Source organism: Bdellovibrio sp. ArHS, assembly GCF_000786105.1.
In the GTDB taxonomy this organism is placed as follows: Bacteria; Bdellovibrionota; Bdellovibrionia; order Bdellovibrionales; family Bdellovibrionaceae; genus Bdellovibrio.
Genome location: NZ_JTEV01000021.1, coordinates 1 through 57,671, shown reverse-complemented (window position 1 = coordinate 57,671; position 57,671 = coordinate 1). Strand labels below are relative to the sequence as shown.

Genomic DNA, 57,671 nt, shown 5'->3' with positions numbered 1-57,671 from the left:
AAGCAGTGGGTCATTCGGGAACTTTAGACCCGATGGCATCGGGGCTGATGGTGTGTCTTGTTAACGAAGGGACGAAGCTCAGCCAGTATATTCTGGAAGGGGATAAGGGGTATCGTGTTCGCGCACAATTAGGCGTACGCACGGACACCTTGGATACAACCGGAGAGATTTTAGAACAAGTTACGGTCGACTTTCCTAAAGAGCGCATTTTGGCCGAGGCCTTTAAACTTCAAGGCGAAATGGAGCTGGAAGTTCCCATCTACTCTGCCATCAAAGTGCAGGGCAAAAAACTTTATGAATATGCCCGCCAAGGTCAGGAAGAAGAAGTCGTCATCCCTAAAAAGATGATGAATTTTTGGGATATCGAGGCCGTGGAGATCGGGCCGGACTGGGCTGAATTTGATATTAAATGCAGCAAGGGCAGCTATATCCGCACCTGGGTTGACCTTTTGGGGAAGGCTTTGGGATGTGGGGCGGCGATGAGCTCCCTGCGTCGGACCTGGTCCGCACCCTATCATTTGCCCCAGGCGCAAACCTTAGAGCAGATCGAACAGGCCTACACGGGAGTTCCCCCTTGGGGATCGGCTTTTGTGGGAATGGAACATGCCTTGCCTCAGATCAAACGTATTCGCGTAAAGGGGCAGGACAAGGTGCTTTTGGGGAATGGTCAGATCAGCCATGATCTGCGTTCGCAGCTCATCACAGCTTTTCGGCCGGCCGAGGACCAATACGTGCAAATTTTGGCTCAAGATACGGGGAATTTAATGGCCCTGGTGGGGCTCGAAGAAGGACGCGGATTTGTCCTAAAAAGGGTCTTTAAATATTAGACCGCTGTCCTCTTTGCCTTGACCGGGGTGGGGATGCGGGGTAGAACCTTAAAACTTATAAACAACACTCTACAGCTCGACAGCCATGACGACTGCGGGGTTTGTTTGAAACTTAAGCAATTTAAAAACAGAACAGGAGACTTTAATGGCAGTCACTAAAGATACAAAAAACCAAATCGTTAAAAAATTCCAAACAAAAGATCTAGATACTGGATCTCCAGAAGTGCAAGTGGCGCTTTTGACTGCAAAAATCAACGATTTGACAGTGCACTTCGGCACTCACAAAAAAGATCACCATGGCCGTCGCGGTCTTGTGACTTTGGTTAACAAAAGAAGAAAACTTTTGGACTACCTACATCGCAAAGATGTGAAACGCTACCAAGACCTTATTAAGGCTCTTGATATCCGTAAGTAATCTGACATTCCTGAAGGGGCGAAGAGCCCCTTCACTCTTTTCCTAGACAGGAAATTCTCGTACACTCAGAGCATAAGGCTCTGTCATCAATTCAAGGAGATTTAATGAAAACGACTGTAACTACATCGGTGGGCGGAAAACAAATCACCATCGAAACAGGCCGTTTGGCAAAACAAGCAGATGGATCTGTTCTAGTCTCTTGCGGTAACAACATGGTTCTTGTTACGGCAGTATCTAGCAAAAAAGCCTCTGAACTAGATTTCTTTCCACTGACTGTGGAATATATCGAAAAATTCTACGCGACTGGTAAAATTCCAGGTGGCTACTTCAAGCGTGAAGGTAAACCGACGACAGACGCCGTTTTGATCGCGCGTTTGATTGACCGTCCGATCCGTCCTGTATTCCCTGAGGGTTACAGATACGAAACTCAAGTTGTGGCGACAGTTCTTTCTGCAGACGGTGCGTTCCCTCTTGAGATCCTTTCAAGCTTGGGCGCTTCTACAGCTCTTCATCTTTCTGACATTCCATTCAACGGTCCAACAGCGGCGATTCAAGTAGGTCGTGTTGATGGTCAATTCGTTGCAAATCCAACGCCGCAACAAATGGAAAAATCTGACATCGACTTGATCGTGGCGGGAACTCGCAACGGTCTATTGATGGTGGAAGGTGAAACGAAGTTTATTTCTGAAGCTGACGTATTGGCGGCTTTGAAGTTTGGTCACCAATCCATGATGCCTCTTTTGAATGCGCAAGATGAATTGCGTGAAAAAACAGGTTCGACAGCGAAACGCAACTTCACACCAGCGACAATCGACGCCGACTTCAAAGGTCAGGTTGAGGCTTTCTTGAAGCCGAAAATCGCGGCGGCGCTTTCGATGAAAATCAAACAAGAGCGTTATGCAGCAGCAGCGGCAGCTCAGGCTGAAGCGGAAGTACAATTCTTGGCTTCCATCACTGACAAAGATCTTGCAAAACAACGTAAGAAAGAAATCAGTGCGATTGTTGAAGACCTTAAATATCATGAAGCACGTTCAATGATCTTGGATCGTAAAGTGCGTATTGACGGACGTGACACGAAAACAGTTCGTCCTATCGCCAACGAAGTAGGTCTTCTTCCTCGCGCACACGGTTCCGGTCTATTCACTCGTGGTGAAACTCAATGTTTGGGCACAGTGACTTTGGGAACGGGTGATGACGAGCAAATGGTCGATGCGCTTTTGGGAACGCAAAAACGCAAGTTCATGCTTCATTACAACTTCCCTCCATACTCAGTAGGTGAGGTGGGTCGTTTTAGTGGTCAAGGCCGTCGTGAAATCGGTCACGGTAACTTGGCGGAACGCGCTTTGAAAGCCGTTCTTCCCGAGCACGAAAAATTCCCTTACACAATCCGTATCGTTTCCGAAGTTCTAGAGTCTAACGGTTCTTCTTCCATGGGTTCTGTTTGTGCGGGTACTTTGGCGATGCTTGATGCCGGTGTTCCTATCAAAGGAAACGTGGCTGGTGTGGCCATGGGCCTTATCAAAGAAGGCGACCGCGTTGCGGTTCTGACTGACATCCTAGGTGATGAAGATCACTTGGGTGACATGGACTTCAAAGTGGCTGGAACACCAACGGGTATTACAGCTCTCCAAATGGATATCAAAATTGACTCTGTTTCTTTCGAAGTTATGGAGCAAGCTTTGGCTCAAGCTAAAGAAGGTCGCGCTCACATCTTGAACGAGATGGAAAAGGTGATCAAAGTAGCTCGTGGTCAAATCTCTGAATTTGCTCCTCGTATTGAAACAATCAAGATTAAACCAGATAAGATCCGTGAAGTGATCGGTTCTGGCGGTAAAGTGATCCGTGGTATTACCGAAGCAACTGGCGTTAAGATTGAAATCGAAGACGACGGTACAATCCACATCGCATCTGCTGATCCTGAAGCAACGAAAAAGGCGATCGCTATGATCAACGACATCATTGCTGAAGCAGAAGTAGGTAAGACTTATAAAGGTCGTGTTGTGAAGATTGCTGAATTCGGTGCTTTCGTTGAAATCTTGCCGAATACTCAAGGTCTATTGCACATCTCTGAGATCGCCAACGAACGCGTTCGCGCTGTGACTGACGTTCTTAAAGAGGGCGAAGTGATTGATGTGAAAGTTCTTGAAGTGGATCGCGCTGGAAGAATCAAACTTTCTAGAAAAGCTTTACTACAGTAAGAATGAACACAAAGTTCAAAAAATCTGAACTTTCTAACGGGATCCGAGTGGTGAGTGAACTTCATCCAGGGTCCCGTGCCGTTTCTATCAGTATTTGGGTTTTGACGGGCACTCGGGATGAGTCGCCAGAGAATGCGGGGATCTCGCATTTGCTTGAACACCTGGTGTTTAAGGGAACGAAAACCCGCTCTGCCTATCAAATTGCAAAGTCTTTAGAAGCTCTGGGCGGCGATCTCAATGCCTACACCACTCGGGAATACACCTGCTATCACGCTTTGGTTTTAAAAGACCATTGGGAGACAGCTCTGGATGTGTTGTCGGATCTGGTTTCAAACATGCATCTGAACAAAAAAGAGTTCGACCTGGAAAAGGGTGTCATCCTGCAAGAGATCGCGATGTCTGAGGACAGCCACGAAGAGGTTATTTATGACGTCTTCTATGAGCAGGTTTATGGCAAAAATCCATTGGCTCGTCCTATTTTAGGGACACCAAAATCCATCGCGACGATGAAGCAAAATCAAGTGATGGATTACTATAAAAAGAACTACACCGGAAGAAACATCATCGTCAGTGCTGCGGGGTGCTTGGATCATGCCGAACTGATGGCTGGAATTGAAAAGCGTTTAGGAAAGAAAAAAGAATCTGTCCTGAAGAGCGCTCGTAAATTCCCGCGTTGGTTGAAAAGACGTCACGTCGTTGAAAAACAGGCGGAACAAGTTCATATGCTGATGGGATTCCCGACGGCGAGCTTTAAAGACAAAAGACGCTTTGAGGCTGTCATCACGAATACTTTGCTAGGAGGAGGAATGACCTCCAAGCTGTATCAAAGTGTTCGGGAAAAAAAGGGTTTGGTTTATACCATTCATTCCAGCCTGAACACTCATATAGATTCGGGCATGCTGACGATTTATGCGGGGACTGAGGCGAAGAATGTTAAAAAGGTCGGCGACCTGATTTCCAGGGAATTGCAAAAGATCCGCAAGCAAGGTGTTTCGAAAGCCGATGTGGAGATGTTTAAAACTCAGGTGATCGGCAGTATTTTGCTGAGCTCTGATGATATTGAAAATCGTATGACCTCTTTAGCGGTGAATGAAATTGTCTTCGGCAGCTTCCGTTCTGTGGAGTCGGTGATCGAAGAAATCAAAGCCGTCACTGTCGACTCGGTGAATGAATATATTCGCGAAGAGCTTGATTTAAACGCCGCATCCGGGGTTTTATTAGGACCGGGCGTAACTGAGTTGAAATCTTGGTTCGAAGAATTGACATTATAAAAGGGGATCGGCATGCAAAAGCTCACGGTTAAAGTAAAAAAACTTGAAAATTTTCACGGTGAACTTCCGCAGTACCAATCCTTGGGTGCCAGTGGCTTTGATATTCGTGCGCAATTGGCAGGACCGGTGACGTTAAATCCTGGCGAAAGAGCTTTGATTCCAACGGGTTTGTCTTTTGAAATTCCACTGGGCTATGAGATTCAGGCCCGCCCCCGCAGCGGTTGGGCGGCAAAAAGTGGTTTGACCGTATTAAATACTCCGGGCACTATTGATGCTGACTATCGCGGTGAAGTGAAAATCATCGTGATCAATCTGGGCAACGAATCTGTTGTGATTAATGATCAAGAACGTTGTGCTCAGTTGGTGATTGCGCCCGTGCTTCAGGCGCAGTTTCAGGTTGTTGACGAACTAGGATCTACAGAGCGTGGTGCTGGTGGATTCGGTTCAACGGGGCGTGCATAGTTTTTTATTCTGAAGTGGGGACGTAGCTCAGCTGGGAGAGCGCAACGCTGGCAGTGTTGAGGTCGTCGGTTCGATCCCGATCGTCTCCACCATTTTCTTTTTCTTTCCTTAAATTATTGGTTGGTGGTTTTTTTGCTGAGACTTTGCGATCGGGATGCGAGCCCGACGACGTCGCAAGACAATCCGCCTTCGCGAATTGTCTTGCTCCATGCTCCGCACTAAAACGCGCCCACTCGGCGCATTTTAGTGCGGGCACAAGGTTCGATCCCTGTTTGGGTGCCTTTTGTGAGGCTATAGAGGCGTTATTGAGGGGTGTCTTTTAAAGGTTTCGCATTGTTCTTTGGTGATGTGATTGTTCACGGTGACGGGAGAGTTTCCCAGAAGGTTTTTTTCGTCGCCGATCACATGTCCTGAGTTGCCTAGGATGTGGGCTAGTTCATGGGCCAAGGGACTGTAACCTGATGTCCGGATTTTTTTATAGGTGTCGCTGTTCACTTCGTTCGTGATCCATCCGGTGTCGACGGTGGCAGCTTGTCCGAATCGTCCTCGGCGGTAGGCGTAGCCTGTGTCTCCATGTCTGCCGTCTGCCCGAACAAATGCTAAAATCGGTCGCGCAGCACTTTGCGGAATCATTTGGGCGATCTGAGCATACCGATTATGATCGATATCCAGCCAGTCGTTGGGGGCATCGACGACAATCAGCTTCGCATCTGCCAATTTTATTCCGCATTGACTGTATATTTCTGCCACTCTTAGAAGGGAACTGCGGAGGACTTCAGGACTCCATCCGGTATTTCTGAACATCACAGCTGATAGCCTGAACTCATGAGTGAATCGACTTCTCTGAGCGTTGTCCCGAGCAAGATTTATAGAATGAATTTCTGGATTTTTGAATCCGGCATCGGTCCAATCCATGATTTCTGCTTTTGCTCTGGAGTCCATGAAATCATCACAGCGATTGTTGCCGGGGGGCTGATTCAGATTATTGACTGTTTCTAAGATGAAAGTAGTGTTTTTAGACGACTGGGCTGCAGAAATTTTCGATATAAAAATAAGAAATAAACACACTAGATAGCGTCGCATGTCGCCTCATTTGCAGGAAAAGAATTCTTCTTTATCGGAAGGTGAACTCATTTTTTCAGCCGATGAGTTATTTAAGAAGAATAATTCGCCGAATTTGAAACGACATGCGGGCCTTTTCGGCCCGAGTGCGCTGCTATTTCCAGGTGATGGAGGTTAGGGGTAACTCAGCCTCTTGCACTTGCAGTAGAGGGGTTTGATTGCTTCGATAGACGTCGATGGAAAAGACGAGCTGCGCGCCGTCGGCCTCAGGGCGCTCGGCATTGATATAGGACTCGATAGCCTTAGCTATTTGTCCTGCATCCGTTTTGTCGTAGCTGTTTGGCGCAAGCAATAAAACAGGAAGCACGACCCACTCTGTGTTCGGGGAAGCCGGTTCTAACGGATATTCATACGAAACCCGCAAAGAGTAAGTCAGGTTGTAATTTGATAAAATGATTTTTGATAAAAACAGGTCCACCCAGTTCGTCAGGGATTTGTTTTTAGGCGTGCCGACGAGACTCGCAAATTTGAGTTCATCTTGGTGGATAATAAAAGGTTCCAGCGCGGAGGCAAAAGACATCCAGGCCGTCGCGTCACCATTATTGACATAGCGATATTGTGTTTTCGCCACGCCGTTTTTAAGGGCATGCCAGCCAGGTAGAGAGATATTTAGATCATAGTTCTCAAATTGAAGATCAGGTTTTTGTAAATTTGCGGGGTAGTTTTTATCGACAGTCGCCTTGAATTCAAGAGCTCCGTCTTTTCCTTGCTGGCCTGTGATCTTTACCACAGTGGAAGAGCCATCGAACTTCATTTCCAAGACCGTATCATCGTCCCAGTCTGTGCTGATGGCCAGCTTGTTGGTCACGGTGATATTGTAAAGATCATCAGCGTTTTTGATCTCGGTGTCGTAGCTATAGCTCTGACGTATTAACGTCGGTGGCATCAGTTCCTTGGCATGCACAGTCAAAGAAGAGGCGAGGATCATAAGAATCGCGGAAATTTTTAGGGCTAAATATGTCATACTTTTTCGTACCCTAAACTTTAGCGAAACTCAAATTAAGTCTTTATTACTTCTTCAAGGTCAGTCGGACTGGGCAGTGGTCAGAGCCCATCACCTCAGGCAAATGGCTGACGGCTTTAAGGCGATCCGAGGCCTCTTTGTTGACCAGGAAGTAATCCAGGCGCCATCCCACGTTTCTTTCGCGGACTCCGGGACGATAGCTCCACCAGGTGTAGTGGTTTCCGCCTTGTTCAAATTTGCGGAAGCTGTCGACCCATTCTAAGTTTTCTAAAAAGTGGGTCATCCACGCGCGCTCTTCCGGAAGGAAGCCCGCATTTTTGACATTGGTTTTCGGATTCTTGAGGTCGATTTCCTTGTGGGCGATATTAAAGTCACCGCAGATGATGACTTCGCGGCCTTTTTTGCGCAGAGCCTGCAGTCGTTTTTCCGCAGCCGCGCAAAATTCCAATTTAAACGGTAAACGTGCGTGATCGCGTTGACTGTTGGGCCAATAGCTATTGATGATGGTCTTAGGTCCGAAGTCGGCTTCCAACCAGCGGCCCTCACGATCAAACTTTTCAATGCCTAAACCGCGGCGCACGGCTTCGGGTTCTTTTTTTGAATAAAGAGCTAATCCCGAATAGCCCGGCTTTTCGGCGAAATTCCAGACCGAATGATAGCGAGCGGGGTGGTAAAGGGTTTCATCTTCTTTCAGCGCGTCTTCAGAAATTTTTATTTCTTGAAGGCAGACAATGTCGGCCTTTTCGTTTTCGAACCAGTCGCGAAAGTTTTTACGTTGTACAGAGCGCAGGCCGTTCACATTCCAGGTGATCAATTTCATATTTTTACAATAGATAAGGACCCATCAGAAAGCAAGTCGGGTGGCGCCGATGCGAGTAAGAGAGGACGGGAAGTCCCGCCCTCATTTTATTCCTCAAGGATTTTAATGGTTCCGGCCTTGGCGTCAATGCGAACACGCATTCCTGATTTGATTCTTTTGGTCAGTCCTGGAATGCTGACGATCGCGGGAATTCCCATTTCACGAGCGACGATGGCCGAGTGGGATAACAGACTTCCTCGTTCGACCAAAAGACCCGAGATTGCCGGATACAAGGGGACCCAGCCTGGATCGGTGCGCGCGGTGACCAGGATTTCTCCGTTGAGTTCTAAGTTGTCACTTGGATTTAAGATGACTTTGACGACGCCCTCAAGCACCCCAGGGCAGCAAGGAAGACCTTTCAAATCATAATCGCCGGATTCTGCGACTTGAGGGATTTCTTCTTTGATAAAAGTATTGTCCCAATAAACTGCACCACGAGTCATCACGCGAGGATCTGTTTCTTCGCTAAATTTTTCGTAGTCTTTTTTACGTAGCTCTACGAAGGATTTTAAATTGAAAGAAGGCAAAGTGCCGTTATAGATGCCAAACACCTCTTCGATGGTCAGCCAGAAAATATCCCGCGGTTGTTCCAAAGCGCCCATGGTCGCCAGATCTTCGCCGATGGTTTGGAAGATTGTTCGGGCGATACCGTAAATCCGGGTCCGCGCAAAACGTGTGTTCTCGCGATTCTTCACGGCCTTACGGGCATGTTTAAGAACCCAGAAATAAAAAGTCTTCTTAAATCCCGTCAAATGCGACGCGACTTTGCTTTCAGCTTGCGCACGCAAGGACTTTTCGTGAGAGTCATCGTGAATCTCGGTCTGACCGGACTTCAAATAGTTTTTCAAGCAGACGAATAAATAGCTCGGGTCCGTTAAAAGATCGATTTCTTCCAATTTCATTTCGCTCATACAACGGAAGCCATATTTGTCGAGATAATCGAGCACGGACTTATAAAATTCTTGGTAAGGAGATTGATTCAAAGCCTCTAGCCCCTCGGCGGGGTCCACAGTTTCAATAAGTTTACGAAGCTCCGCGTTTTGTGCGGCTTTGTTGGCCAGACGTAAAAGAGCTTTGGTGGGTTCCGCACTTTCCAAGCCGCCTTCACCAGCAAGAAGGTCGTTTTGGATTGTGGAATCCAAATCCTTAAGCCATGTCGTGGTGAGTTTGCGTAAAAGACCGAAGTGCACCATGCAAAGAAAATCATTGATGATCGGAGCTTTCCAGCGACCTAACATGTTTCTTTCCAGCTCCATGTAGATGCGAATCAACTGGTCGCCGCGCATGCGCTTCAAAGGCAGACTGCGATACTTGTCATAGTCGCGATGGAAGGTCTTGAGGAAATCATCCACCGTGCTTTGAATGGTGAAATGATATTTAATAAAATTAAAACCGGTGATCGCCTTGCGAATGCGCCCACTTAACGTGTCCCAGGAAGGATGCGGTTTGATGCGATCTGCGATCTCCTCGCTTAAGGCTTCCGAGACTCCCATCATGGTTTCCATGAATTCACGATTTTGTTTAAATCCTGGCAGGACTCCGACCAGCTTGTACCAATTAAAGAGGTTGTAGTACACACGGCCATTCAATGAACCGAGCATATAACCCAAATACGAATCCATGTCTTTGATGATCTCGTTCGGAACTCCCAGAACCTCGCAGAATTGCACATAGACGGCCTTGTAATTGCGAAGAGCAAAGCTGAAGCTTAACGGAGACGTCAAACCGCCGTAGGATTCAATGATGTTAGAATTGTCCCAAAGATTTGGATAGCCGATAAGATCCGCCTGCAGAGTTGTGACCGGGCGGGTCTGTAAAATATAGATTTTTCCACCTTCAATAGCCCACTCGATATCTTGGGGGCGGTGATACTGCTCTTGAATCTTGTGACCCAAGCGGTACAGTTTGGAAAGTTCCTCGTGGGTTAACGAGGCCGTATTCACTAACGGGGCGGGCACAGGTAAAGTCGAGCAATGCCCGGAAGAAGATTTCTTCATCATCTCTTTTTTCTCGACGACTTCTTCTTTCAGCAGTTTGCCTGAGTGAGCCTCAAGCCAGAACGAGTCCGCATCCAGCGTTCCTGAAACCAAGCCTTCGCCGACGCCATAGACCGAGGAAACGACATAACGATCGATTTTCTTTTCGACGGGGTCACAGGTGAAAAGAACGCCGGACTTATCTGGGTCAATCATCCGCTGTAACACCACGGACACTGAAATTTTCTGAAGGTCGATGCCGTTTTCCAAACGGTAAACCAGACTTCTTTCGGAAAATGCAGAAATCCAGCACTGACGGATGTACTTAAGAATATCCTCTTTTCCAGATACATAAAGAAAGCTTGAAAGCTGGCCTGCAAACGAATGCGACAGACTGTCTTCATCGGCTGCTGACGAGCGCACAGAAAACACATTGTTGGCCCCTAAGTCCTTCAGGGCTTTGTCTAAAGAGTCTGCAAGATTTTGAGAAAGCCCGGTTTTTTCAAACAGGTCGCGAACTTCGGCCTCGGCCTGCAACGGAGTAATTTCTTTGCTGAACAGCCTTTGCATGATTAACGACAATGTTGTCTTCACCGACGGAGAATCCAGGAATTCCTGGAAGTACTTTTTGCCGAACACCACCCATTCAGGAATGGGCAGTCCCGCCTGCGACATCAAATACAGATTAAAGCCTTTTCCACCGGCTTCATTTTTTGCAAAGAACAGCGTTGATTTTGGCGTGACCAGCATAATTAGGATCTCCACATATAGATCACTAGGGCATAGTGAAACAGCAAATAAACCCCGGATATCGCACGGAAGAATTGCGCAGCAGGGGTGGTTTTTTTAATAATATAAACTGAACTTAAAACAATGTAAGCGGTCAAAGACGCGGGCCAGATCCAGTGCGGAAGAAGATAGTAAACAACCCCCACGCCCAAGATCGCCTGACTCAGGGAAAGAGCCCAAGCTCCTTTGTCGGAAAAAATATTTGAATAGGAAGGGACGTGCGGTCTTTCCTCGGCAGAGGCGAAAGTTTTTCTCGCAAACTCAAAAAGATTAAAAAACGCCCAGTTCATAAAGACAAATAGCAAAAGTTTCGGCGAGAGTTCTTGCGGATTCATATTCGTCATGGCCACGCCGCTAGAAAGACCCAGAAGTACGCTGACAAATGTGTGGGTCACTGCATAGGTTGTCAGATGCGGGCGCAGGACATCGCCGACAAAAAACTCTTCATACATCAAAAGGCTGTAACCCATGGCGGCGGCATGAATAAGAAGGCAGAAAAGTCCTAACGAACTGGCAAGGACCACTTCGAAGACAATCAGAACCAACAATGCCACCTTGACTTGGGACACTGTCAGAATTCCCCGAGCCAAGGGACGTGTGGGGTTGACCTTAACGTCGACCTCATAGTCCTTGATTTCATCAAAAAGGCGCATGCGGAAAAAGAAGGACAGCAGCAAAAGAAAAACCAGGACAAAGCGTCCCCAATTCCACGGCTGTCCCTGCGCCGAGGCAAAAAAGAGTCCGTTGGCCCCTGTGAATAAAAAGATCATGGGCACATAAGAAGCCGGACTGAAGCGTTCTTTAATAAGAATCCACCAGTTAAGCAATGATCACCTCGGGATCGTTGAGTTGATCACGCAGAACTTTGTACTCCACTTTGGAATGATGGCGTGGGTCCATAGGAATTTTTTTGACGAATTTGATTTGGTCCACGGGAATTTTATTTTTTTCAAAAACCCGGCGGATATCCTTTTTCGCCGACTCAAAGTCAAATGACTTGGCGTCAATGTCCTGCTTTAGTTCCACCACGGCATAGGTCGCCTGACCCAGTGTTGCGTCAGGAACGCCTAAGAAAGCACAGCGATAGGTAAAATCAAAACGTTTCAAAAGAACTTCCGAGCGTACCGGGAAATAATATTTTCCGGCCCTTTCGATGGCATTATTCACGCGGCCGACAATCCAAAGATTTCTATCGCCATCGATGTAAGCCAGATCGCCGGTGCGATGCCAGACGCGGTCTTTGTTATCCAGAATCTTCGTGGTTTTAAAGGCGTCGGGATTGTTGTAGTAGTCGCGGCAGACATGGTCGCCCGTGCAGATAAACTCGCCGATTTCACCCGTCGGAACTTCGATTTCTTGCCACGAGGAATTCTTCAGTTCGACAGGACCGTCTTTGATACGGATGAACTTGAAGTCGATGTCTTCGCTGATATGACCCACGTTGACGCCTTCTTCGATGATTTCAGGGTCCGTGATCTTGCTTTCTTTCAGCATGTCGCGACCCTCGATATGCGCCATGGGTTCGGCCTCGGTAGAGCCGTATAAAATCCAGAGCTCAGTTTGTGGCGCGATTTCGTAGAAGGCTTTGACGTCATCTTTAGAAATCGGAGCGCCTCCCGTGACGACACGGCGAAGACCTTTTAAAATCAAATTCTTTTCCTTGCAGTAGCGAGCTAAACCAACAAGCATACTCGGCGAAAGAGTCGTGCAGTTAATATTTTCATTTAATATCTGACACGCCAGAATTGCAGAATCTCGTTCGGAAGGGGCTGCCAAATCCAACGCCGGCAAGACCGTGGTCACACCCGAAGCCAAATTGTTCAAACTAAAGATCGGGAACGCGGGCATGTCCTTGTCTTTTTCTGTGTACGGAATCACGTGCGAAAGGGCATGGTGCTGGGCCGAAAGAAAACGATGTGTGCGGTTGGCCCCTTTGGGTTTTCCGGTCGAGCCCGTTGTGAAAGTAATCAACGCGGTGAACTCACTTTCCACCGCCGCAATCGGCGACGGATCTTTCTTCAGAAGCTCTTCAAAGCGGTGCGTGCATTTATCTCCCGGACCGTACATGATTCGAATCGGCATGGATTGAAATTCTGGAACCTGATTCACCAGCTCAAAAGCCATATTAAAGCTGATCATCGCTTTGGGGCCGACGCATTCTGCCGAAGCACCTAGGTGATGGCTACGTGCCCAGGAATCCAGGAAGACGGCGATGGCTCCGATTCTTTGCACGGCGAACATGGCCGTGTACATGTCTAGGCTCATCGGCAGGAAGATGATGACCCGATCTCCCTTTTGAATACCGATATCCAAAAGTCCTCTGGCAAAGGAATTAATTCGCGCAGCGAAATGTTTGTAGGTGATTTGATCATGAGGCAGGCGAGTGTGCGGATTCCCATCCCATTTCGCCAAAGCCTCGCGGGAAACCCAGGACAGGGCGACGCGCTCTGGAAATTCGCGCAGATGTTTTTCCATATAGCTGATCACGTTGTTGCGTTCATCCGCGCCGGGATAATAACCAATTTTTTCAGAAGGGTGGGACATACCTGATTTCTCCTGCAAAATTTCTAAGATGTTTTGAATGTGAGACCAAAGAAGACTGTGTCCTGCCTTGGCGGTTTTGATAATTTTGTGCGCCGGATACTGAGTGACGATCTGATTCTGAATGGACTCATCGGTGATTTTGTCTTCACTGCCATAGACGACGGTGACCGGTGTTTTGACGACATCCTGAGGGGTCCAAGGATTGTTTTGCATTTTCAATTTGTTGAAGGCCGTTTCCTGCCACAGACGCCAATCAAAGCGTGCGGTGATTTTTTGCAAATAGGGATGGTCAGCCAGTGACCACGGATGAAATAGATCCTGCAAGAAGGCGTCTTTCGATTTTGCAAAGTTGGATTTTATCAAGGCATCACCTAAAATCGGCAGCTTCAGTAAAGCTCCGGCGACGCCAGAAATTTCCCGCTCGGGTTTTAGATAGGGAGTCACCAGGATCACTTGCTCGACATATTTTTCGTAGGCCGGAAGTGTTTTCAAAATACGGTATCCACCCCAGGAATGTCCCAAAAGAATTTTTTTCGAGGAATCGCGAGTTAAAAGACTCAGCCATTCGTCGCTGTCGGCTTTGACCGCGTGAAGAGTGTAACCCAAGGGCTGAACGGCCTCTTGCAGAAGAGTCCAATCTTCCGGGTGACCGGGGTTGCCATGCAATGCAATGATGGTTTTCATATTTTTATTCCTTGCAAACGAAGCTTGTAAAAATCAATAAGACGGGGATTGGTGCGATAGACAGTTTGCTCTGTTTTTGTATTTTCAATTCCTTGAATCTTTTGCGTGCGGGCGATTTCAGCCAGCACCTCGTTGGCTGCGGTGGTTTCAAGGCGCGCGGCGTGTTTCAGAGACTCCAGATAGTTCTTTTTATCCGTCGGGACTTCGACGACTTTAAGTAACGCGCCATCATCCAGCTTCGACGTCATTTCGTGCAGCGAAAAGCCGAAGGAAGTTCCTTGCAGATGGGCCCAGAAGTCACACATCAAGCCGCGCTGGTGTGGTAAAAGACCATGATGAATGTTGATGCAGCCGATTTTGGGAATGGCTAAGAGCCGCTTTTTAAAAAAAGAGCGGGTGCGCGCATTTAAAATCACATCGGGTTCTAAAGAGGCCAGAAAGTTCAAAGACTCTTCAGAGTTCACGTCTTTAAGCACCCAGACTTTCTTGCCGACGGATTCATAACGCTGCTGTTTGCGGCTTAAAGAGTTATCCAGGCTGTTTTTAAGAAGATGCCAGCCCATCAGGGGACCGGCCCCCGAAAGCATTAATAAAAGGGCTTTCAGGTAAATATCGGCGCTGCGGTTATCAATGACCACCAACCCTTGTACAAACGGGTTGTCGGCCAGGCCGAAAGTTAAATCATCATAGTTATCCGGCACGAATGTAACGGCCGAGGTGATAACTAGGGTCTTCATGCAGCTACCTCGATGCATTCCAGGAGTTAAACAAATTGCTTTCCTGGACCTATATCGTCAGGTTTGGTCTCGACCAATAGAGAGTGGGAAGAATTACCGACAAAGGTCTAGCTTGCTTACATCTAAGATTGAGACGCCAAGGCTGTATTCAAATTTAGGATATTTGGGAAACTTATCCGAGTCTTTCCAAACGTGAAATATCGATGCGATTCCAAAGCCAGATGATAAAAACAATGGCAAAAAGAATCGTGACTAAGCGAAGGGCGCGGCGCTTATCCATCTGAAAGTTTTCAGTCAGACCGACCGCCATTAAAAGAGCGGTGAAGGCAAAGCCCACCAAAGTGATGGGAGGGATGACTTCGGAACCAACCTGAAAAACAAAGAAGGGAATGTTGGCAAAAAGAATCAAGGTGAAGATCTTGCGTAAAGAGCAGGTGCGCTTTTCATAGACTTGGAAATAGTAATAAATAAAAAGAGCCCCGATAAAAGTTGTCGTGACACCGACGAGGGGAGAAATAATGAATCCGCCCATCAAGCGAAAGAAGTTCGGAGGCACAAGCCCGGTCAAAACACCCGAAGCCATCGACAGAGCCACCAGGGTGACAAGCAATGTCGCCCAATTCCAATCCGGCAATGTCTTGATTTTTTCAATCGGGTGACGAAGATAGTTCACGATGTAGCGAAGCACTTCTTTGGCATTGTCGGAGTGAGCACCGGGTGTAACGTCTCTGTAGTCTGTCATAACGATATTGCATCACTAGCTGGGGTCTTTAGCAAGGGGATTTACAGCGAGTCCCTGAGGTCCATTTCCGCCAATGTCTGTGCACGGGTCAACAAACGCTGGCTGTTTTCAAGGGCCGTTTTGGTGTTGGCACCCAGCACGTTTAACGAAGGCAGTTTCTTATTTTTGGCGGATTGGCGATGCAAAGAATAGGAAAGCTCTAACAACGGTGTAGCCGGGCGATGTGGAAACTCAAGCACTTCTTTAGGAATGGGATACGCCTTTAAGGACAGAACGCGCGGGTCCTCAACCCCAAGATCGGCAAGCTCGGTAATGCTGATCACGCTGGGGGAGCGGCGTGAAGCTAAGAGGTCTGAAAACTCCGCCATGGTGGGGGCGTCAACCACCAAGTGGAAGCGACGTTGGCTTTTTTCTTGTTGTTCTAGAAAATGACGAAAACGTTCTTGGCGCTGTTCGGTGTTTTTCCAGGGAAGATGCAGAGTGAATACTTCGTAACCATGTTCGGCCAGGAACACGGTATAGATATTCCAATACTTGCTAAAGTAAAACAACGAGCGAGGGCCTGTCACAAAAAGCAAAGGCCAGCGGGTTAAAAGACAGTTGGGTTGCAGTTCGAAAGGAAGTTCCTGGCGGGCGCGGGCACGATTTGCAAAAATCGCGAGCCCCAAAATGAAAACTAAAAGACTTAATGAAAAAACTAAAACATCCACGTCCCCATTATAGGGACGTCGTCAGGCGAAAGGCAAAGTCAAAGGAGTTTTTATCAGCCGTACGATTCACAACGGCAGAGCGGGCGCTGATTTCGGCTCCCAGGGAAAGATTTCTGTGAACTTGCGCCGCAAAACCGGAAGAGATAACCAATGAAGGAGTGGTGTCATCAACATCGATATTGCGAGTCGCATCGGTGAAGCGTAGAAAGCGATTGGAAAGACCTGCACTCAAAGAATAGTTCCAGATGCTCTCAAGCTTATTCGTGTAACCAAGTTTGAGGTCGAACTCTTTCAGGGAAAGTTCTTCGGCGCCAGAAGAGGTGACACCATAGTTTCTAAACACCCCTTCGGAGTACCAGTTTGGCGAGAACAAATCCATTCCCATTGAAAGTTGAATGCCGCTGGCGTGGCGATTGAAGTTTTTATTTTGTGTGGCAATGTTCGTGAAGGTGTTCACGTATCCGATACCGGCATGCAGGCGCACTTCATCAAACGAACTGGTCTGTTTAGCGGCCATGACATTCTTTTTCGCGCTAAGTTCATCCAAAAGTTGGTCGTAGCTGACCTCTTCATAGTCGGACGAGCCGGGGGCGGCCTGGACTAAAGTGGCAGTTGAAAAGATGGAAAAAGCGATCAAAACGAATTGGAGTGCTTTAGATATTTGCATTCCTTGATTCTAGCAAGGCTTTGTCATTTTTCATAAAATCATCTTTCGTTCTGGACCTCTTTATTGGCAAACTAGATATATGTTTCCAAGCTTTCGCCAACATCACAATTGCTACTGCGCTTTCTGCAAAACGCCTCGGCGCATTTATCGCAAGAAAAGCATTTCCTTGATCAATATTTTGGGAAGTGCTTTGGCGTCGGTGGTGATCATGTTCGCGATCTGGCAGCAGTATGATCCGCGCGTGATGATTGCCTTTGTTGTCTGTTTGGCGTTTTCAGAGATCTTCGTGAAAATTCGTTGGCGTCTTTCAGTGGTGTGCCGCGCTTGTGGATTTGATCCGGTGATATACACCAAAGACCCTGCCTCGGCAGCGGAAAAGGTGCGCAACCAACTGGATATTCGCAAGCAGGATCCTAAGTATCTTTTGGCGAGACCTTTAAATCTGCCCGCAATTCCCGCAGAGAAAGCAAAAGCCCTACAAGAAAAGGGCAAAGGGCGCTTGGTCTCTCGGTCCATTTGATCTAAAGATTGCCTTGGTGGCGCGTTTGTGCCAGTTTAAAGAGGCATGAAAACACTGATTGTTATTCCCACGTACAATGAAAAAGAAAACATCCAAGCCATCGTTCCGGCGGTTCTTGCGCAAAATTTAGGCGTTGAGATCCTGGTCGTCGATGACAACTCACCTGATGGAACCGGTGCCATTGTTCGTGAAATGCAAAAAAATATTCCGCAACTTCACTTGCTGTCGCGTCCGGGAAAACAGGGGTTAGGGAAGGCCTATATTGCCGGTTTCCGCTGGGGCATGGATCATGGTTTCGAAGCCATCACGGAAATGGATGCTGACTTTTCACACCGACCCGAAGACTTAGGCCCGCTATTGAAGAAACTTGAAACCCACGATTTTGCTGTAGGTTCTCGCTATGTCGAGGGTGGACGCACGGTCAACTGGGGCCTTATCCGTAAAATCATTTCCCGAGGCGGTGGCATTTACGCGCGTTTGATCCTTGGATTTCCTTTGAACGATTGGACGGGCGGCTTCAATGCGTGGAAAAAGGAAGTCTTGCACGCGATTGACCTTTCCACCGTTGAATCCAATGGTTACAGTTTTCAAATTGAATTGAAGTACAAAGCTTTGAAAAAAGGCTTTAAAGGTGCTGAATCTCCGATCGTTTTTGAAGACCGCCGTGTCGGGCAAAGTAAAATGTCTATGAAAATAGTGATTGAGGCCTTCTATCGTGTTTGGCTTATGCGCTTTAAATAAAAGTCCTTGGGCTTTTATTTTTTTATTTTTTCTTCCCTTGATTTCCTGGGGCCAGGCGCAACAGGCGACAGTCCTTTTAGACGGAGCCTTGGTGTATCAAGATGCCGACTTCGATGCGCCCGTGATTGCGACTTTGAAAAGAGGCGCGGTCCATAGTATCTCCACAGGAAAGAAAGGTCCGTTTTTCAAAATTCGTCTTAAGCCCGGCTCGGTCGGTTGGATCTCTGACACGGACGTCAAGCCCGGCGTTTATAAATTGGCGGCACCGAAGGAAGAAAAAAAACGAGTTGAGGAAAAAGAAGAAAAAAGAAAGCCTTTCTTTGCCACTCGTTATCGTGGTCCCGCTTTGGATTTTATTAACTTCACCGAAGACACCTTAGGTCAGGAACGTTCGGAATTTTTGCCTTTTTACGGCGTGAAATTCAACGGATTCAATACGATTTTTACAGGCGAAATCTATACCGAAGGAAACATCTTGTTTCATCTCGGCGCTCCCAAATATTATTCCGAGGTGACGGGCAAAGGTGGCGACGGTTTTATTTTCCTTGCGGATTTTCTTTTTCAAACCGTGTTGCCCCAGGGGAAAAACGGAATTTTCTTTTACGGTTTTGGACCGATGTTTAGGTATTCGCATTTCACCTTGGAAGTTCCCAACGGAACCAAAACCCTCAGTTATTCCGCCGACGACATGACTCTGGGGGCGGTTTTTGATTTGGGACTTTCCTGGCGCTTCGGACGTTACTCGGTGCGAACCGATGCCAAATATTATTGGGAACGGACCAAGTACTATGGATTCGGTTTGAATTTGGGCTGGGAATTTTAGCCGCTTAAAAGTTCTTCGCTAACGCATTGCAAATTTACTGGCAGTCGATCCCGGGAATGTTAAATCGAGATCTCATCACGAGGGGTCTTCAGTGCGTTCCATCTTGTTTCTGGTGTTATTTCTTTTTGTCATCAATTCGGGTGCCGCAGAGCTTGAGCCCTATTTCGAACTCTTAAAACAATCAGGTGTGAACTATGAACCCGACGGCGCGATCTGTGAGCAGGTCGCGAAGCTTCGTTATCGCGCAGAATACCCCGAAGCGCAGTTCTTAATCACAACGGGTGTTGAATATAGCACTGGTGGGCAAACCCTCGGGGAACTCGATATTCTGGTGATTGACCGCGCAACTGAAAAAGTCGTCTTGGTCAGCGAAGTGAAATGCTGGAAAAATGTGGAGCAGGCTTTGGATAAAGCCAAGTCTCAACGCCAGCGGTTTTTATGGAATCTAGAGAAACATCCTCGGCAAATGCAATTTGCCCCCTCGGAAGATCTACAGCTGAAAGTATCACAGTTCGATGCCGCGACAGCGTACCGCTCCCTGTCTCAGATGGGTGGACTTGAAAAAGGTTTTGATGCGGAGCTAGAGCTTTCTTTATCCGAGCTAAAACAGCTTCGTATGCAGCTTCTTAAATGCCAGGCCTGGGGAGAATGTCAGCGCCCCCAATAAACGGTTTTTTTACTAATGCGCACTGCGGCAGGGTGGACTTGAGCGGCCTCCTCATGCACATTCTCTCCCTATGTCCATTCAAGTTTTACCTCCTGAAGTAGTCGACCAAATTGCCGCTGGCGAAGTGGTGGAACGTCCCGCTCATTTAGTCAAAGAGCTGGTTGAAAACAGCATCGACGCGGGTGCCACGCGTGTGCACGTGGAGTTCTTTGATGGCGGTCGTATTGTCAAAGTCATCGACAACGGAAAAGGCATGGCGCCGGAAGATCTGCCGAAAGCGTTAGAGCGTTTTGCGACAAGTAAAATTTCACAAACAGATGATTTGTGGCGGTTGAAAACTTTTGGGTTTCGCGGTGAAGCTTTGGCCAGTATCTCGGCTGTTAGCAAGTTGACCCTGACGTCGCGTCGTCCTGATGACGAGCAGGCGCATCAGTTGATTTCCGAGTATGGTCGTAAAAAAGACATCGACAAAGTCGGCGGTTCGCAAGGAACAACGATTTTGATTGAAAATCTTTTCGACAACACGCCGGCTCGTCTGAAATTTCTTAAATCCGACGCTGCGGAAAACACGGCGATTAAGACGACTTTAAAAGCCATGGCCCTTTCGCATCATGATGTCGAGTTTCGTATTCAGGAAAACGGCAAGTTGGTCAGTTTCTGGCCGGCCTGTAAAAATCGCAAAGATCGGGTTGAACAAATTTTGGAAATCAAACCGCTTTATGTCGGTGAAGCTTCTCGCGAAAATGTCAGAGCCTATGCGGTCTTCGCGGATCCGCACAATGTTGCTAAGACCGCGAAAAATATCTGGCTGTTTGCGCAGAATCGCTGGATTCAGGATCGCAGTTTGCAAGCGGCCGTGAATGAAGCGTATCGCAGTTTGCTGATGCATGGGGAGTATCCGATTGCCGTGGTTTGGGTTGAAACAGATCCCGACTGTGTCGACGTCAATATTCATCCGACAAAATCTCAGGTGAAATTTCAAGAGCCCTCATTGGCTTTCCGAGCCGTGGCCGCAGCTTTGCGAGGAACTTTAGAACAGGCGCCTTGGTTGCCCGCCCAACAGCGTCCTCAGCCAGTGCCGCCCCTTTCGGATGTGACAGCTTCCGACTATGCAAAGACCCAGGGTCTTCCCAATTTCGCAACGTCGGCGCCGGGGATGGGCGAAATGCCGAAGGAAAATCTTTCCTTTAAGGATTCTTCTTTGCAGGCGACAAGTTTTCAGAAAAAGGATTTTAGTTTCCCAGGATCTTCGGTGAGTGAGCCGAAAGTCACCTATCAAACTTTGCTGGATGCCGCCGCTGGCAGGGAAAACAGTGGTCCCGCAGCGCTGACCGAACCCGAAGCTCCGCGCGGTTATTGGTCTTCGTTAGAGGTTTTGGGGCAAGCCAACCTCACTTACATCGTCACTCAAGCGCGCGACAAAATTGTTTTCGTGGATCAGCATGCGGCCCATGAACGGGTGGTCTACGAAAAACTGATGAATGCCTGGAAGGGTGGAAAAGTCGATGTTCAAGACTTCTTGTTTCCGCTCGCAATTGATATGTCGCCCGAAAAAGTGGAAGCCTTGTTGACGTTGACAAAAGAGATTGAGCGCTTGGGTGTTTACATCGAATCCCTGGGGCCTGGCACTGTGGGTGTGAAGGCGGCCCCTTTGATGATTAAAGAATCTATTCTTAGCAATGTGTTGGATAAAATGGCCACTGAAATCGTGGATCAAGGTGGTAGTTATTCACTGGAACGAGTGGTTGGAGACATCTGCGCCACGATGGCATGTCACTCGGTGGTGCGCGCCGGTCAAGCTTTGGGCATGGAGCAGATGAAAAGCCTGCTGCGTGATATGGATCAATTCCCTCTATCGAGCTTCTGTCCTCATGGTCGGCCGGTCAGTGTGGAGTATCCTTTTTATAAGCTTGAAAAAGATTTTGGTCGCATCGTCTGATGAAAAAGAACAAGCCCGTTATTTTTGTCGTCGGTTCCACGGCCTCCGGGAAGTCCGAGTGGGCTCTTCGACTTGCGCAAGAGTTTCACGGCGTCATCGTGAATTGTGACTCTGTGCAGGTCTATAAGAAGGTGGATATTGGTGCTGCAAAACCTTCAAAGGCAGAACAGGCATTGGTGCCGCACTTTCTTTTAGATTACGTCAACCCCCCGCAGGAGATGACTGCGGGACAATACAGCCGCGATTTCTTTGCAACTTTAGAGTCTATTCCAGAACAGACTCCCATCTTTGTGGTGGGCGGCACGGGGTTTTATTTCATGGCTATTGAAAAGGGCATGTATCCCGTCTTGGCCGTGCCTGAGGATATTCAAAAAGAAGTGGCTGCGGAACTGCAAACTGAGCTGGGAGTTCAAAAACTTCATCAGGAGCTTTTGGAAAAAGATCCCCTTTATGGCGCAAAAATTCATCTTTCTGATCATTATCGCTTGGGGCGAGCTATCGAATTGATTCGCAGTCAGGGTAAGAGTGTCACTCAGATCCAAAAAGAGTTTGCTGAGTCCCGATCTGAATTTCCTTACCCTCTTTTAAAGATGGGTCCCTCCTGGGATCGTGAGGCCCTTAAAGAGCGTATCGATCTGCGCACCAAGAGAATGTTAGAGGCGGGGTTGATCGACGAAGTTCAAGGGCTTCTCGATGAAGGTCTAGAGGCGTGGGCTCCTTTAAGCAGCGTAGGGTATAAAGAAACGATCGTCTTTCTCAAAAAAGAAGTTAGTAAAGAGCAATTGTTTGAGTCCATCGCGACCAACACAAGGCAACTCGCGAAACGACAAAGAACGTGGTTTCAGCGCGACAAAGAGATCCAATGGTACGATGGAAAAGACGGTTTTTCCCAGGCAAGAAGCGTGGTCGAGGAATTCCTGATTCCTTTTGACCCCAAGAAAGGGAAAGCTGGAGAATGAGGGTATTATGAAAAGCATGACAGGTTACGGCACCGCCAGAGTTCAAACAAAAGACGTCACTGTGGAAGTGAGCATTCGTGCGGTGAATGGACGCTTCTTGGAGCCGAGGTTTCACCTCCCGCGTGAATTTGTCGCGCAAGAGTCCGAACTGAAGAAAATCCTAAGTCAGACCCTTTTGCGCGGCACGATTGATATCTTCGTGTCTCGTCGTGTTCGCAACACGGCGGCGAAGGCGCAAATGACGGTGAACGACGCTTTGGCAAAACGATACATGACGGCCTATAAACATCTTTCCAAAGAGTTAGGCGTTCCTTTTCAAGTTCATCTTGAGGCCTTGGCGCGACTTCCCGAGATTATTAAAGTGGAAGAGTCTTATGAAATGTTCGCTGGCGAGGATAAAATACTTAAAAAAGCTTTCACGGCAGCCTGCAAAGCTTGTAACGCGGAAAGAGCTCGCGAAGGAAAAGCACTTCGCCGTGATTTGGAAAAGTTGCTTCTATCTTTAGAGAAACAAGTCAAAGTTATCAGTGAGTTGCGTGAGGAAGCGAACAATCAGCTTCAAGAAAAATTCGAACAAAAAATTCGTGCTCGTCTTAAAGGAAATGACATCGATCCCACTCGCTTATCTCAAGAAATCGTCATCCAGTTGGAAAAGGCCGATATTAATGAGGAACTCACGCGTTTAAGTGAGCACATTAAAAATTATCGTCAACTCGTCGGATCTCAGCAGGCGGAAGGTAAGAAGTTGGATTTTTACACCCAAGAGCTGCTCCGCGAGGTGAATACGATTGGATCCAAGTCTCAGGTAGCCAAGATCACTCAAGCCGTGGTAGAAGCAAAAACCCTTATTGAAAGACTTAGAGAACAGGTGCAAAACGTCCAATGAAGACGCGTCTTATTATTGTCGCCGCGCCAAGCGGTGCTGGAAAAAGTAGTTTTGTCGAAAAGATCAGCCAGGAAGATCCTCGCTTGGTCGACATTATTACTTTCACGACAAGAGCCATGCGCAAGGGCGAAAGTGAAGGCCATCCTTATCACTTTATCGGTTCCGAGGATTTCCAGAAGAAAATTGAGCAAGGCTTTTTTGTCGAGTGGGCGAAAGTTCACACGAACTTTTATGGCACCTCTTACGAGAGCATCGAGAGCTCTTGGCAGCAGGGGAAGTGCGCCATTATGGATATCGACATTCAGGGCGTTGCGACCTTCAAGGCCAAGTTCCCGGATGCCAAGACCGTCTTTATCCTACCGCCCTCTATTGATGAGTTGCGTCGTAGAATCGCAAAAAGGGACGGTGGGATGCCCGCTGATATCGAAGTGAGAATGGCCAACGCGGAAAAAGAGCTGCGAGAGGCCTCTAAATTCGATTATCAGATCGTGAACGACGTCTTTGAACATTCCTACGCTCAATTCAAAAAAATCGTTGAAGAATTACTAGCTTAGCGGTAATTTGGCCGGATCAGTATTTTCGATTTATCGTCCCTGGAGGCAGAATGGCTCGCGTAACCGTTGAAGATTGCTTGGAAAAAGTCCCTAACCGATTTGCTCTCGTTCTTATGGTTGCGAAAAGAGCAAAGCAACTTCTTAAAGGTGCAGAAGCGACTGTATCTACTCGTAGCAATAAATATATTGTGAGCGCGCTTCGTGAAGTGGCCATCGGAAACGTAGGGTACACAGAGGCGATGGAGAACACAGAGGCTATCCGTCAAATCGAAAAGGATCTTAATAAATAAGAACCTTGTACGCAGGGAAGTTAAAAAAGGAGGCAGGGGCCTCCTTTTTTCGTTTAAGGCCTCTCAAAACCTAATAAATCCAAGACCTTATTTAAAAGGTAGTTGGAAGTCGTATCGCAACTCAGGTAAGCTTGTACAAGTATGTTTGAGACCCTGAAAGAGACCGGCGTCAGCCAAAAACCCGTTAAAACCTTAGATGATCTTTTAGGTCGTATTCGGAATTTCTATCCCAATGCCGATTTAAAAGTGATTGAAAAGGCATACTCTTTTTCAGAAAAGGCCCACGAAGGGCAGATCCGCCGCAGCGGTGAACCTTATATTTCCCATCCCTTGTCTGTAGCAGCCATCCTGGCCGATCTTCATCTTGATTTAGATACCATTGCCACCGGGCTTTTGCACGATACGGTGGAGGACACTCATGCCACCTTGGAAGACATCCGTCGTGAATTTGGCGATGTGATCGCGCACCTTGTGGATGGTGTTACCAAAATCGGCCAGATGAAGTTTAAAAACAGCCACGAAAAGCAAGGCGAGAATATTCGCAAGATGATTGTCGCCATGGGAAAAGATGTGCGCGTCGTTTTAGTGAAGCTTGCCGATCGTTTGCACAATATGCGAACGCTCAACTTCATGCCTTTTGAAAAGCAAGAGCGTATCGCTCTTGAAACCTTGGAAATTTACTGTCCTCTAGCGGGGCGGATGGGTATCAGTTCTTTGAAAACAGAGCTTGAAGACCTGTGCTTCCGCTACTATCGACCGGACATGTATTATCAGCTCGTTCAACAAATCAAAAAGAGCGAGGCCGAGCAGAATCGCTACATCGAGGACGTGAAAAGCCTGATCTCAAAAGAGCTGAATAAAGCGGGCTTCAAATTTGAAGTCTATGGACGTTCGAAGCACTTGTGGTCTATCTATCGCAAGATGCAATCTCGCAGCATCGATTACGATCAGGTTTATGATATTCTGGCTTTCCGTGTGATCGTTGACAGCGTGGCAGAATGTTATGCCGCTTTGGGATTAGTGCATTCCCTTTGGAAACCCATTCCCGGTCGTTTCAAAGACTTCATTGCGATGCCGAAGGCCAATAATTATCAGTCCCTGCACACCACAGTGGTCGGGCCGGGTGGTGAGCGCATTGAAATTCAAATTCGTACTCAGGAAATGCACTTGGTCGCCGAACGAGGGATCGCCGCGCACTGGAAATACAAAGAGCGCGGCAAAATGATTGATGATTCCGATGTGCAGCAGGCGGATTGGCTGCGTGATTTGGTCACTTGGCATCAGCAGGTGCGCAGTTCTGATGAATTTCTGGATACGGTGAAGACCGATCTTTTTGAAACAGAGATCTATGTTTTTACCCCCAACGGGGACGTTCGGGAATTTCCGGAAGGGGCGACGCCGATTGACTTTGCTTACGCGGTTCACACCGAACTGGGCAATCAATGTGTTGGCGCTCGTGTGAATGGCAAAATGGTTCCCTTAAAGTATCAGCTGCAAAACGGGGATACTGTGGAAATCGTGACGTCGAAAACCCAGATGCCGTCTAAGGATTGGCTGAAGTTTGCAGTTACGAACAAAGCCAAGTCCAAGATCCGCGCCTTTGTTAAAGAAGAGCAGCGTCGTCGCGCCATCATGCTGGGTAAAGAACTTTTGGAAAAAGAGTTCCGTAAGTTCGGCATGGCTGCGGCAAAATATCTGAAAGGCCCGGTCTTCGAACAATACCTGAAGGATCATGGTATCGCCGACCTCGACGAGCTTTATGTGACAGTCGGGTACGGTAAGTTGGAAACGCGCATTTTGGTGGACAGACTGTCCCCGGACAACATCGCCAAAGAATCTGCGAAAACTGAAAATACGACCTTCATGGAACGGGTCATGCGTGCTGCCACACAAAAAACGCGCAAGACGAACTCCCTGATCAGTGTGGATGGCATGGACGATGTCCTGGTTCACTACGCCAAATGTTGCCACCCGATCCCTGGCGATCCGATTGTGGGTTTTATCTCTCGCGGTCGCGGTATCACAATTCACCGCAGTGACTGTCGCAAAGCTTTCGAATTCGACCAGCTTCGTAAAGTCGATGTGACGTGGAATGTGAAACAAGCTGGTGAAGGTCAAGAGCGCGTTGTACGCTTGAAGATTATTTCTCAGGATACGCCCGGCTTATTGAAACTGATGTCTGAAGCTTTCGCGCAACAGGGTATTAATATTCAGTCTGCGCAAATTCGCACGACAAAAGACAAAAAGGCCGTGTGTCACTTTGAAGTCAGCGTGAAAGACGCCAGCCAGGTTAACCAAGCTATCTACGAGATCCAAAAGATCAAAGGTATTATTGGTGTCACCCGTGTCATCCAATAAAATTTCAGATCGTCTGCATTTTATTTTCGCCTCTCTGACATTGCTTCTGGGCGTTTCTGTCATGATCGGGTGGTGGACGAAGAATGACACCATCGTGAAGCTGCATCAAGATTTTGCCCCGATGGTCTTTAACACCGCCCTGTGTTTTGCGATTTTTTCTTTGGGGTTTCTTTTTTCTGAAAGAAAAGATCAAAAGATTTCCAAGATCTGCTCGGCGTTGGTTTTTTTAATATCTGGTCTGACACTGTTTCAATATCTGACAGGGATAAATGTAAGCATCGATAAATTTTTTGTCGAACCGTTTATGAAAGAGGGCCTAGCGGCGTCAGGACGGATGGCGATCAGCACGGCGATTTGCTTTTTGATCCTCTCATTGTCCCGCTTCTATCGCCGCCGTGATTTTTCTTCGCATATTATCACGGTCACGGTGGCCTCGTTGGTGATCGGGTTTTCTTTAATTGGAATCTTCGGCTACGTATTGGGTTTCAACTCCGAGTACGGCTGGGGCAGCTTTTCACGCATGGCGATTCACACTTCCGTGGGGGACGTTCTTCTTTCTTTCGCCATGCTTTGGCAACTGCGAGTGGAAAACAAAGAATCTTCCGGCGCGCGCCGCCGCACCTTGGTACCGTCTTATGTTTTGATCGTTGGGATTTTGACCTCCATTTTGATTTGGCATTTATTAATCTTGCGCGATCAGGATCGCAATCGTCGTGTCGTGCAGATTCAGGCGGAAAGTATAAAAGCCAATATCACGAACGTATTTGCCCCCCTTGAAAAAGCTTTGCGGCACATGGCTCGGCGGTTTGCGGATGGTGCGTATAACAACGAAAAGCTTTGGTACGCCGATGCGGAAAGTTATTTCACCGAATTCGAAGGTCTGCGCCGTCTTCTTTGGGCCGACAATCAGCACATCATTCAATGGGTGTACCCGCTCGATCGTGGGGGCGCGAAGTTATTAAAAGCCCCTATTTCAGAAGACGCCCAAGTCGTTGAAAGAATGAAAAGCGCCGAAAACGAATACCGGGCTTATCTTTCGAAATTCATAGAACTAAAAACCGGCGGCAAGGGTTTTGTGATGTTTGCCCCTATCTTTGCCAAGGGTCAGTTCAAAGGAACCATTCGCGGGGCTTTTTTGGCGAAACCGGTTTTTGAGAAGGTCATTGATATCAAAGGTTATCATCTTTCCATTTATGAAGACGGGAAGGAAGTTTACTCCAGTGGCAAAGCGGACACCGTCTTTGCGCGCGACTGGAGAAGCAAATCCCGTTACCGCTATCTGGGGGCGGATTGGGAAATTTTATTGATTCCTTTTCCAGAAGTGATTCGGGAAAACACCTCCTCTTTGCCCAATCTGGTACTTTTTTTCGGTGTCAGCATTTCCGTTCTGCTCGGAATTTCTTTAAGCTTTTTTACCCGGGCCCGGGACTCAGAAAAATCCGCCAAAGAAGCCTTTGAGTGGAAACAGGCCAGCATGAACAGTGTGCCGCTTTTAATGGTGTCTGTAGACAACAAAGGTCTGATCCGCGAAATGAATTCCACAGCCGAGCGGCTTTTGGAATATTCGACAGAAGAACTTAAAGGGAAAGTCACACCGGCCCTTTTTCATGATCAGAATGAAATTGACGTTCTTCAAGACAAAATGCTTTCGCAAACCGGTCGTCGCGTCGAGTTCGGCGTGGATTACTTCGAGATGATGTTTCGCTTCGGATATCATCGTGCAACGGAATGGACGATCATTTCAAAAACCGGCAAGAAGTATTCGATGGTGCTATCAATCAGTAAAATTTTTGAAGATAACGGAGACATTGGCGGTTATCTGGGAATTTTAGAAGACGTCACGGAGCTGCGGGAAAAAGAAAGATTGTTGAAAGAGCAGGAAGAAAAAATCCTGGCGTCTTCTCGTTTGGCATCCCTGGGTGAGATGGCTGCGGGAATTGCCCATGAAATTAACAATCCCTTAACTATTATTAATGGCCATGTCAGCGTTCTTCGCAGGGTCTTGGGACAAAAGGGCCTCGCGCAAGACGGGGATATCGCAAAGAAATTAGATGCGATTGAATCCGTCATCCAAAGAATTGCAAAAATCATTCGGGGCATGCGCAGCTATGTGCATGAAACCGACATGACGAATGAGGAAGTGATTGCCGTCGAAGTCCTGGTGGACGAGACCTTGGCATTTTGTCATGAAAAATTTAAAACAGAGGACGTGGAACTGACGTCGCAGATTCAACCGAAGCTGAAGGTGCGCGGCCGGCCTTATCAAATTTCACAGGTGTTATTGAATCTCTTGAATAATGCTTTGGATGCGGTCATGGTCAGTCCTGTAAAAAAAGTTTTTCTGGAAGCTGTCATTCGCAATGGTGGCGTTGAAATCAGCGTCTCTGATACCGGCCCTGGCGTGCCCTATCATCTGCGCACAAAAATCATGGAACCCTTCTTTACGACCAAAGAAGTCGGTAAGGGTGTGGGACTGGGACTTAGCATCTCGCAAGCCATTGTCCAGGCGCATGGGGGACGATTTTATTTAGACGATAATTCGACGCGCACCCGATTTGTGATTTGGCTTCCCCAAGAGCCGTCCTAGAGATTCCAGGCCCAGCCCGCTTTTAATAAAATCTGACTGGCTTTGACGGTGCTGGAGGCCGGAAACATATTGTATTCCAAGCTCACCGGAACATAGTTCTTACGGCTTAGCTGAACGTCTGTTCCAAATGCAAAAGTGAACACTGAATTTGTGGAAATTTGCGATTCGTTAAGGGCTGTACTTGATTTTGATACAGCTAAAAGATAACCCATGCCGCCGCCCAACCAGGGACGGTACTTGCCGATGTAAGGATACCACTTGGCCATGCCGTACATCGAAAGATAGTTGATCTTGGCATCACAGCTTGTCGACCCAGAGCAGGCCGCCGAAGAAGCGGATCCTGAAACATTGAATTGCTCTATAGCGGCAAAGCCTCGTCCCACCAACGAGGGGCTGAACACATAGTCATAAAAGCCGCCGACGCCGAATCCAGAACCGCTCATTTTAACCGAAGCTTTTTGCGTTATACCGAAACCGTCTTTATAGCTGACATCCGCGTCCATCGAGTTCATCAGATAGCCTCCGACGATTCCATAAGAATCTTTGAGGACCCGGGAAAGGTTTGTATTCGTGGGACGGGGAGCACTGTCGTCTTGAGTTTCATTAGCGGCCACCTCGGCACTCATTTTGGATGGTGCTTTGGCTTGAAGTGTATAACCACTGCCGGGACGTCCTCTTAGAACTTCGCCCAACGCCTTGCCGCCTTTAACTTGTTTCACGCGAATAATGGCAGAACGTTTGCCGGTGGCGGGATTGATCAGAAAGAATTCGTCGCCTTCAAGGACGCTATCGCCGTCCAGATTGATAAGAACCTTTTGTCCTTTGACTGCAGAAATCGTGGCAGACCAAGAAGTGGGGCCACTCACCAAGATAGCTAGCAGAATCCAGATTTTCGTTCTTAACATCAGTGCTTCCTATTCAAGTGTCATCACGTTGTCTTCAAGCTCGCGAATAAAGGATTCTTTATAAAGATTCCAAACGATGTCATTGGCGAATTCATAAATGCAGGAGTGGACAGCGCTGTCGGATTTTTGGATGGCTTTGACTTCCACCTTGACGCCGCGATGAGTGCGCCAGACTTCAAGATCATTTCCCATCACCACCATTTCGTAGTGCGAAGACGGAAATTCTTCATGAAACCAGGTTTCGAAACGATTTTCTTTTTTGCAGCTCTTCAGTTCGAAATTGGCTGTGGCAGAAACTTTGCCGGGGGCTTCGGATTCAAATTGTTTGCGGCCCTCTGAACGATAGATCGTACAGCCGCTTAAAAAGAGAACCATGAATACAGAAAACAAAGCACACTTCATAGGTCTCTAATTATAGGGGAGGCTAGACCAAATAAAAAGCCCCGATGCAAGATCGGGGCTTTTGACTGGTGACTAATGAATCGTCAGTAATTTTCCCTAGAATGGAATTTCGTCATTCGAATCAAAACTTGGTTCTGGTCCGAAATCTTGGAAATTATAATCATCACCGCCTGAAGATGAAGAAGAACGGCTAGATCCCGCTTCAGCACCGGCAGAGCCCAAGAATTGAACTGTGCTAGCAACGATTTCAGTCGTGTAGCGTTTTTGACCTTGTTGGTCTTCCCACTGACGCGTTTGCAGTTTTCCTTCAACGTAGACTTGGCGACCTTTAGAAAGATGCTTGCCGCAGATTTCTGCAAGTTTGCCCCATACTGTTACACGGTGCCACTCTGTACGCTCTTGTCTTTGACCGTCTTTCACCCAAGATTCGCTTGTCGCGATATTCAGGCGAGCTACAGTGCTCCCGCTACCGATTGCTTTCACTTCTGGATCAGCACCTAAACGACCTACAAGAATAACTTTATTTACTCCAGACATTTTCCCTCCAATGACCACTTGGTTTTTTGTCAGATTAAGAGTGAAGTCAATAAGGACTTCAGCTCCCTTATATTTGCTGTGGAGTGTGAGCAAATCTTAGGCAACCCCTTACCTCAGGACCAATATAGCAGGGGCGCTCGAGGGGATCGGATTTCGACTAACGCATCTTGTTAATGCTGGGTGGAAGGGCTGGATTGGTGGCGGAAACTCGCAGCTTAAACTGCGCTCCGTCCGTCGCCGGTGTTTTGTAAGCATCTAAAAGGCCAATGAAGGTCGAAGCGCGAGCCTGAAAACTCGGTTTGATCTTCAGATCAATATCAAAAGAATACGCGCCAAACTGCGGGCTGAAACTGCCACCGCGATTGACGATATTGATGCCGATATTTCCTTTAACCGTGCCATAAATTTCATCGCCCGGCTTGCCAATGGTTCCGGTTTCAATCACAAAACGTCCCGCCGCCAAACGACCCTTAAGCTCAACCGAAGCCAATTTTAAGTCAGGCAATGTCAGAGGACCCATGAAGGTGTTCACCGTGGACGGTGGCAGTTCGAACTGGTTCACGGTTAAATCCATTTCAACATCCGGCTGCTCTTGAAAAGTCAAATCCGCCAATGCCGTTGTTTCCAGATTAATCTGTCCCTTTAAAAGCACGGGAAGGTTCGCAAGCTCTCTGACGTCATGCAAAGCGACTTTTTGGGCTTTGATTTCGATCTTCTGTCTTTCGATGCCGTTGTCGGATTTAGCGCCCTTGCCGACGACCAGATCCACGTCACCTTTTAAAAGACCTTTTGCTGAAACATGCCCATAAGGTTTCTGCGCAATCAATCCGGAAATAGACGGAGTGATCACCAATTCTTGTGCCGAGAGGGCCGGGGTGCGCAGGGATTCAATATACACTTGATCCATTTGCACGCCAGGCTGAGGAAACACACTCATTTTCAGACGTTCAAATTGCAGATAAACCGAGTTGTTTGTCAGGCGGGAAACCTGCGATGAAATAAGATCGCTCAGATCGTCAAAAGGAAAAAGAAGGAACAGAAAAACAAAGGCAGATACAACCATCACGGCGATTTTACCTTTGCTTTCACGGATCAGTTTAAGCAGTTGACGAAGTTGTTCCATCGCTATTCGTCTCCAGGAGGGGGTGGTGTGTTGCGGTTGCGAGAGCCTGGACGAGTCGGAGCTTCAGGCGGCGGCTCTGGAGCCGCTGGCACCGCCAGCGCAATCAGCTTGTAGGTGACGTCGAAATAGCGAGGGTCTTCCGCATTGGCTGTCATGGCCATGTCTTTAAGTTTGACGCTGGCGTTGATACTTTGAAACTGATGTCCCAAATCCAAGGCCTGACGGATGTTGAGCTTAGCCAGACTGACTTGCAACATACCTTCCGTCAAATTCTGAGGAACGATTTTGGAATCATTCGTTAAAACCTCAGTCCCTTTTATTTGTTCGGGTAACAGGTTGGCGGCCGTCAATTGGTTTTGAACGCTGTTACGGACGATCTCCAGACTGGGGGCCTGAGGAATCTGCGGAACATCCGCAGATTCGCGACTGACCTTAAGAAGCTCACGAATCGTCATGCGCTTGCTTTCGAACTCTTCCACATAAGTTTGGGATTGATTAAAGGCCCCATACGGGACACTCAGAATCATAAACGCGATCAAAGCGGCGACACCAACGACTGTCACCTTTTGCATCACAGGCGTCATGTTTTCGTAACGGTCGCGCAATTGATTGTAAACTCCGCTATCCTGGATGCGTTCCCAGGTCACGCGGGCATCACTGACAAATCGGTCCTTCAAGTCGTCTAAATTCATCTTGTCACCTTTTGAATGCCACGATCGACGCTAAAGCTGAATGAAAAGGCGGTACGGCCTTGCAGAGGTTTAAGCGTGGATCTTTGCGTTCTGACTTGGCCATCCGCTGTGATATTCTTTAAAGACTGCTGTAACAAAGAAGCTTCCTGGGCGGTGTTGACGTAGCCCTGTATTTGCACGGAAGCATCTGTCACCGCAAGCTGTTGCACATCCAATGTCAGTGCCGTCTTAGCCGGGGTCGCATCATTCACTTTTTTGATCACATCCAGCGCTGAGTTCATATTCGCCACGCTGGCCAAAGTTTTTAAATCCGCGGCGCGCTTTTTGTTGTCACGAATGTACTTGCGAATTCCATTTTCAGAGGCATTGCGGCCGCGTAAGCCCGCGACGGTTTTTGCCTGATCCTTCAGAACCTCTTGGGTTCGGTCCGCCAGACTGACCGAAAAGCTTTCGCGCAGTGACGTGTAAACGAAAAGAACCAGAACGGCAGCGGTGGCGACCTTCGCGGTATGTCCCCATTTTTCCCAGAACATTTTCATCTGGTGATTTTCTTTTGCGAATTCTCCGCGCAGGAAATTCACCGGAGGGTTGCGAGGTTTTTTAAATCCCTCGATGGCCAAACCCAAAGCCACACCGGCTTTGGCGCCATTGTAAGCAGAACGCTCGAAAAGAACGTTGGGAATCAGATCCAAAGTGGAAGTGCGGTTGACCGGAACTTCCAAAATTTGTGTCAGGAAGGGACCGACATTCTGAATTTGCGAAACTCCTCCGGTCAGGCCGATGGAATCTATTTGCGCGTTAAATTCGCTTTTCAACTCTAGGATCGACAACTGAAGATCGCGAGCCAATTCGCGCACGCTCTTGGCAATAGTGTCAGAGAAGGTCACCTGATCGAAAGTGGCGCCCTGTTTGTTGGTCAGGATGAACGCTTTGGTTTGCAGTTCTTTGATCGCTTCCAAGAACGGGATTTCATATTTCTTCGCAATCGCTTCGGCGATATTTTTTCCGCCCCAGAGAACAGAACGAACAGCAATCAAAGAGTTGCCTTCAAAGGCACTCACTAAAGTGCGAGTGTGCCCGATGTTCAATATCAAATTCACATGTCGAACAGGTCTGTTCTCTTCGTCGTTCAAAGCAATGCTTGGTGGCAGCAGGGCTGGAGGCGCCTCATTCCAGCGCTCAAATACATTGGCCAGCGCTGTGCCTTCGGCCGAAATAATTGCAGGATCAATGCCGGCGTCTTGACTACGCTGAATGCAATTTTGCACGTGGATTTTTGGCGCAGCACAGGCAAGAACTTCAGCACCGCCGCCCACAGTGCGAACGATTTTCGCGTCAAAGACGGCATTGTCAGAGGAAAAAGGAATATCCTCTTCCAACTCAAACGCTAAGCTCTTAGAGATTTTGATGCGATCATTGAAAGGAAAGAATTTATTGCGAATCGCGACACGGTCTTGGCGAAGGGCAAGAATGAATTTTGTCTGATTCGGATCGTAGGTGGCGGTGAAGTTTCTTAAAAACTCGATGACTTCAAGTTCTTGGTCCGCGCCGGGAGCAATATTCAAGGCGTGTTCGATGAACTGCGTGACTTGAAAGCCTTTGGACGAGCTAGTCATCTCCACAATTTTGATACTGCTAGAACCTATGTCTATGCCTACTGACTTCACCGTGAATTCCTCCATGAATCCTTGACCTAAGTTTATGCGAGGTTCGGCGTGGTGTATAGCATTTTAAGTTAGCGGCACGCCTTCCGGGCTCTGTCGGTGCTGTGTAAAGATGGACTATTGTCTAGGCACTAGCGTTCTTGCCAGAAGACGATTCTTGGCGGGCCCTTGGGGACTTGATTGGCTTGGTTGTTATTGGCGTTGCCACCACTGCCGCTGCCTGGATTTTTTGGTTTATTGGGATCTTCTGGATTGTTGGGATCTTGTTTTTCTTTATCCACGAAGGATTTGATTTTGGTCGCGGCACGATTCAAATCCATGACAATGGCCGTGATCTCGCGAGTGGCTCCGGCAAATTCACCCGTGCTTCTGATTTTGAAGTTCATGACGGTGTCACAGGTCATAGGGATGTCCTCGGGATTTCCCATAATGCGCACGCCTTTTTGTTGGACGAAGCCCCAGAAGTCTTGGCTGCCGCCGCCTTGGTCGCACTTAAAGGGACCGCCTTCTTCTTCGCTGTCTCGCCGTTTGATGATTTCTGCGACGACTTCGTCAGTCATCGCGGGATCAAGAGATTTTAAAACGTCCTTCGTGGCCAGATTAGGATTGATGCCTTTCATGCCGTAGATGGTGACTCGTGGCTGAAGAAGCTCAAAAAAAGTGTCGGTCATTCCCGGCACCATGTGCAGTTCTGCAAGAGTGCGGAAGGCGCGATTGGGCGGGTAATAGTCCGTCTGGGACAATTGGTTTAGTTCCGCGTAGTTTGATCTTTTATCGCCGCCGTTTAAAGATTGCGATTTCGGACTCATCCAGTCGGCGATGTTGTTAATCAATTCCTCAAAGCGAATATTTCCATATTCACGCGCGAAATTTTCGTCTTCCTGTTTCTTTTGTTCAAAGATATTCAGAAGCTGCCTTTTGGTCATGTCCTGCAAGGTTTTTGACGGCGAGTTCAGGTCATTCAAGTCAATCTTCGAGCCTTCATCTTCGATCGTGACCAGGTAGCTGGAATCCATCGAGGATTCCTTGAAGATTTTTTTGAAATTATCTTTGTCGACCGCACTCAGTTCGTCCGGAATCGGCAAAGGCCAGGCGAAAGGGAATTTCCAAATTTGATCCAGCATGGGGCTATTGCCTAATTGGGCACCAAATTTACTTTGTGCTTGTTGGTAAATTTTAATCCGCAAAAGACTAAGCTGCATGCCCGACTTCGCGGCGTAATAAGCCTTCACTCGATTCAGACTTTGCGAATTTACCAAATATTCCACGTTGGAGTCGTAGGACACTTCCATTGCAAAATACATAATCAGCATAATGCAGGCGACGGCCACCATCATGGCCACGCCCCGTTGATTACTGAGTGGGACCGCTAGGTTGCGGCCAAGAACTTTGATTTCCTTGCGCATTTGCTGCCTCCTCAGGATTGTTAGGGAAGTGGATGGGGACGATGGCTTGCATCGAGTATTTTTTCGATTTGCCTTTTTCTTTTTTCTCAACCGTCAAAGAGACTTCCACGGCCTGCGGGAATTTTCCTTTGGTCGCACCATCACCTTGGGCGTCAGTGCGCCAATCGGTCACCCAGTCTTGTTTGCCTTTTCCCATATAGCGCAGCTTGAACTCCGAAACATTTTCCAGAAGAACCACTTCGTCACCGCCTTTGGTGACATCCAAATCCACATAGGGGGTGCTTCGTCGCCAAAGACACTTCGACGAGGCGGATTCATTGCGAAGATTTTTACAATCTTTCACCGCGTAACCCACTTCAATAAAGTCCGCCTGGGCCGTGTTGCGCGTCGTGCGGGCGTTGTTCATCGTCACCAAGTTCAGGCTTTCACCGGTGCCGACGAAGTGTGTTTCAGGATCGCGACGGGGAACCTCGCGGCGATTGTTGGGGTCTTGGTTGGGGTCCGGAATAATTCCAGGGGTTGCGGGGTTTCCGTTGTTGGTGGAGTTTTTCTTTTTTAAGATTTGCTCCATTTCCTTTTCAAGATCGCGGTAGTGATAGGCAAGATTGATATCTCGTTCCACCAAACGCATGGCATCGCGCATACGTGAAACATCATCGATCTGATCCTGAAGCTTTCCTTTGGCTTTGATCGCTTGAGTGATGGATTGAGCTGTTAAAACGGTGAGAGTGGCTAAGATCGCAATTGTGATCATCAGCTCGATCATGGTGAAACCTTTTCTGTTTCTCATGATCAGCCTCCCGCACCAGGGATGGAAGGAAGTGGTAATTGTTTGTCGTAATCCACAAAATACTGAGTCGCGGAAAACTCCAAAGGTTTTTTGGCGCCCTTGTAGATAACCGTGACCTTCACTTCTTTGATGGATTTCCCCAGGTGTTCTGCCAGGGTTTTCATAATGGTTAAAGTCAGTTCGTCGGCGCCACCGGCTTGCGCGGTTAAAGTCGCCGAAAAATCGGGAACTTCAAATTCCTTAGAGGTCATACGCCAGGAATACTGAGGATATTCAGAACCGAAGTCGTCTTCCTTTTCTTCAGGGATAGAGTCGAGGGGTTTTCCCTGATACTCCATTTCGACTTCAACCATTTTGCGTTCTAAGAGGGCGGCAACTTCGGTGGAAAGCTGGGTTTTACGCACACGCATGAAACTACCGCTCCAGGAATTTGCCAATAATAGCAAACCCGAAGACAGGATGACCAAAGCCATCACCGTTTCTATCAGCGTAAAACCTTTTCTATTCCTCACCGTTGGACATCCTTTAACGAAGAAGCTTTTTCTATAATATCAGCTTGACCCGTTAAAGGATTAAAAACAAGAGTCCAAGTTAAATTATTTCCGTTCGTAATTTGCACGGCGGCCGCTTCCACGAAGCCTTCGGGGAAAAAATGAATATAGGCCATGCCCGACGTAATAGGGGACTTCATATTGATGGTTTCGACAGAGCCAAAGCGCAGTCCGCTCGGAAGTTTTTTTTCGCCTTTTGTGAGGGACTTGTCGATCTGGAAAAGGGGTGGGGGTGCATCCTCTTCTTTTTCCGAGTCTTTCTTTAAAGCCTCTTCGTACATCTTCGGATCGACGGGCTGAGGCCCATTGGCTCTTTCGACCCAATAGGCTTCATCCTGGGCATCCATGTTGATCACCAAGCGGTAGGTGGAATTGGTCAGACGGGCTTTGTTGCGGATTTCCTTGCTCAGAACAATGAAGTTTCGCGCAACCGCTTTGATGTTGCCTTCTCTTTTGACGAAGCGAGGGGCTACCAACGCCACGACCGCGCCGAGAATTGCCAGCACGATCATGATTTCAATTAGCGTGAAGCCCTTTTGTGAACGCATGAACTTACTGAATGTCGTCGAGAGTGATATCTTTATCGTTTCCAGAGCCACCTTCACGGCGGTCCTTACCCAAAGACTTCAACGTGTATTCAGAGCCTTCGCGTTCATAAACAAGTTCATTGCCAAATGGATCTTTAAGATCTTTTTTATAGTAAGGTTCAGGACCCCAGTTGGAACAATCCGCATCCGCTTTCGTCAAACCTTCCAAAGATTGAGGGTAGTGGCCGCAATCGGTGTAGTACATAGAAAGAGCGTTTACAACTTGAGTCAGCTGAATTTTAGCTTCTTTCACTTTGGACTTATCCAACTGTCCAGTGATGTTGGGAAGAAGAAGAGCTGCGATACTACCGATGATCGCAAGGACGATCATGATTTCGATCAACGTCATACCCTTGCGGTTTTTGAGAAGAGACATTACTTACTCCTTATGTTTAACAGATGTTGAGAATAGCAGAGGTCCCATTCCAGGTAAAGCACAGTCACGGCCTTGACTCGAATGAGAACTTCCAGAGTTTCAAAAAACTTTGAACCCGACTTTAGAGAGGATATAGACTAAAGTTGATATTTCACTTTAACTATTAACCAGCGATGTTTGCCATTTCAAACATGGGCACCATCACGGCGACCACGATCATACCGATCGCAAAACCCATCAGGACAATGACCACGGGACCCATCAGACTGGTCAGACCTTCCAGCTTTGTTTTCACCTGAAAGTCGTAGGCGTCAGAAACCTGAGAAAGCATGTTTTCCAGTTCGCCGGTTTTTTCACCAATGTTGACCATGTGGATGACGATCGGCGGGAACTGACCGGATTTTTTTAAGGGGCCGGCAATGGATTCACCCTCTGAGATATTCGAACGGGCTTCGTCAATAGCTTGCGCCAAAACATGATTGTTCACAACGTTACGAACGATATCCAACGCGGCAAGCATAGGGACGCCGCCGGTCAGAAGCGTGGCTAAGGTTCTGGTGAAGCGGGATACCGCGACCATGCGGACCGTGGGGCCTACGATCGGAAGCTTCAAAGAGATCGCATCCCACTGATTGCGACCTGCAGGGGTGCTTTTCCAGTTTTTGAAAAGAAGATACATGATCAAGGCGCTACCAACCAAAAGATACCAATAGTTCACGACGAACTGACTGGCATCAATGAGAGTCACCGTATACCAGGGAAGCTGCAAATTCGGAGCGGACTCAAAAACGGTCACCATTTTAGGAATGAGGAAGACAAAGAGGAATCCCAAAAGACCCAAGGTTACAGCCATCATAATAATAGGGTAGGTCATGGCACTGCTGACCTTGGCGCGCAGGTCCGCTTGCGCTTCGGTGAACTCTGCCAGACGCATCAAGATCACATCCAGACTGCCTGACATTTCACCGGCTTCCACCATTGAAATGTAAATATTCGTAAAGATATTGGGATACTTGGAAAGGGCTTTGTGAAAAGGAGAACCCTCATTCACCATGTTCTTACAGTCAGCAATGGCCTCAGATAAAGCCGCATTTTCAACCTGTTCAGACACGGCAGTTAAAGCATCCACCAGGGGAATATTTGCCTTGATCAGCGTCGCTAATTGTCGCGTCATCAGGGCCAACTCTTTGACACCCACCTTCGCGGTAGAACGGACGCCGGCTTTCTTTTTAGGATCTAGCTTCTTTTTATCACGGATGTCGACGACATAAATATTGTCTTTTTTCAATTTAGCGCGGGCCGCGCGCAGATTTTCTGCGTCGACCACGCCTTTTACGTTTTTTCCGTCTCTTGATAAACCTTTGTACTCAAAAATAGGCATTTGCTTGTCCTAAAAAATGCGGCTTCAGTTGCGCGCCCCCTGGCTGTTGACTAAATATCCAACTGCGTATTTGAAGCCAACTCTTCAATTGTCGTGATTCCCGCAAGAACCTTTTGCACACCGTGATCGCGGAAGGTTTTCATGCCATTCGCAACAGACTGCTTCTTGATAGAGTTACCATCCTTTCGCTGCATGATCAAAGAACGGATGTCATCGGTAACAATCAAAAGCTCACTGATCGTCGTACGGCCAGAATAACCTTTTTGCCCACAATGATTGCAGCCCATCGCGCGGCAGATGTGCGAATTTTTTGCTTCCTCGCGGGTGACGCCGATGGTTTGTAATTCAAAGTCCGTCGGTTCATAAGGCGCTTTGCAATGAGGGCATAGGACCCGCACCAGACGTTGCGCGACGACACCTTGAATCGAAGTGGCGATCAGGAAAGGTTCCACACCGAAATCGATCAGACGGGGGAATGCCCCGGCCGAGTCATTCGTGTGCAGGGTTGAAAGAACCAAGTGACCTGTTAAAGAGGCTTGAATCGCAAGTTCGGCGGTTTCTAAGTCACGAATCTCACCGACCATGATGATGTCAGGGTCTTGACGAAGGAAAGATCTTAAGCCCGCCGCAAAGGTTAATCCGATTTTGGAGTTCACCTGGACTTGGCCGATGCCGTGGATACGTTGTTCCACCGGATCTTCCACGGTCAGAATATTTACGTCGGGTTTATTCAGTTTTGAAAGAGCTCCGTACAAAGTGGTCGACTTACCAGAACCCGTCGGGCCTGTGACCAGGAAGATCCCATAAGAGCGCGCCAGCAGATCATCCAAACGATCCAGATTCTCGGTTGAAAAGCCTAGTTGTTGCAGTTCTAAAACGATACTGGATCTATCTTGAATACGCATGACCAGTCGTTCACCGTGCGCCGTCGGGACGGTGGACAGACGGATATCAATGTCTTTACCACCGACTTTCAAAGGAATACGACCGTCTTGGGGCAGACGTTTTTCCGCGATATTTAAATTCGCCATAACTTTGATACGGGAGGTAATCGCATTTTGTAGTTTTTTGGGTGGTTTGAAAACGTCAAACAAAATACCGTCCGTACGAAAACGCACGACCATGTCTTTTTCGTAGGGCTCAATATGGATATCCGAGGCTTTTTCTTTCACCGCTCGGAACAACAGACTGTTCACCATCTTGATGACCGGCGCATCGTCTTCACCAGCCTCCAGCAGGTCGACAATGGGGTCATCGAGGTCATAATCTTCTTCTTCGATTTCATCGAGACCGGAAAGATTGGCCGTGCTTTTTTCGTAAACCTTATTGATCGCATCCTGGATGCGGCTGGTGGTTGTCACTAAGGGACGAACACGTTTTCCGAAAAGAACTTTTAAATCATCCAGGACTTTCAGATTGACCGGATTGCTGGTCAGGGCAATCAAGGTCTCGGGTTCTTCTTTGTAGGGAAGAACGTTGTGTTGTTTTGCATAGTTGATCGGAAGATCTCGGATCAAGTCGACGGCGATATCACTGACAGGAATGTCTCGGATGAAATCCAAGCCCAATTCTTTGCACAGATCGGCGACCACTTCATCCGCCGTGGAAAATTCTTTCGCCGCCAAAGCTTCCCCTACGGTGACGGGTCTCACCACCGAGGGGTTGTTTAGCACAGAACGGATTTGGTCCTGTGATAGGGAGGTCGCTTTAGACAGTATCGTTTGAATATCCACGGAGGCCATGATTTCTTATTCCTCTTCAATAACAGGTTGGGATGTTTCAGGCGGCACGGCGCTGCCGCCGTTCAGGCCCGCACGCGCCTTCTGGTGAATCGCATCCATCTTTTTACCATAGGGATCGACTCCTCCCTGAGCTTTGATGAAATCAATACGTTCATCCAGCGTCCTATTTGTAATCGCATTCGTATCTGCAGAGTTTTTCACAATTTTCGGCGTCAAGAACACGACCATATTCGTTTTATCTTTCGAAATCGTGCGTGACTTGAAAAGCCATCCAATAATAGGAATGTCGCCAAGAAGAGGCACTTTGCTGATCGATTCAATGTCTTGTTCTTTCATCAAGCCACCCAGAATCGCCGTGTCGCCGTTATTCACGTTGATCACAGTTTTAATCGAACGCTTCGCTAAAGGCTGAGTAGAATCTTGGAAGGCCTTCGGCGTGCTGGCGGTAGAAAGCTGAGACACTTGTTGTTTGATCTCCATGCGGATTTGATTTGTCGCTGGGCTGATATAAGGCTTCAGCGTCAATTTAATCGTCGCGTCTTCAAACGTGGGGGTGGTGATCGGTGAACCGTTGGTGGGCGTCGTGGTCGTTGATCCTGTCACGACTTTATCGCCGACTTCCAATTCACCCTCTTGATTGTCTAACGTCATCAAAGTTGGAGTCGAAAGGATGTTGGCTTTCTTCGTCGTTTTAAGGAAATTGATAAAGCCGACTAGATTTGGAATCTTGATCGTGGATTTAGAAACAGGGTCTGTCACTTCCACGACATCACCCTGGCCAAAACCAATGACCGCTCCGGCGCCACCAGTCGGGCTTAACAAGCTATTGATATCCAGGCCACCGTTGAATCCCACTTTGCCATAACCAGAGTCGCCGTATTTGTAGTAACCGACGCCCCAGGTGTTACCGTCGTTGGCGCTCATCTCCATGATGATCGCTTCAACGAAGACTTGATCACGAGGAGTGTCGATCTTGTTCAGCAGACTTAAAACCACTTCGTAGTCTTGTTTGCTGGCGGTAATAATAAGGCTGTTCGTGGTTTTGTCGCCGACGATTTTAACATCGCCGCCGAAGATTTCCTGAGGAGCTTGCATCTGCCCACCCGCACCGATCGGGGACAGCAAGCTGCCGCCGGTCTGTGGTTTTGGTGAAGCATCCTTGGTCACACCTTGAAGGGTTTGAGCCAATTTTTCGGCATCTCCGTTTTTCACGTGATAAACGTAAACACCGCCGGACTCTTCGGGGCGAATTTTAAAATCAAGTTGCGAGATCAATTTTTTAATACGCACGATGCCGGATTTGTTTCCGACAACGATGATTGAATTTGTACGGTCATCAGGAATCGCCATGAAGAAGCTTGCGCCTTGCTGGCTGGATGCACCTGCTGATCGAGAAAATCTAGGCACGCCCGCGGAAAATGTTCCTGGAGCAGAGCCTTGAGTTTTATTGCCCTTATTTACGATCTTGTCGACGAGGTCCGCCAAGTCTTTCGCTTTCGCATACTTAATAGGAATAACCTCAAGTTGTTCTTCAAAGCCTGGAACGTCCAACTGGCTGATGATTTTCATCACACGGTCGATATTAGAACCGTAATCAGAGATGATAATAGAGTTTGTAGGCTCATAAATATTCATCTCACCATCTTTAGAGGGCAGGATGCGTAGGTCGCGATTCACTTGTGCTGCCGAGATGTGCTTCAAGTGGATGATACGAGTGATCATCTGATCGCTGTTTGGATAGTAAGCGCCAGAGAAGGTCTCGATATTGTCGCGTTGGGCATTTCGCGCTGACTTAACCTTCAGGAAACTACCGGAAGGGACCACTGTAAAACCATTGATGGCCAAGGCTGACAAGAAAGCTTTATAAGCTTCAGCCACCGTGATTTTACTAGGCGCCGTGATGGTGATTTTACCGCGCACGCCGGGATCAATAATAAAGTTTTTTCCCGTCAGCTCGCCGATGGCTTTGATCAGATCCGTGATTTCCACATTTGGGAAGTCGAAGGATTCAATGGTCTCAGGGAAATTTTGACTGTTGATGTCTTCGATGGGAGCTTTGGCGAATTTATCGCGAGCATTTTTGCTTAAAACATCCATGCCGCCCGCGGCATTGCCGCCACCTCGCGAGCCGCCCGCGCTAGGGCCGCTGCTTGGCAGAGTGGGCGCCGAAAAAGCATCATTGTTTGCTGGTGGAGGTGGAAATCCCCCGTCGTCACCAAAATCCGAAGAGGGTGGTGGCGGAGGCGGTGGGAAGTCCTCAAACTGCGCATTCGCGGCAGGGCCGACGAGCTGTGCGGTCATCAGTGAAGCAAGTCCTATGCTGACAGTCTTTTTCATGTATCCTCTCCTTGAGGAGTTGTAAAATCCAGTTGATAAATCTTTCCACGGAGATTTTATTGAATATTGTAAGTCATCGTCTCCGTTTTACCGTTGCGCTCAATTTGTAAAGACACTTTCGGTGAATTTTTTAATGTATTGTAAAGTTCCATCGCCTTGGCGGGGCTGTCGACCGGCGTGCCATCGACGGACTTGATCACGTCCATGCGCTGCAAGCCCAATTGCTCATAGATGCTTCCCGGTTGCATGTCCAAAAGGCGAAAGCCATTAATCGCACCCGTGCCTGGCTCGCGATTAGGGACTGCGCGAGCTTGCATCAAAATACTGGAAAGATCATTCGTGTATTTCAATAAATCGGCCCGCTTGATCACGAAGCTGTTGTTGCCCACGGCCTGAACTTCTTTGCCGCCGCTGACGCCAGCAGGGCGTCCGGCTCCGAAGGCCACTTTGCCGCCATCTTTTTTCATCTCAATATATTCCAGACGATTGGAATTGAGATTGCGGAAAATAACTTTTTGGCGCTCGACACGAATAATCGAGGCCATGCCTTCGATGTCTTTTCCCGGGCTGTAGGAGATAACTTGGTTTTTGCCGCGGACATCAATAGCCGCCAAGGATTTTTCAGGATTTGAATGCACCAAGGTGCCAATCAAAGTCAAAGGGAGCTGCGACGGAACTGGGTCGGCTTCTTTTTGTGTTTCCGCACCTTTGGATTTATCCACCAAAGCATCGGGAATTTCGCCATTCGACGCAAAAATGTTGCGCGTCGTAATGCTATTGTAAACACCACGATTGACAGAGTTATCCATCGCCGGTGGTTTAGGCCGGGCGGCCGGCGCTGACTGAGGCAACATGCGGTCGCGATAAGAAAGAATCGCCAAGTCTGCAATGCAATAACCGACAAACGCGAAAAGAATATAGGAATATAATCTTTCAAAAGGGGGGCGTTGATTCTTCGGGTTACGTGAAATCACAGTTGCACAATCCTTTGTTTTATACCGGCATATTTTGCCGAGACCTAGTCCTTGGGCCTCGATCCATCCTATCAAAATGGCGGGGGGTCTGCACGAAAAAATACAAGCTGGACCATGGTCGTGAATGTTTAAAATCCTACACACATTTCGTAAAGATAGGTCATGATAGAGATATGAGAATTCTCTACTTCACGGATGGAGCAGGAATTGATCTTCAGAGTATTCGCGACTCGGTTTTAAGAATACCTGAAGTCCTCACCTCTCTTCGTCGCGGCCAGGAACAGGCGCGCTACGTAGACTTGATGCAGGTGATGGGATTACCGGACGATGAATTTCGTCAGGTGTCTTCAGTATTGCGCAACTATCTGATCAATCTAGTACAGCGGGGGCTGCATCAGCGCTGGATCAATCGCGATCATCGCGCTGATCTGATTCTTCGTCGTATCAATCATCGCAGTTTTGCGGATATCAAAGCCGAAGTTCTGAATTTCATTCGTGCGAAGTCGGAGAGCCATGATGTGGCCACCGAGGACTTGCATCTTTTCCATTTTTTAAGTCATGTCGAAATCACGATCATCGGTCCCGGCTATGACGAGATTGAAATCTGGTTGCGCCGTGAAATCTCAAGTCGAAGTGATATGAAGGTTCTTATCAAGGATGTGATCGCTTCCGACCCTCAGCTTGATTGGTTTTGGCCGCACGTGCGCGAAGCTGTCGCCAATAACGAAATGCCTTTGATTTAGCTAGTTGCAGAAAGCTTGGAACGACGTCTGCCCTTCAGGCAGGGGTTTGCATACGCGGGCCGCGAACTGAGCGCCAGCCAAATGTTGCGAGACGGTCCAATCGAAATCCACTTCCCATGTTCGTAAAGTATTTAAGGCCTTGCGACAACTTTCCAAGGACAGGCCCTTTCCGCAGATATTCAAAGGCAGATGGGCCTGCGATACCAGCCACTTCATGAACGGATGGGGGCCGAAAAGTTGGTCGCGGGTGCAAGGAATGCTGATACCTGCGATCTGACCTGTGATGTTCCAAGAGGTGTAAACTCCGCTGGGTATCATCATATCGAGGTATTTCTCTAAGGCCGCTTTCGCGCGTTCTTGCGCGCGGGGAGAGGTCAAATCAAACCCGGAACCGACTTTGTAGAGCAATTCGCAAAGAGGATCCGTTTCGATCTTCTTCATTGTACATTCTTTGTTAAGACCGCGATCTAATGTTTTTCTGACGACAGCCTCTTCAAATGTGTAAGCAAAGGGACGACGAAGAATTTCCGGCATCTTTTGCAGCTTCCAGAACATGCGGGCTGGCTCTTCGATATTCTGACAAAGACGGATGCCACGATAGAGATTGGCGGCGGTTGTTTCGACCTGGATAGCAAGATAAGGATTCATGCCTGCTTCGATCATCTGGCAAGTCATGAAGGCGGCGCCTAAAACATGATAGTTTTTAGAGGCAATTTGCACGGCTTTTTTTCCCGGATACTGAACTTCAAGAATACGTTTTTTTAAGCTGTCACTGATGTCGGCCTTTTTTGCCAGTGAGCGTGCGATATAGAAATCCGCTTCGCGAGTCGGGCAAAAGGTTTCTTCTTCGCCGGCAACTTCCGGTATTCTGTAAAGGTCATCGTAAGTAAAGCCTTCTTTAAGCAATTTGTCTTCGGCTTCTTCGTTAAAATAGGAACCCTGACGAATGTCATCGTGCCCACAAAGTCCAATCAGGCTGAGCGCCGCATTGGCATTGCCCTTTGTGAAGGTGAGTGCTTTTTGGAAAAGCCAGCCGGCGGGCAAATCGGGACGAGAGCTTCCGGCGGTGTCACCTAAAGAGGTGCGGCTGTGGCGCAGGTCCTCGGGGTTTGTCTTCTGCGTGCTTTTCGTGGTGGTTTTAATGTTGTGATAAAAACGCAACGCTTTGTCGGCAAAGCAGGCGTTGTGGCGAAATTGTTGGTCGAAGTAAAGACTTAAACCTGTGTTGTTGTAGGCCACTTCAGCGTCACCCTCATAGGCGCGCGGGTTGAGGATTTCATAATAGCGTTGCAGGCCCTTTTTGACGCCGGAATCGGGAAGGGAGTTAATAAGAATGTAGGCAATACGATCCGCAGAAGAAATTTTCTGATTGCCATCGTGAAGAGGCACGTGATCTTGCGCCAAGACGACGTTTGTAAAGAGTCCCAAGAGCAAGAAAGTGGCTCTGGCGAAGTGTTTCAAAATGAGACGGCTTACCGAAAAAGAAAACATATCATTCAGAAAGAGCAAACATGAGGCCGACCTCAGCGGCGCTCAGTGCTTATTAGGGCGAGATTCCTTAAACAGAGTGCCGAAAATACGCCATCACTTTAAGATTGCACAAACGAAACACTTTTGAACAGGGTTTGCAATTATCATTGAGTGATGTTTTTTTAAAGGGGCTTAAGTCAGATTATGTATTCCATGTCTTCAAGTAAAAACGAAAATTTCCCCCGGACTGAGTCTGCAATCGGGCAAAATAAAATAGGTTTCTATTTTTCGTTGGTTCAGTGGATCGTATCCAGTGTATTTTGCGTCTACTATCTGACTATGGGAATCGGTGTTTTGGCAGTGGTCATTGCTTTTGCCACGTGCACAGGAGGGCAGTTGGGCGCGGCCTTTTTGTTTTGGAAAAGTAAAAACTATGTTGCCGTGGCCACTTTGTGCGTTTTCACGCAATTGTGTTGCGCGCAGGTGTTCTTTTTTCCAGAGCTGGGTAAAGAAATAAATATTTTTCTGACTCTGGTGGTTCTTTTCCCCCTTTTTCTATTAGAGGAAATTGATCACACCGTCGTTTTTTCAAACCTCGCCGGATGCTTGCTGATTCTGGCGTGCAGTGAACTCTTGAACTATCAGGATATTCCGATTTCTAAGCAGATTTTTTCTTTTTTGTGTAAGTTCACCCTGATCATCTTTAATTTTGGCCAGGTGTATTTTCTGCGCACCTATCTTGAACAAAAACAAGCTCTGCAAAATGATACCTAAAGCGCAAAGAAGGGTTCCATCTCAATGGGCTTTTCGTTGCTGGGATGCAAAAAGTCGGGTGGTTCTTGATCCGGCATCAAAAGCACGTACACGCCAAAGGGAATTTTTGCGGAAATCCAGTTGCGGGGACGTCGATAGATAAATTCAGAGCGAACCTGGTTATAAACGATAAATTCATTTTCATGAGCTTCGTCGTAGGCTCGCCATAAAAGGCTTTCAAAAATATCGCCGTTGTCGGCAAAAAGAAAATTCAAATATTTGAAGTTCAAACCCGCTTCCACTTTCAGGCGAGAATAAGGCTTGGTCAGGGTTCGGGTCCAACCCAGCATTTTGCCAAACTTCAAAAACTGGCGGAAGTTGTGAGCGCGTAACGAGTAAGACATAGGAATAAATTCCTGCAGACCTCCCGCTGACCATGGGGCCGCGCAACCGACGATGTTGTCGTCTTTATCAAAGGCGATAAGAAAATCTTCCAGTTTCAGGCCTTGCCAGCGTTCCAGCTTTTCGTGAAAACTTTGAGCATCCCAGACGGTGCTGAGATCTCGTTGTCGAGACTTCTGAATGATATAATAAATAAGGGCGTCAATGTTGCTCGCACTGCCCCTGCGAATGCGCAAGTGTGGAAGAGGAATCGAGGCCCAAGGCAGTTTCCCGTGGACCGAGACCATATTGAAACGACGATAGAGATAGTAATGCGGCAGCGGGCGTTTCATTGTGCGCGGACGAACGAAGGCATTCATCGCCTGCACGTCACTCATGCTTAATACCGAAATAAGGTGTTTGCAGCCAAAGGTGTGAAACACCTCTTCCATCACCGGTAAAAAATGTTGGGACCACTCTAGCACCGCCCGACGGTTTGAAGAGATCCGTAAATCTCGGCCAAATGCCACGGGGAGCACTTTGTTGTCTAAAAGCACGTCGCGGACGACGAAGCTTGCGATGCCCTCGATCTTTTCTTCATCTTTCAGTTGATACGTCAGATATTGATCCGACTGAATCGAGTAGGGCGAAAAAAAATCATGCCCCCGGTCCGTCTTCATCTCTAGCAAGCCGCGAGTGGGAAAGGACTTATAAAACTCGGCAAGAGCGGCGGCATCTTCGGGCTTGGCAATTTCTAACTTCATTAAGTCTTCTTCCAAAGCACATCATGGTGACCGGTTTTTAGATTTACCCAGCGAGCCGCGACGAAAAGATAGTCGCTCAGGCGATTTAAATATTGCAGTGTTTGAGCGTAACGTTCGTCCTTCACCGCGATTTCGGCGGAGCGCCTTTCCGCACGACGACAGCTCGTTCTGGCGACATGCAAATGAGCGGCGACCAGGTGACCTGCCGGCAGAATGAAGTTGCGCAGTTCTGGAAGTTCGACCGTGAGCAGATCAATCTGTTTTTCCAGAAAATGAATCTGTTCGTCAGTGATCGCGGGAAGAAGTTTAAAAACTTCATCTTTTTCGGTCGCCAAAAGACTGCCTATATTGAAAAGCTCATTTTGGACTTTTTCCAGAATGGCATCCAAAGCTTTGATCTCGGTCACCGCAGCAAGGGAGGAGCGCACCACGCCAAGGACGCTGTTGAGTTCATCCACAGTTCCATAAGCTTCGACACGCGGGTTGAATTTTTCAACGCAAGAGCCGTCGACCAGCCTTGTCGTTCCTTTGTCACCTGTCCGTGTATAAATCTTTGCTTTCGGAGCGTCCGTCATAATAAAGTCCTCTAGAGTTAAAAGTTTTGCCTTTTCCCCGCAAGAGGTCAAGATGGAAGCACAAGGAGACCACCATGGCAGAAAATGAAGTTCCTTTGATTGTGACAATTCCCCATTCGGGAGAAAAAATTCCGTCGCAAACACCGTGGTTGAACTCTTTGCCGGAAGAAATTCTGATGTGCGACGTCGATCGCTATGTCGATTTCCTTTATGAGCCGGCTTTGCATAAATTGCGTCTTCCTTTGGTAAAAACAGAATGGCATCGGTATGCCGCGGATCTTAATCGTATTCCTGAAGATGTCGACGCGTCTTCCGTGCTGGGACATGTAAATCCTGCGGGAATGCACAATCGCGGTTTTCACTGGGTTATTACGACGTACAAACATCCCCTCATGCAAGCGCCTATGACCGTCGACACGCACAATGAGCTTGTGAAGTTGATCTATGAGCCTTTCCATGCGGGAGTGCGCCAGCTTTACCAAGATCTGCATGCGAAAGGGTTTAAAAAGACGTTTCATATCGATGCGCACAGCATGCCATCCGTCGGCACCAGTGAGCACCGCGATCCGGGTGAATTGCGCGCTGACATTGTGGTCAGTGATAGTAAGGGAAAAAGCTGCGATCCGCGTTTTAAGGATTTGGTTATTGCGGCTTATGCCACAGCGGGCTTTAAAGTTGGTTACAACTGGCCTTATTTCGGTGGACGTGTCACAGAGCAGTATGGGGACCCGCGCCGTGATCAGCATACCCTTCAGGTGGAGATGAACCGCTCTTTGTATATGGATGAAAAAACCAAGAAGCTGAAGCCGGAAGAGGCGAAGAAAGTGCAAGAGAAAGTTTTCTTCGCTTTGAGCTATATCCGCAACAATCTGCTGCACATAATGTAGAGCGTCGAATGGAAAAAGGCGTAGTCACCACCGCCGTCTTAAATTATTGATAGCAGTACAGAAATACTATTGGCTTTCAATAAGGATTTGCTCTTTGAATAAAGCGGCTTGGTCTCGACTTTCTTTCCTGAAAAAACTCAACAAACCTCTGGCTTCGTTGAAGTTGGCTGTTTTTATTATTTTGTCCATCGCTGTGATTACGGCGGTGGGGACTTTCGTTGAAGCAAAATACGACGCCCAGGCCGCGCGCAAGCTCGTCTATGACACCTGGTTTATGTACACCATCATGGCGATGTTGGTGATCAATCTGTTGGCGGTGATGGTCGATCGTCTTCCCTGGAAAAAAAGGCATGCGGCTTTCGTTCTTGCGCATATCGGGATCATCATTCTTTTGGCCGGGGCTTATTTGACTATGGAGTTCGGCCTCGACGGTTCGATGCGCGTGGGAATCGGGGAGTCTAACAATCTTGTGCAGACGTCGGAAACGGACCTTGTCGTCTATACTTCTTTCGACGGCGATCGCTATTCGAAAACCCTGGAACAGGAAGTTGATTTCTTTAAGAACCCGCCTTCAGAAAAACACCCTTATATTATTCCGGCCTACGAGGGTGAAATTCGCATTGTCGATTACAAAAAATACGTCATTCCTTCAAAGAAGGTTCTCGTAGGGGAAGAAGGAAAAAGTGGCGCCGGTCTGCGCTTCCAACTGCAGAATCCCAATGTGAATGTCATTGAATGGTTAGTGCAACGTAAGCCTGGGAATTTGGCGACTCACAATTTCGGGCCTGCGCAAATTCATTTGGGTCCTGCGCCGGAAAAACCCCGTGGCGCCAACGAGATCTATTTGACCCCGGAAAAAGGGGGGCTTCGTTATGTGGTTTTTCAAAAGGATTCGGACAAACCGTTGAAAAAGGGCTTCGTGAAAGAAGGGGACGTCTTCGATCCCGGATTTAAGATGGCACTTTCTTTCCGCGTGCTGCGCTTTCTTCCGAATGCTAAAGAGGATTGGGAGATCCAAACCTTGGAACGGCCAACGCCATTAACGACCGCAGCCATCAAGATCCTTTTTGAAGGTAAGGAAAACTGGGTTCTTCTTAATGATATGGTGAAGCTTTTCACCACGAACTCGGTGTATCTTCTGACTTACGGAAATCGCCGTATCGACATTGGTTTCCCCGTGAAACTGAAAAAGTTCCAGGTCAGTCATTACCAGGGCACCATGCGTGCCATGGCCTATGAAAGTTTGGTCGAAGTTCCCGATTTGGGCGAACAGGTGATTTCCATGAATGAGCCCTTAAAATACAAAGGGCTGACAATTTACCAGGCCAGTTTTCAGGAAGAGAATGGACAGCCTGTCGCTTCCATATTTTCAGTGAATCACGATCCGGGCCGTTTTTTGAAATATCTGGGTTCGTTGGTGCTGAGCTTGGGGACGATCTTATTGATGTGGTTTAAGCATCTTGATTTTAAAATTGCGCGAAAATCCCAAAGAAACGATGGGGAGAATACATGAACAGGATTTTTCTTTTTGCGATATCTCTTTTATTGAGTGTCGGAGCCTTTGCTAAAGATGGCGAGGCATTGAAATATCTGCCGGTCCAAGACGGCGGACGTATCAAACCCTACGACAGTTTTTCCCGCGAAATGTTGGAAATCGTCTATGGCAAAAGCAAGTATGAAGGTCGCGACGCCACAGAAATCGTCATGACCTGGATGCTTTCGCCGCAAGCCTGGAATGATAAGAAAATCTTTGAAGTGCGCAATCATCAGGTTTTATCCGCGATGAATCTGCCCAAAGATCAGCGCTATTTTTCCGGTGAAGAGCTTTTTGCCGGCGATCGCTTCAATCTGCTTCGTCAAGAGTTGCAATCTAAGCGTGAAACCAAAGAAAAACTGAATCCTTACTTCCAGGCTTTGCAGCGTTTGGAAAACCAGTACTTTGTTTTTCAGGAAATCGCCGCAGGAAGAATGTTAAAGGTCGCTCCGCCTAAAGAAGGCACGGCTTGGGTTGCGGTGGCGGACCTTGAGGGGCCGGCGCAGGAAAAGTTCATGGAGTTGACGAAAGCCTTTGTCACTCACATCGGAGCTGTTGCGACCGGTGCGGATACTTCGGCGACGGCGAAAGAGTTGGATGCCAAGGTGGTTTCCTTTGAAGAGGTGGCGAAGGTCAACAATCCAGCCTTGTATGATCATGCGGCGAAGTTAAAGGCGGAAGTTCATTACAACGATTTCCATCCTTTCCGTTGGGCTTATATTTTCTATTTCCTGGCGTTCCTTCTTTTGCTTTTAGTGTGGACGTTGAAGAAAGAATCGCTGATGAAGGCCGTGTGGGTGTGTCTTGCTCTGGGCTTCATTTTAAATACCTATGGTTTTGGTGTGCGGATGTTTATTATGGATCGCGCGCCCGTGACCAATATGTATGAAACGGTGATCTGGGTTGCATGGGGGACGGTGCTCTTCGCCGCGGTACTAGAAATCATTTACAAATTCCGTTTGATTTTAATGGCGGGAACTTTGGTCGCGACTTTTGGATTGGTGATCGCGGATTTCGCTCCGGCTGTACTTGATCCATCGCTTCAGCCCTTAGAACCAGTTCTGCGCAGCAATTACTGGCTGACGATTCACGTGATGACTATCACTATCAGTTACGCGGCGTTCTTCTTGGCGTTCGGTTTGGCGGACATTGGTCTGATTTACTACCTTCGTGGTGAACAAAAATTCCATAAAGAAATCCGTGCGGTTGTTTCCGGAATCTATCGCTCGATGCAAATCGGTGTCGCGTTCTTGGCGCCGGGGATTATTCTTGGTGGTATCTGGGCGGACTACTCTTGGGGGCGCTTTTGGGGTTGGGACCCTAAAGAGACGTGGGCGTTGATCGCCTTGCTAGGCTATCTAGCGGTCTTGCACGCACGCTATGCGGGTTTCATTAAAAATTTTGGTATGGTGGCAACGGGTGTAATTACATTCTCTCTCGTGATCATGGCTTGGTATGGGGTGAACTTTGTGCTTGGCGCAGGGCTTCATTCCTACGGCTTTGGTGCGGGCGGAGTCGAATATGTATCGGCGTTCGTGGCAGCACACTTACTCCTCGTCGTCTATGTAGGCATCGTACGTCGAGGAAAACAGACAACACAAACAACAAACTAAGTTGGTGACCGCCGAAGCTTCGGTGAAGGCGGGTGCTTAAGGATTGAGCGGAAAGTTTTGAAGTCTCCCTCTTTTTCAATATGCTTGCAAAAAGAATATGGACAACTGGACTTTTCCACCATTAAATAAGAGCAAACTAAAATTAGGACAGCATTCGTTTGTCTTTGGCAACAAGAAGCGAAGGATGATTATGCATCGAGGTTTCAATATAGTCGCGTTGTTAAGCGCGCTCATGGTTTCAACACTTCTCACGGGTTGTAAATTTCAACCTGGGTTTGGGTACAATAAAGGATACGCTCCTGAACAGCCGATTCCTTTTGATCACTCACTGCACGTGGGAACTCATAAAATTCAATGTCAGTACTGTCATAACCAAGTGGAAAGAACAAAGCATGCGAACATTCCTGCTCTTTCAACTTGTATGAATTGCCATCTGCAAGTCGGAACCGACAAGCCGAACATTCAAAAATTGCGTGAAGTCTATGATAGTGGTGGATCTATTGAATGGGTTCGCGTTCACATGCTTCCTGATTTTGTTCACTTCAATCACAATGCGCACATTGCTAAAGGTGTTAACTGTCAGACATGTCATGGTCCTATCGAGACAATGACGAAGGTCGAACAGTTCTCTGACCTCTCAATGGGATGGTGTGTGAACTGCCACCGTCAGCCTGAAAACAAAGCGCCACTCAACTGTTCAACTTGTCACTACTAAGGTTTCGGAAGGTACCATGTCTGAAATGCATCATGATAATGAATTAGAAATGAAAAAAGCGCTTCGTCCAAAGATCGAGCGCGACAATAAGTATTGGCAAAGCCTTGAACAATGGAGCAATGATCCGGAGTTCAATAAAGCTGCTGAAACTGAGTTTATGTCTTCACCTCTTCGTGAAGGTGATGGCGAGGACGGATGGGCACGCCGTGAATTCCTGAAATTGATGGGTGCTTCGATTGCGATGGCTTCGGCGGGTTGTATCCGTCGTCCTGTGCAAAAAATCGTTCCTTATAATAAACAACCTGAAGATGTAACTTTAGGAATCGCAAACTACTATTCGTCTGCATACTTTGATGGCAACGATGCTTTGGGAGTTTTGGTTAAAACTCGTGAAGGCCGTCCTATCAAAATCGAACCTATCGAAGGCCATCCTTTTAGTCAAAGTGGTTTGAACATTCGCTCACAAGCAGCGTTGTTGAAACTTTATGATCCTGAAAGACTGAAAGGTCCTCAACGCAATCTTTTCAATGAAAAGAAATCCAACAGCCAGTTGATCGACGTCAAATGGGAAGAGTTGGATAAAAAAGTTGTTGAACAGTTGCAAAAAGGCGGCGTCACAATTCTGACCGGTGCGATTGCGTCTCCAGCGACCCGTGCGGTGATCGGCGATTTTGCGCAAGGCTTTAAAGCAAATCATGTAGTGTGGGAAGCTTTCTCAAACGAAGAAGTCCGTGAAGGTCAAAAAGCCTCTTACGGTGACGACGTAGTTCCCGCTTTCCGTTTTGATAAAGCAAAAATGATTGTGTCTGTGGATGCCGACTTCTTAGGAACTTGGATCTCGCCAACAGCCTTTACAAATCAATTTGTTAACGGTCGTAAAGATATCAAGAACATGAGCCGTATGGTGTCTTTTGACTCCAACTACTCATTGACGGGTGCCAATGCGGACATTCGCTTCAAAATCAAACCTTCGCAGCAGCTAGATGTTGTGATGGGTCTTCTTCATGAAATCATCGTGAAGAAAGGTGCGACGGGATATGCAGGCAATGCGTCTGTAAAATCAGCTCTTGCACCATTTGCAGACACTGCGAAAAAACTGGGAATTGACCCAGAGTTGTTCGCGAAAGTGGCTGCGGATCTTTTGGCGAACCAAGGTCAGTCTTTGGTGGTTGCCGGTGGTATCCAAACTTGGACTGAAAAATCTCGCGAACTTCAAATCGCGGTGAACCTTTTGAACTCTGCCTTGGGTAACGACGGTAAAACTGTTGAAGCCAAAGGTGGAAATCCTGCCTTGAAAGGTTCTTACGCGGATCTTTCAGCGCTTGTTAAAGACATGAAAGATGGCAAAGTTAAAACTTTGATCATCCACGGTGTGAACCCTGGCTTCGTACTGCCTGCTGAATTGGGCTTTGCGGATGCGGTGAAAAAAGTTGAGATGGTGATCTACACAGGTGACCGTATCGACGAAACAGGTGTTTTTGCGGATTACATCACTCCAGACAATCACGCGTTAGAGTCGTGGAGCGACATGGAATTGACAGCGGGTGTGTACTCGATCTGTCAACCAGCGATTCGTCCTATGTACGACACGCGCTCCTTCCAGTTGTCTTTGATGACCTGGGCTTACATTGCAAATCAAGGTCCGGCTCGTCTGCGTGATTACGAGACGTTCTACGACTATCTTCGCGTTTTCTGGAAATCAGACATCATGCCTAAAGTAGGCAAGGGTGATTTCGAGGACTTCTGGCAAGAAACTCTGCAAAAGGGTTATGCCGGTCAGGTGAATTCAAGCTCTTCAGCTCGTTCCTTTAAAACAGATGCCTTCGCTGCAATCAAACCAGCTAACGCACAATCGGGCTATGAACTTGTTCTTTACTCGACACCGCACATGGGTGACGGTTCCTTGAATAACGTTTCTTGGTTGCACGAGCTTCCTGATCCAGTGACTAAAATCGTGTGGGATAACTACGTGATGGTGTCTCTTGCGACGGCAGAGAAGCACGGGTTGAAAGAAGGCTCTGTTGTTGAGTTGACCGTAGGCGGAAAGAAAATGGAGCTTCCGGCTCACATCCAGCCAGGTCTGCACGATGACGTGCTGGCTGTAGCGGTTGGTTTCGGTCGTACGCGCGCGGGTAAAGTTGGTAACGGCATTGGTAAAAATGCGTTTGAGTTAGCAACGGCCAAAGCGGGTCAAATGATCTTCGCGGGCCAAGCGGCGACTTTCTCTAAATTGAATAAAAAATATGAACTTGCTTGTACGCAAGGTCACCACTCGATGGAAGGTCGTAACATCGTTGCGGAAGCGACTTTGAAAGACTACGCCAAAGATAAATCGGCGGGTGTCCATAGACATCACACTTGGTCTATTTGGTCTGGCCACGAATACAGCGGTCACAAATGGGGCATGGCTGTAGATCTTCACTCTTGCACAGGTTGTTCTTCATGCGTGATTGCTTGTCAGTCCGAAAATAACATTCCGGTTGTAGGTAAGAAGTACGTTCTTGAAGGTCGTGAAATGCACTGGATCCGTATTGACCGTTATTACACGGGCAATCCTGCGGATGCAGAAGCGGTTTTCCAACCAGTTATGTGCCAACACTGTGACAACGCTCCTTGCGAAACAGTGTGTCCGGTTCTTGCGACTGTTCACTCTGATGAAGGTCTCAATGACATGGTTTACAACCGTTGCGTGGGAACTCGTTATTGCGCGAATAACTGTCCTTACAAAGTACGTCGTTTCAACTGGTTCAACTACGCGAAGTTGATTGAAAAGCCTCTTCACATGGCTTTGAATCCTTCAGTGGGTGTGCGTACTCGCGGGGTGATGGAAAAATGTACGTTCTGCGTGCAAAGAATCCAGGATGCCAAGACCGTGGCTCGTAATGAAAAACGCTCGTTGAAAGATGGCGACGTCAAAGTAGCCTGCCAGACGGCATGTCCTGCTGGTGGTATTGTGTTCGGTGATTTGAATGATCCGAATTCGCAAGTGGCGAAGATCTTTAAATCAGAAGAACGTGCTTACGCTCTTCTTGAAGAATGGCATGCGGCACCAGCAGTGCGCTACCTTTCTAAGATCCGCAACAATGATAAAGAATCAACTGGTGGCCACAATGGTCACGGTACTGCAAAACAAGGTGAGCACTCATGATGAAGCGTAGCCCATTAGTCCTTGGCAATAAGACTTTAAAAGACGTTACAGACGACATCTGTGCACCGGTGGAAAGATTCCCATCCAAAGGTTGGGTGGGAATGTTCCTGGGCGCGAAGACGTTGTTATTATTTTACATCGCTATTTTGGCGAGCGTTGTCGGTATCGGTATCGGTTTGCTGGGTGTTAACAGCCCGGTGTTCTGGGGTACGATGATCGTTACGTTCGTATTCTGGATCGGTATTGGTCACGCCGGAACGCTGATCTCTGCGGTCCTTTTCTTGTTCCGTCAAAAATGGCGAACCTCGGTCGCGCGGACTGCGGAAGCCA

52 protein-coding genes, 1 tRNA gene and 1 pseudogene (1 of these 54 running past the window's edge) are annotated in these 57,671 nt (G+C 47.8%); 26 read left to right on the top strand and 28 right to left on the bottom strand.

All coding sequences use genetic code 11. From position 1 onward, the window contains the following. The 6 genes from truB to OM95_RS12205 form a co-directional block, all read left to right on the top strand. On the top strand, positions 1-827 hold the 3' portion of the coding sequence (gene truB / locus OM95_RS12230) for a tRNA pseudouridine(55) synthase TruB (RefSeq protein WP_041874271.1). It extends 103 nt beyond the left edge of the window; 827 of the gene's 930 nt are visible here — the last part of the coding sequence; its start codon lies off the left edge, out of view; it ends in the stop codon at positions 825-827. A 145-nt stretch (positions 828-972) separates the two neighbouring features. Then, positions 973-1,242 carry a 30S ribosomal protein S15 gene (rpsO, locus tag OM95_RS12225; RefSeq protein ID WP_041874268.1) on the top strand — a complete coding sequence of 90 codons (270 nt, stop codon included), beginning with the start codon at positions 973-975 and terminating at the stop codon, positions 1,240-1,242. Positions 1,243-1,346: 104 nt separating this feature from the next. Then, complete coding sequence (gene pnp, locus OM95_RS12220) at positions 1,347-3,440, top strand: polyribonucleotide nucleotidyltransferase (protein ID WP_041874265.1); 2,094 nt, start codon at positions 1,347-1,349, stop codon at positions 3,438-3,440. Positions 3,441-3,442: 2 nt separating this feature from the next. Continuing rightward, on the top strand, positions 3,443-4,711 hold the full coding sequence (locus tag OM95_RS12215) for a pitrilysin family protein (RefSeq protein ID WP_041874262.1): 1,269 nt from the start codon (positions 3,443-3,445) through the stop codon (positions 4,709-4,711). A gap of 12 nt (positions 4,712-4,723) precedes the next feature. Then, positions 4,724-5,173 (top strand): dUTP diphosphatase, encoded by a 450-nt coding sequence (gene dut, locus OM95_RS12210; protein ID WP_041874259.1) that lies wholly within the window; start codon positions 4,724-4,726, stop codon positions 5,171-5,173. 16 nt (positions 5,174-5,189) lie between these two features. Further along, positions 5,190-5,265, top strand: a tRNA-Ala gene (locus OM95_RS12205). Between the two features lie 199 nt (positions 5,266-5,464). Here OM95_RS12205 and OM95_RS17325 read toward each other — a convergent pair. After that, positions 5,465-5,890: a hypothetical protein gene (locus tag OM95_RS17325; RefSeq protein WP_291516276.1), complete on the bottom strand. Its 426-nt coding sequence runs from the start codon at positions 5,888-5,890 to the stop codon at positions 5,465-5,467. 156 nt (positions 5,891-6,046) lie between these two features. Between OM95_RS17325 and OM95_RS17320 the strand changes: the two genes are divergently transcribed. Further along, a complete protein-coding gene (locus OM95_RS17320) occupies positions 6,047-6,172 on the top strand; it encodes a hypothetical protein (protein ID WP_291516274.1) in 126 nt (41 codons plus the stop codon). Positions 6,173-6,389: 217 nt separating this feature from the next. Here the strand turns inward: OM95_RS17320 and OM95_RS12195 are convergent, their stop codons facing one another. The 9 genes from OM95_RS12195 to OM95_RS12155 all read right to left on the bottom strand — a co-directional run bounded on the left by OM95_RS12195 (position 6,390) and on the right by OM95_RS12155 (position 16,967). Beyond that, positions 6,390-7,259 carry a hypothetical protein gene (locus tag OM95_RS12195; protein ID WP_041874254.1) on the bottom strand — a complete coding sequence of 290 codons (870 nt, stop codon included), beginning with the start codon at positions 7,257-7,259 and terminating at the stop codon, positions 6,390-6,392. A 46-nt stretch (positions 7,260-7,305) separates the two neighbouring features. Continuing rightward, positions 7,306-8,079 (bottom strand): exodeoxyribonuclease III, encoded by a 774-nt coding sequence (locus OM95_RS12190; RefSeq protein WP_041874251.1) that lies wholly within the window; start codon positions 8,077-8,079, stop codon positions 7,306-7,308. Between the two features lie 86 nt (positions 8,080-8,165). Beyond that, a complete protein-coding gene (locus tag OM95_RS12185; RefSeq protein WP_041874250.1) occupies positions 8,166-10,844 on the bottom strand; it encodes a phosphoenolpyruvate synthase in 2,679 nt (892 codons plus the stop codon). 2 nt (positions 10,845-10,846) lie between these two features. Continuing rightward, on the bottom strand, positions 10,847-11,710 hold the full coding sequence (locus OM95_RS12180) for a UbiA family prenyltransferase (protein ID WP_041874249.1): 864 nt from the start codon (positions 11,708-11,710) through the stop codon (positions 10,847-10,849). Further along, a complete protein-coding gene (locus OM95_RS12175) occupies positions 11,703-14,111 on the bottom strand; it encodes an alpha/beta fold hydrolase (RefSeq protein WP_041874248.1) in 2,409 nt (802 codons plus the stop codon). The genes OM95_RS12180 and OM95_RS12175 overlap by 8 nt, the downstream gene beginning before the upstream one ends. After that, positions 14,108-14,848 (bottom strand): formyltransferase family protein, encoded by a 741-nt coding sequence (locus OM95_RS12170; RefSeq protein ID WP_041874245.1) that lies wholly within the window; start codon positions 14,846-14,848, stop codon positions 14,108-14,110. The genes OM95_RS12175 and OM95_RS12170 overlap by 4 nt, the downstream gene beginning before the upstream one ends. Positions 14,849-15,020: 172 nt before the next feature. After that, entirely contained in the window at positions 15,021-15,590 is a 570-nt protein-coding gene (locus OM95_RS12165) for a YIP1 family protein (RefSeq protein WP_041874243.1), read from the bottom strand. A gap of 41 nt (positions 15,591-15,631) precedes the next feature. Then, entirely contained in the window at positions 15,632-16,300 is a 669-nt protein-coding gene (locus OM95_RS12160) for a hypothetical protein (RefSeq protein ID WP_041874241.1), read from the bottom strand. A gap of 7 nt (positions 16,301-16,307) precedes the next feature. Continuing rightward, entirely contained in the window at positions 16,308-16,967 is a 660-nt protein-coding gene (locus OM95_RS12155; RefSeq protein ID WP_041874239.1) for a hypothetical protein, read from the bottom strand. A 79-nt stretch (positions 16,968-17,046) separates the two neighbouring features. Between OM95_RS12155 and OM95_RS12150 the strand changes: the two genes are divergently transcribed. The 11 genes from OM95_RS12150 (at position 17,047) to OM95_RS12100 (ending at position 29,291) form a co-directional block, all read left to right on the top strand. Next, the gene (locus tag OM95_RS12150; protein ID WP_041874236.1) at positions 17,047-17,487 is read left to right on the top strand and encodes a hypothetical protein; all 441 of its coding nucleotides are present in this window, start codon (positions 17,047-17,049) and stop codon (positions 17,485-17,487) included. Positions 17,488-17,532: 45 nt separating this feature from the next. Next, positions 17,533-18,228, top strand: coding sequence for a polyprenol monophosphomannose synthase (locus OM95_RS12145; protein WP_041874234.1), 696 nt, complete (start codon positions 17,533-17,535; stop codon positions 18,226-18,228). A gap of 37 nt (positions 18,229-18,265) precedes the next feature. After that, positions 18,266-19,051, top strand: a complete 786-nt coding sequence (locus OM95_RS12140) for an SH3 domain-containing protein (RefSeq protein WP_291516272.1) — start codon at positions 18,266-18,268, stop codon at positions 19,049-19,051. Between the two features lie 91 nt (positions 19,052-19,142). Next, complete coding sequence (locus OM95_RS12135) at positions 19,143-19,718, top strand: hypothetical protein (protein ID WP_041874230.1); 576 nt, start codon at positions 19,143-19,145, stop codon at positions 19,716-19,718. Between the two features lie 70 nt (positions 19,719-19,788). Further along, complete coding sequence (mutL, locus tag OM95_RS12130; RefSeq protein WP_041874227.1) at positions 19,789-21,657, top strand: DNA mismatch repair endonuclease MutL; 1,869 nt, start codon at positions 19,789-19,791, stop codon at positions 21,655-21,657. Next, complete coding sequence (gene miaA / locus OM95_RS12125) at positions 21,657-22,616, top strand: tRNA (adenosine(37)-N6)-dimethylallyltransferase MiaA (RefSeq protein WP_041874224.1); 960 nt, start codon at positions 21,657-21,659, stop codon at positions 22,614-22,616. The genes mutL and miaA overlap by 1 nt, the downstream gene beginning before the upstream one ends. A 7-nt stretch (positions 22,617-22,623) precedes the next feature. Then, complete coding sequence (locus OM95_RS12120) at positions 22,624-23,502, top strand: YicC/YloC family endoribonuclease (RefSeq protein ID WP_041874222.1); 879 nt, start codon at positions 22,624-22,626, stop codon at positions 23,500-23,502. After that, the gene (gene gmk, locus OM95_RS12115) at positions 23,499-24,056 is read left to right on the top strand and encodes a guanylate kinase (protein WP_041874220.1); all 558 of its coding nucleotides are present in this window, start codon (positions 23,499-23,501) and stop codon (positions 24,054-24,056) included. Before OM95_RS12120 ends, gmk begins: the two co-directional genes overlap by 4 nt. Before the next feature lie 50 nt (positions 24,057-24,106). Continuing rightward, the gene (gene rpoZ, locus OM95_RS12110; protein WP_041874218.1) at positions 24,107-24,346 is read left to right on the top strand and encodes a DNA-directed RNA polymerase subunit omega; all 240 of its coding nucleotides are present in this window, start codon (positions 24,107-24,109) and stop codon (positions 24,344-24,346) included. Between the two features lie 141 nt (positions 24,347-24,487). Further along, positions 24,488-26,704, top strand: a complete 2,217-nt coding sequence (locus OM95_RS12105) for a bifunctional (p)ppGpp synthetase/guanosine-3',5'-bis(diphosphate) 3'-pyrophosphohydrolase (RefSeq protein ID WP_291516270.1) — start codon at positions 24,488-24,490, stop codon at positions 26,702-26,704. After that, positions 26,691-29,291, top strand: a complete 2,601-nt coding sequence (locus tag OM95_RS12100) for an ATP-binding protein (protein WP_291516268.1) — start codon at positions 26,691-26,693, stop codon at positions 29,289-29,291. The genes OM95_RS12105 and OM95_RS12100 overlap by 14 nt, the downstream gene beginning before the upstream one ends. Here OM95_RS12100 and OM95_RS12095 read toward each other — a convergent pair. The 15 genes from OM95_RS12095 to gspC all read right to left on the bottom strand — a co-directional run bounded on the left by OM95_RS12095 (position 29,288) and on the right by gspC (position 44,758). Beyond that, positions 29,288-30,196, bottom strand: a complete 909-nt coding sequence (locus OM95_RS12095; protein WP_291516266.1) for a hypothetical protein — start codon at positions 30,194-30,196, stop codon at positions 29,288-29,290. The genes OM95_RS12100 and OM95_RS12095 overlap by 4 nt on opposite strands. Positions 30,197-30,205: 9 nt before the next feature. Then, positions 30,206-30,598 carry a hypothetical protein gene (locus OM95_RS12090; RefSeq protein ID WP_041874215.1) on the bottom strand — a complete coding sequence of 131 codons (393 nt, stop codon included), beginning with the start codon at positions 30,596-30,598 and terminating at the stop codon, positions 30,206-30,208. 96 nt (positions 30,599-30,694) lie between these two features. Beyond that, positions 30,695-31,135: a single-stranded DNA-binding protein gene (locus OM95_RS12085; protein WP_041874212.1), complete on the bottom strand. Its 441-nt coding sequence runs from the start codon at positions 31,133-31,135 to the stop codon at positions 30,695-30,697. A gap of 157 nt (positions 31,136-31,292) precedes the next feature. Continuing rightward, a complete protein-coding gene (gspN, locus tag OM95_RS12080) occupies positions 31,293-32,258 on the bottom strand; it encodes a type II secretion system protein GspN (RefSeq protein ID WP_041874210.1) in 966 nt (321 codons plus the stop codon). Between the two features lie 2 nt (positions 32,259-32,260). Then, positions 32,261-32,950 carry a hypothetical protein gene (locus OM95_RS12075; protein ID WP_291516264.1) on the bottom strand — a complete coding sequence of 230 codons (690 nt, stop codon included), beginning with the start codon at positions 32,948-32,950 and terminating at the stop codon, positions 32,261-32,263. After that, positions 32,947-34,617, bottom strand: coding sequence for a pilus assembly protein PilM (pilM, locus tag OM95_RS12070; RefSeq protein WP_041874489.1), 1,671 nt, complete (start codon positions 34,615-34,617; stop codon positions 32,947-32,949). Before pilM ends, OM95_RS12075 begins: the two co-directional genes overlap by 4 nt. A gap of 128 nt (positions 34,618-34,745) precedes the next feature. Further along, positions 34,746-36,020, bottom strand: coding sequence for a type II secretion system protein GspK (locus tag OM95_RS12065; RefSeq protein WP_291516262.1), 1,275 nt, complete (start codon positions 36,018-36,020; stop codon positions 34,746-34,748). Beyond that, entirely contained in the window at positions 35,968-36,810 is an 843-nt protein-coding gene (locus OM95_RS12060; RefSeq protein ID WP_291516260.1) for a type II secretion system protein GspJ, read from the bottom strand. Before OM95_RS12060 ends, OM95_RS12065 begins: the two co-directional genes overlap by 53 nt. Positions 36,811-36,812: 2 nt before the next feature. Then, positions 36,813-37,322: a prepilin-type N-terminal cleavage/methylation domain-containing protein gene (locus OM95_RS12055; protein WP_041874205.1), complete on the bottom strand. Its 510-nt coding sequence runs from the start codon at positions 37,320-37,322 to the stop codon at positions 36,813-36,815. After that, positions 37,319-37,909: a type II secretion system protein gene (locus OM95_RS12050; RefSeq protein WP_041874203.1), complete on the bottom strand. Its 591-nt coding sequence runs from the start codon at positions 37,907-37,909 to the stop codon at positions 37,319-37,321. The genes OM95_RS12055 and OM95_RS12050 overlap by 4 nt, the downstream gene beginning before the upstream one ends. A 4-nt stretch (positions 37,910-37,913) precedes the next feature. Further along, entirely contained in the window at positions 37,914-38,324 is a 411-nt protein-coding gene (gene gspG, locus OM95_RS12045; RefSeq protein WP_041874200.1) for a type II secretion system major pseudopilin GspG, read from the bottom strand. A gap of 163 nt (positions 38,325-38,487) precedes the next feature. Then, positions 38,488-39,705 (bottom strand): type II secretion system inner membrane protein GspF, encoded by a 1,218-nt coding sequence (gene gspF / locus OM95_RS12040; RefSeq protein WP_041874198.1) that lies wholly within the window; start codon positions 39,703-39,705, stop codon positions 38,488-38,490. Between the two features lie 50 nt (positions 39,706-39,755). Next, positions 39,756-41,447, bottom strand: a complete 1,692-nt coding sequence (gene gspE, locus OM95_RS12035) for a type II secretion system ATPase GspE (RefSeq protein ID WP_041874196.1) — start codon at positions 41,445-41,447, stop codon at positions 39,756-39,758. Positions 41,448-41,453: 6 nt separating this feature from the next. Then, positions 41,454-43,784 (bottom strand): type II secretion system secretin GspD, encoded by a 2,331-nt coding sequence (gene gspD / locus OM95_RS12030; RefSeq protein WP_041874195.1) that lies wholly within the window; start codon positions 43,782-43,784, stop codon positions 41,454-41,456. Between the two features lie 56 nt (positions 43,785-43,840). Next, positions 43,841-44,758, bottom strand: a complete 918-nt coding sequence (gene gspC, locus OM95_RS12025; RefSeq protein WP_041874192.1) for a type II secretion system protein GspC — start codon at positions 44,756-44,758, stop codon at positions 43,841-43,843. Positions 44,759-44,931: 173 nt separating this feature from the next. Here gspC and OM95_RS12020 point away from each other — a divergent pair, with 173 nt between their 5' ends. Then, the gene (locus tag OM95_RS12020) at positions 44,932-45,501 is read left to right on the top strand and encodes a hypothetical protein (protein WP_041874190.1); all 570 of its coding nucleotides are present in this window, start codon (positions 44,932-44,934) and stop codon (positions 45,499-45,501) included. Here the strand turns inward: OM95_RS12020 and OM95_RS12015 are convergent, their stop codons facing one another. Continuing rightward, the gene (locus tag OM95_RS12015) at positions 45,502-46,962 is read right to left on the bottom strand and encodes a hypothetical protein (RefSeq protein ID WP_291516257.1); all 1,461 of its coding nucleotides are present in this window, start codon (positions 46,960-46,962) and stop codon (positions 45,502-45,504) included. A gap of 222 nt (positions 46,963-47,184) precedes the next feature. Here OM95_RS12015 and OM95_RS12010 point away from each other — a divergent pair, with 222 nt between their 5' ends. After that, the gene (locus tag OM95_RS12010) at positions 47,185-47,745 is read left to right on the top strand and encodes a hypothetical protein (protein ID WP_041874184.1); all 561 of its coding nucleotides are present in this window, start codon (positions 47,185-47,187) and stop codon (positions 47,743-47,745) included. On the opposite strand, the gene OM95_RS12005 is transcribed toward OM95_RS12010, so the two are convergent. Together OM95_RS12005 and OM95_RS12000 are read right to left on the bottom strand one after the other, a co-directional pair. Then, the gene (locus tag OM95_RS12005) at positions 47,742-48,869 is read right to left on the bottom strand and encodes a hypothetical protein (RefSeq protein WP_041874182.1); all 1,128 of its coding nucleotides are present in this window, start codon (positions 48,867-48,869) and stop codon (positions 47,742-47,744) included. The genes OM95_RS12010 and OM95_RS12005 overlap by 4 nt on opposite strands. After that, positions 48,869-49,444 carry a cob(I)yrinic acid a,c-diamide adenosyltransferase gene (locus OM95_RS12000; RefSeq protein ID WP_041874179.1) on the bottom strand — a complete coding sequence of 192 codons (576 nt, stop codon included), beginning with the start codon at positions 49,442-49,444 and terminating at the stop codon, positions 48,869-48,871. Before OM95_RS12000 ends, OM95_RS12005 begins: the two co-directional genes overlap by 1 nt. A gap of 74 nt (positions 49,445-49,518) precedes the next feature. Here OM95_RS12000 and OM95_RS11995 point away from each other — a divergent pair, with 74 nt between their 5' ends. From OM95_RS11995 to OM95_RS11970, 6 genes and pseudogenes are all read left to right on the top strand, one after another. Further along, positions 49,519-50,331, top strand: coding sequence for an N-formylglutamate amidohydrolase (locus tag OM95_RS11995; protein ID WP_291516255.1), 813 nt, complete (start codon positions 49,519-49,521; stop codon positions 50,329-50,331). A 94-nt stretch (positions 50,332-50,425) separates the two neighbouring features. After that, complete coding sequence (locus tag OM95_RS11990; RefSeq protein ID WP_041874178.1) at positions 50,426-51,844, top strand: cytochrome c biogenesis protein ResB; 1,419 nt, start codon at positions 50,426-50,428, stop codon at positions 51,842-51,844. Continuing rightward, positions 51,841-53,478: a cytochrome c biogenesis protein CcsA gene (gene ccsA / locus OM95_RS11985; RefSeq protein ID WP_041874176.1), complete on the top strand. Its 1,638-nt coding sequence runs from the start codon at positions 51,841-51,843 to the stop codon at positions 53,476-53,478. Before OM95_RS11990 ends, ccsA begins: the two co-directional genes overlap by 4 nt. A gap of 184 nt (positions 53,479-53,662) precedes the next feature. Further along, a complete protein-coding gene (locus OM95_RS11980; RefSeq protein ID WP_041874173.1) occupies positions 53,663-54,193 on the top strand; it encodes a cytochrome c3 family protein in 531 nt (176 codons plus the stop codon). A gap of 16 nt (positions 54,194-54,209) precedes the next feature. Then, complete coding sequence (locus OM95_RS11975) at positions 54,210-57,341, top strand: TAT-variant-translocated molybdopterin oxidoreductase (RefSeq protein WP_291516253.1); 3,132 nt, start codon at positions 54,210-54,212, stop codon at positions 57,339-57,341. Then, positions 57,338-57,671 (top strand): annotated as a pseudogene (locus OM95_RS11970) (hydrogenase); the annotation flags it as partial. The gene OM95_RS11975 and the pseudogene OM95_RS11970, both read left to right, overlap by 4 nt.

Coding starts and splice junctions, on each gene's coding strand:
- rpsO (WP_041874268.1), top strand. CDS start 973: ATGGCAGTCACTAAAGATACAAAAAACCAAATCGTTAAAAAATTCCAA.
- pnp (WP_041874265.1), top strand. CDS start 1,347: ATGAAAACGACTGTAACTACATCGGTGGGCGGAAAACAAATCACCATC.
- OM95_RS12215 (WP_041874262.1), top strand. CDS start 3,443: ATGAACACAAAGTTCAAAAAATCTGAACTTTCTAACGGGATCCGAGTG.
- dut (WP_041874259.1), top strand. CDS start 4,724: ATGCAAAAGCTCACGGTTAAAGTAAAAAAACTTGAAAATTTTCACGGT.
- OM95_RS17320 (WP_291516274.1), top strand. CDS start 6,047: ATGAATTTCTGGATTTTTGAATCCGGCATCGGTCCAATCCATGATTTC.
- OM95_RS12195 (WP_041874254.1), bottom strand. CDS start 7,259: ATGACATATTTAGCCCTAAAAATTTCCGCGATTCTTATGATCCTCGCC.
- OM95_RS12190 (WP_041874251.1), bottom strand. CDS start 8,079: ATGAAATTGATCACCTGGAATGTGAACGGCCTGCGCTCTGTACAACGT.
- OM95_RS12185 (WP_041874250.1), bottom strand. CDS start 10,844: ATGCTGGTCACGCCAAAATCAACGCTGTTCTTTGCAAAAAATGAAGCC.
- OM95_RS12175 (WP_041874248.1), bottom strand. CDS start 14,111: ATGAAAACCATCATTGCATTGCATGGCAACCCCGGTCACCCGGAAGAT.
- OM95_RS12170 (WP_041874245.1), bottom strand. CDS start 14,848: ATGAAGACCCTAGTTATCACCTCGGCCGTTACATTCGTGCCGGATAAC.
- OM95_RS12165 (WP_041874243.1), bottom strand. CDS start 15,590: ATGACAGACTACAGAGACGTTACACCCGGTGCTCACTCCGACAATGCC.
- OM95_RS12155 (WP_041874239.1), bottom strand. CDS start 16,967: ATGCAAATATCTAAAGCACTCCAATTCGTTTTGATCGCTTTTTCCATC.
- OM95_RS12150 (WP_041874236.1), top strand. CDS start 17,047: ATGTTTCCAAGCTTTCGCCAACATCACAATTGCTACTGCGCTTTCTGC.
- OM95_RS12145 (WP_041874234.1), top strand. CDS start 17,533: ATGAAAACACTGATTGTTATTCCCACGTACAATGAAAAAGAAAACATC.
- mutL (WP_041874227.1), top strand. CDS start 19,789: ATGTCCATTCAAGTTTTACCTCCTGAAGTAGTCGACCAAATTGCCGCT.
- miaA (WP_041874224.1), top strand. CDS start 21,657: ATGAAAAAGAACAAGCCCGTTATTTTTGTCGTCGGTTCCACGGCCTCC.
- OM95_RS12120 (WP_041874222.1), top strand. CDS start 22,624: ATGAAAAGCATGACAGGTTACGGCACCGCCAGAGTTCAAACAAAAGAC.
- gmk (WP_041874220.1), top strand. CDS start 23,499: ATGAAGACGCGTCTTATTATTGTCGCCGCGCCAAGCGGTGCTGGAAAA.
- rpoZ (WP_041874218.1), top strand. CDS start 24,107: ATGGCTCGCGTAACCGTTGAAGATTGCTTGGAAAAAGTCCCTAACCGA.
- OM95_RS12105 (WP_291516270.1), top strand. CDS start 24,488: ATGTTTGAGACCCTGAAAGAGACCGGCGTCAGCCAAAAACCCGTTAAA.
- OM95_RS12095 (WP_291516266.1), bottom strand. CDS start 30,196: ATGTTAAGAACGAAAATCTGGATTCTGCTAGCTATCTTGGTGAGTGGC.
- OM95_RS12090 (WP_041874215.1), bottom strand. CDS start 30,598: ATGAAGTGTGCTTTGTTTTCTGTATTCATGGTTCTCTTTTTAAGCGGC.
- OM95_RS12085 (WP_041874212.1), bottom strand. CDS start 31,135: ATGTCTGGAGTAAATAAAGTTATTCTTGTAGGTCGTTTAGGTGCTGAT.
- gspN (WP_041874210.1), bottom strand. CDS start 32,258: ATGGAACAACTTCGTCAACTGCTTAAACTGATCCGTGAAAGCAAAGGT.
- OM95_RS12075 (WP_291516264.1), bottom strand. CDS start 32,950: ATGAATTTAGACGACTTGAAGGACCGATTTGTCAGTGATGCCCGCGTG.
- OM95_RS12065 (WP_291516262.1), bottom strand. CDS start 36,020: ATGCGCAAGGAAATCAAAGTTCTTGGCCGCAACCTAGCGGTCCCACTC.
- OM95_RS12060 (WP_291516260.1), bottom strand. CDS start 36,810: ATGAGAAACAGAAAAGGTTTCACCATGATCGAGCTGATGATCACAATT.
- OM95_RS12050 (WP_041874203.1), bottom strand. CDS start 37,909: ATGCGTTCACAAAAGGGCTTCACGCTAATTGAAATCATGATCGTGCTG.
- gspG (WP_041874200.1), bottom strand. CDS start 38,324: ATGTCTCTTCTCAAAAACCGCAAGGGTATGACGTTGATCGAAATCATG.
- gspF (WP_041874198.1), bottom strand. CDS start 39,705: ATGCCTATTTTTGAGTACAAAGGTTTATCAAGAGACGGAAAAAACGTA.
- gspE (WP_041874196.1), bottom strand. CDS start 41,447: ATGGCCTCCGTGGATATTCAAACGATACTGTCTAAAGCGACCTCCCTA.
- gspD (WP_041874195.1), bottom strand. CDS start 43,784: ATGAAAAAGACTGTCAGCATAGGACTTGCTTCACTGATGACCGCACAG.
- OM95_RS12020 (WP_041874190.1), top strand. CDS start 44,932: ATGAGAATTCTCTACTTCACGGATGGAGCAGGAATTGATCTTCAGAGT.
- OM95_RS12010 (WP_041874184.1), top strand. CDS start 47,185: ATGTCTTCAAGTAAAAACGAAAATTTCCCCCGGACTGAGTCTGCAATC.
- OM95_RS12005 (WP_041874182.1), bottom strand. CDS start 48,869: ATGAAGTTAGAAATTGCCAAGCCCGAAGATGCCGCCGCTCTTGCCGAG.
- OM95_RS12000 (WP_041874179.1), bottom strand. CDS start 49,444: ATGACGGACGCTCCGAAAGCAAAGATTTATACACGGACAGGTGACAAA.
- OM95_RS11995 (WP_291516255.1), top strand. CDS start 49,519: ATGGCAGAAAATGAAGTTCCTTTGATTGTGACAATTCCCCATTCGGGA.
- ccsA (WP_041874176.1), top strand. CDS start 51,841: ATGAACAGGATTTTTCTTTTTGCGATATCTCTTTTATTGAGTGTCGGA.
- OM95_RS11980 (WP_041874173.1), top strand. CDS start 53,663: ATGATTATGCATCGAGGTTTCAATATAGTCGCGTTGTTAAGCGCGCTC.
- OM95_RS11975 (WP_291516253.1), top strand. CDS start 54,210: ATGTCTGAAATGCATCATGATAATGAATTAGAAATGAAAAAAGCGCTT.